This is a genomic window from Desulfoluna sp. (assembly GCF_030145185.1).
In the GTDB taxonomy this organism is placed as follows: Bacteria; Desulfobacterota; Desulfobacteria; order Desulfobacterales; family Desulfolunaceae; genus Desulfoluna.
In genome coordinates this window covers 1-51209 of record NZ_JAQYWB010000044.1, presented here as the reverse complement: position 1 = coordinate 51209, position 51209 = coordinate 1, and the positions used below count along the sequence as shown (strand labels likewise).

The following is a 51209-nucleotide window of genomic DNA, read 5'->3' as shown; positions in this document are numbered from 1 at the left end:
GTTTGACTGCATCGAAACCACAAAGGTGCAGACTGTCATGGGCAACTATCGATGGTCCACCGAATCTGTGGCCAGAGATAGGCTGTTCTTAAAGTACTTGGGAGTGGCAACCGAATAGTGTGCGCTTTATATGACTTTCAGGATGAAATGGAAACATAGAATGTCAGTCTCTCGATTCATTCGCACAAGGCATCTTCATAGCCCCCAGCAGATAGAAAGATCAAACCAGCTTGCGGGCCACGGCAATCAATCGGTTGCTCAAAGCAACGATCTCCGGTCGCCGGGCATATTCCCGGCCTATTTTCACCATGGCCTGGTATGTTGCCTCATCTTCCAAGGCTTTTTTTTGCTGCTCATTCGGGGGAAAGGAAAACATGGGCGTTATGCCCGCCAAGGTGAGCAGTTCCATGTTCAGATCATCAAAAATCCGGGTTAATTCGGAAGGCCCCAGAAGGTGAAGGGTCATATTGTTGTCCATCTCATAGTCACCGGTCTCAATGATCTGGGCAGCCCGTCCTGAGGGAGACCGGACAAAACTATCATAGGCTTTTCGGTATCTGTTTCCGGCGTCGCAAAGGACGTATCCCCCAGGCCGCACAACCCGACAGTATTCTGAAATGGCCTGTCCGGGATCATTGCACAAGGACACGGGCTCACCGGTTGAGATGACCATATCAAAGCTGTCACTTTCAAGGGAATGAAGGTCACAGACATCCAATGCCTCAAACGAGACCCCATGAGCAAAGCCTTTTTCCTCGGCATAGGCCCGGGCCTTGGCCAGCATGTTGGGGGAGAAATCCGAAAGCACCAGATCAAATCCCATAGGAACGAGGTGCTCGGCCCACCGCCCCGTCCCGCAACCGGCTTCCAGTATCCTGCCATGGGCTATTTCGGACAAAAGAGGCTGAATATAGCCCCACCAGCTGTCATGATACAATGTTGACATAGGGTCCTGTGCTTTGGCCTCTTTTCCGGCAGCATGAATTTCAGCTCTTTGGTCCCAAATATCTCGTAGTTTTTGATTCTCCATCTCTTCTCCTTTCATTTTCCAAAAAATAGGCACTCCGGAAATAATGTCAAGCAACTTAACAAAATAAAGTGGAAACAATAGCATTGAACGGACTATTTACAATAAAACGCTCACACCACTTGAATAAAGAGTCAAGTTGCTTTACAAAAAGGAATGAATTCAAAAGAAGAGAGCATCCGTCATATGACCGGCAAGATACGACGCATTATCGACAAGCATATACGTATTGAAAAACTCCGGGTCCCCATAGGCAACGACCTTGCGCTGAACCCAGGAGAACTCCAGTTCATCCGGGCCGTCGGCCACAACGAAGGGGTAAATATCAACACACTGGGCAGCATCCTAAGCGTGACACGGAGTGCTGCATCCCAAATGGCTGGCAAACTGGTAAAAAAAGGCTTGGTAAAAAAACAGGCCCCGCCCCACAACAAAAAAGAAACCCTGATTTTTCTCACTCCAATGGGCAAAGATGCGTTTAAGGTGCATGAAGAATTTCACCAACGCCACTTCAACGAGCTATTGAACCGCCTGGATGACTTTTCAGATGCACAAATCGTCACAGCGGTCATGGTGCTGTCCGTTGTTGAGGGCATAATGGACGAACGCATGGCCGAGCTTTTCAATTTTTAGCTCATTTTAAAAACAGAAGAGTTCACAGGGCCAGGCAAAAAGTGCGGGCCATCCCATTGGGATCAATCACCCTTTAATCGTCATCAATGGTTCCAATTCAGCGACGGGTTTCGCAATACCTGATCCGAAAAGGGTTTCAATAACCGGGGTTATGCGTTTATACGCAAAAGGTGCCTCCTGTTTGATATCTGCCAGCTTTTGTTTAACAATATCTTTCCTTAGTTTGACATCTTGCCTTCTAACCCGGATATTTCATGAGAAAACAATCAGGACTAAGGAATAATCCGTAATGACAGTCCTTCGCAGTCATATTTTCAGTCGTTTGTAAAAATGCAAAATGTAATCCACGGTATTCTGTCTGATTTTCTCTCCCTTCGGGCTATGATCAGTGAAAGGGACAGACACGCTCTGTCGGCTCTTGGGTTGTCAAGGTTCAGTCATGATCAATCAGCCGTCTTAAATTTGAAAATTTGCTTATTATGACACGGCTTCTCAAACCTGATACGATCAGGCTCATAAAACGCTACCCGTCGTTAAGCCATAAGCCTTCGACTCAACGGGTAAGTTTTTTTTTGCAGAGCTTTTTTTGAAAAAACGACCCGCCGGAGGCATACCTGAACCGTTACACTTATTATGTGATTTTTGGAGCGCAGGAAAAGCTATGCAATCTGTAAAGTGGATCGTTGCCGCAGCGATGATGATATCTGCCCTGGGGTGTTCCAGCATGAGAGCACCCGCCGTTAAAACCGATATGAAAGATCCCTGTTATTTTCTCTCCATGAAACAAAAAGGGCAACTCATTGGCAAGGGCCAGATAGAAGACCATGTGGGCACGTGGTATGACATTTGGATCGTTCCGGGATACGTCTGGCCTGCAAGAAGAGTGAAGACATACGTGAATAAGGCCGGACAGAGTTTTGCTGAATACGGGCAAGCAACAAAATATCAGACCCTCTTTGAGACAAGCGGTGATTTTTTTGACTGGGCGTATGATGACACCTTGAAAGAGTTTACCATCAAGGGGGTGCCCAGAGCGTGGCGCAAATATTGGTCCGCAGCAGAAAAGAGAACGGAAAAGCGCGTTTTCGGCTGGTGGTTTGCCTATCCGTGGGCCGTTCTGGAGGGAACGGTCGATACCATTATCCGCATTCCTGTAGGACTTGGCGGAGCAGCCGTTGGGACAGCGATCGGTGCGGTGGGTGTTCCAGCCTATTACATGGTTGATTCTGCGGTGGTGGGGACATGGCATTTGGGCATGAATGCCATTCTTCTGCCCGCCGTAGGGGCCACTTGGAATACCCTGATCGCTCCTCCTCTCTCCCTTGTCGGACAAAAGCCCGCTCCCTCCAGGGTGGATGGCTTCTGGGTCACGCAGCTCTCGAAAGACGAGTTGGTATCTGACCCGCCCCCGGACAGACCTGTGCGTGCCGAGGATATCAAAGCCCTTGCCGAATGGGGGCATGTGCTTTTGGTCAAAGGCAGGCCCTATGAGGAAAAAAGCAAGGCATTAGCCCAAAAAGCCCTATCAGAAATTGCCCGAATCAATCGTGCCTGGGAAGAATCAGAGAAGACCATTCGCGAGGAAGAGAAGGCGGCTGTTTATCCCATGTTGCCGGACGAGTCTCAGAAGAAAGCTATGGATGCCTTAAAAGGGCTCCGGTTCGATTCGGAGTGTTCGCTTCGCTCTGAAAATGAGATCAGGCAATATCTTGCAAATCGGTTACGGCTTTCACCTGACGAAGTAAATAGAGCCATGGCATTACTCTCCCTTTATCCACCGCCAAAGGTGATCAGCGGGAAGCCGGTTCGCTCTAAAACAGACCCCTTGCTTCGCAGTATCGATATTATAGAAACGATGGAGTAAGGGCCATTCCTGAAATTAAATATACACGCTTTGATGTGCGCCATAGTTTCTCTATATGTGTAAAATCGGTGAATCATTATCACCGCCCAAACGGCCAACACCGCAGTGTGTATCATTATTGTTCGACCGAGCCCTAACCCGAATATTTCATGAGAAAACAATCAGAGCCAAGGAACAATTCATAATGACAGTTCTTTGCAGTCATATTTTTAGTCGTTTCAAAAATGTAAAATGTAATCCACGGTATTCTGTCTGATTTTCTCTCCCTTCGGGCGAGCCGGGTGCCTTTAAATTCAAGGCAATCCACCTTGTCACAGGGTGGAAGGGCGGTCTCAAATCCGAGCAGAGGCCTGCCCGGGCTTGTCGTACAACCGGATAAAATCGTCGCTCATTAGATCTCCTGGCCCTTCTTGTCCAGCCAGTACTCTGGAGAGAATGAGTAACTATGCCTACTCCATTTCGAAGCGATTCCTATGTCATAGCCATAGGAGAGAACAACTTGAATGAGATTTTTTTTAACTGCTTTCATGTGAGTTTTTAGCATTATATTTGCGATTTCAGAAGCAAGCTTTTCATCTTCAATATTCTGGGTCTTTATAAAAGCCTGAGCACTTAAATAGGTGGTTGTTTTTGATTCACCCCCTACTTGGCTGAAAGTTGATTGGCCCTCTTGAATCGTGGCGTAAACGACTTGCGGGACATTTTGTATTTGCTCTCTGGTCTTTGTAAGCTCTTTAAAAAATTCATTTTGACTTAACTGCCCCAAAAATACTGGAACGAATAAGGAGACCACAATCATGAGGCCACAGATCGCGTAGTGCACCGCCCAAACTTGTTTTATGGCCTCGACGGATTCAGTGTTTGTGCGAACGACGTACGTACCTGCGATAATGTCATGTAACGACTGACGAGTGCGACGGTTAAAAACATACAAATAAATGATTGAAAGGCCAAAACCAAAGACCAGCAATGACAAAACACAGAAACCAAAAGGGTATAAAATTGATTCTGAAATTATGGCACCATTCAGGAAATAGGGAAGACCTAAAACGGAATATCTGAGAGTGCTCCTGGGCAAACTTAGAAGTTCACCGTCTTTATCAACGACCTTAATCTTCGAGACTTTTTTCCCGATTGTTTGTCCACCACCGAGACGGCTGTTCAATATCACAAAATAAAGAGCTGCAATGGGAAAACCGACCGCTCGACCCCATCCACCCAGCGCAACAAATTGTTGAGAAAAGAACAGTCCAAGAAGAAGGCCAAAGACACCTAAAAGAATTGAATCGACAAAAAATGCACCGACTCTTCCCCAAAAGCCTGAAATTTCACATTTCATTTCATCCTTCCTTATTTTAAAAGGATATATAAAGTCAAAATTTTTCAAACATTTGCACTGTTATGGAAGAACTTTCCCGGCTGACCCGGATATTTCACGAGTCGAGTGCATTCATATTCAAGGCACCAGAGCTGCAGATGTATTTACTTTTGCATTGCGGTTTCTCATGAAATGTCCGGGCTAAGGTACAGCCTGGTTTGGAATTGTCGTTTTTATGCCCAAACATTGATTTATCATAAGTACTAAACCAAGACAAGAACGACACACTAACCCGGCTCGCCCGAAGGGTGAGAAAATCAAACCGAATACTGTGGATTACATTTTCCATTTTTGAAACGACTGAAAATGTTACTATAAAGGGCTGTAATTACCGATTATTTCTTAATCTTGATTGTTTTCTCATGAAATATCCGGGTTAAACAAGAGGTCACATATAGAGGACATGGCCCCTTTTCCAGAAAAAGCCATCGAGCCGCCCTAACAGCCGTACCGAACCGAATTGTCACCTTGCCAAACGCCACTATTCCATATACGTTTTCGCCTGTTCTTCAGTCACCGTTTACCATCAATCAATCAACGCACCGTCACCTTCCCGCATAGGATGATGACGTGGTGATACACAGGAATGAAATAAACACGATGCTTCGACCAGCGATTAAAACAATACTGCCACTCTTCGGCATCCTTCTCGCGGCAGCGATTGTGGTTGCGGACCCTAACGATCAAATCCTCCATAACGCCCCGGCAAGTACCCTGCAGTCGGCTCATCACAATTTCCATCAGGATATTGCGGGATCCCCCCGCGCATACTACACAGGTAAATCGGGCGATCCTCTGCTGCAACCAGCCACCGGCCAAACGTTCCAACACCCCGCCCATCAGGCGGCATGGAAAAATCCGCCGCTGCGCAGCGATTATCCGAACTAAGGGCCACCCTACCCTATAAAATCATCTGACAAAAACAATCTGTGAAAAATAAGACGCCTCTTGAGAAATCAGGGGAACCAGAAGACAGGCTACATGCGTCGGTTAAAACCGGATGCCGTATCTATAAAACATCCGCCACTGCTGGTGATGATGCTTCCCGGGCCCGAGGTGTGGACGACAATGCCGTTGGCAACACCATCGGCATCCCCGTAGCCACCGTCCATAAGCTTAAGATCTACGAATCGGCCATCGTCGCTGAGGGTGGCATGTGCGCTGTCATCAGACCACCCATTGATCGAATCGTATGTATACCACACCATATCAACCGGCAAAGGTTCGGAGAAACACATCCTTACCGAGACAACAGCGCCGGGGTCATCTGTCCGCAGCCCAAAACTGAACAGGCCGACTGGCAAATCAGCCGGCCGACCAAGCTCTTCTTCAATGGCATTCGCGTCCCTATGGGTAAAGGATCTCACGGCAAGCACATGATCGCCGTTTTTGAGACAGGTTTGCGCGCTGCCTGCCTGCAACCTCAGACAATGCATGTCTGCCTGGGTCAAATCATCAACGGTGTCCTGATCCAAATCCAGAGAATGGCCGGCCGGCACCTCCTGGCTGTCGGGCAGGCCATTGCCGTTATGGTCCGGGTCTGCTGCAACCTGGGTGTCAAAAGATCGATACGCGGCCCATGACCAGGCTATATCCTCCGTATCAATATACTGAGCACGCCAGTAATAGGTTGTCTCTGCATCCAGTATGCCCAGCGGCACCGTGGCCCAGGTTCTAAATTTCGGAGAAATGACCCTAAACACCTCCAGCGTGAACTCTTGATCTCCAGCTATCTGCCAGCACGTTTTGGCATGGGCGTCTGCTGAGGCTGTTGCCGCATAGCTCGTCTCTAATGTGGGCGTCAGCGCCTGCTGTGTTGCAAAATCATCCGGGGCTTCAAGTTCCGCCACCCCCGGTCCGCTGGTTACAACCCGGGGATCGGTGCCCTTGATAAATTCATTCAAATTGCTGAGGCCATCACCATCTGCATCAAGTCCGGCCTCATCAATGGCTGGATTCAGTCCATAGCGCGTCTCCCAGACAGAGGGCATTCCATCGTTATCCCCATCGTTATGGTAATCCGCATCATCAGGAAAGGCATCGAGGTGATCGGGGATCCCATCGCCATCACGGTCGTCGGCATCGAAAATGGCCGTCACGACAGTATCACCGGTTAAGTTTACGACGCAGTTTCCGGTGCCGGTGCAGCCCCCCCCGGACCATCCGGCAAACCGGGAAAAGGCGTCGGCGGCGGTTGCTGTAAGGGTGATGGTCGCCCCTTTGAAAAACGCCTGTGAGCAATCCTTGCCGCAATCGATACCAGCGGGCTCACTGGTCACCGTTCCCAGGCCAATACCGGCCTTTGTAACGGACAGCAAACGGTATCCATCGATTTCGATATAATCAATCATCAGGCTTTGGGTGTGGCCCGCAATGGCGGAGGCATCGCCCGATGAAAATGCGCCGTCGGTGAACTGTATCCGCAGATCGGAGACCGTGTCTTTGTTACCACAGCTGATGGCGTTGCCGCTCAACGTGACGGTGATCTGGGTTGAACTGTCACGCACAAACGCGGCCGTCAAACCGGCGGGAACATTGCCTGCCGTCACATGATCACCGGAAACAACCGATGATGTAAAAGTATCACCTGCAAGGGTGACGGCTATGGCATGTGAAATCGAGCCGTCATCGGCACTGTTTTCGGTGAATATCCGGGTATCGCAGGTCAGTGTTTTTAGCGATTCATCAATGCCTATGGCGTCCAATGCCATATCACTGAAATAATTGTTGCCTGTGATGCCGACGATCTGGATCAGGACGACCTGACCCGCAAATTGAGACAGATCGACACGGGCTTCCTGCCAGGCGTTGCCCTGGTTACCGGCCTGGGAAAAAAGTGTCGTCCAATGGCTCTGATCGATGCTGGCGCGAACCGCCAGGGTCCCCATGGTTTCACCATACATATGGTAATAAAAGGACAGCATCGGTGCTGCCGCATTCCGCAGATCAAAAGCGCTTTCCAGCCGAGCGGATTTACCAGGAGAGTTTGGGTGCGATGCTTCAGTGAAAATATAGAATGAACCATTCGGAGCATTCGTAGGGCCTGTCGAATTTGAAAGCGTCCCGCCACTATGCCGTAGCCAGTTAAAGTCATCACCTTCGGATTGCATCCAATCACCCAAATCGGCTTCAAACCCCTCACTGCAAGGGATATCTATAAACTGAGGCAGGGCGGCTATGGCAAAATCGGAAAGAGTCTCACCGTTTATTGACGGATTATCCACACTGGTGATGCGAATCCGGTAGTCCGTCCCTATCGCCTGGTTGTCGGGGATAAGCCACTGATAGAACCCATCGTTGACAGTGCTGGCTACGATTGTGCTGTCCGGCACGCCCCCTTTGTACAATTCAATTTTCACATCACCGGTTACCGCACCATTCGTCACCCAGGTGATATCGTGCCGGTTGCCCTGCCACAGGGTCTCAGCGCCTTCAGGACTTTGGACGATGAGGTCTCCCCCTCCGGTCACGTTCATTGTTACCGTGATTGTTTGGGATGGGATCCCGGCGTTTGCGCTGCTAACCGTAATATCGTCCCGATAGGCACCATCAACGAGGTTGGAGGCATCATAGGTTACCTGGATCTCATCGGTTTCGGCTGTCGCCGTGCCAGATGCCCTGCCCGGGGTAAACCAATGAGATGATTGAGAAAGAGTGTAGCGGAGTGTGCCTCCGCCATCGTTTGCGATGCTGAACGAGTCCGTCACCGACGTCCCTGCTGAAAGTGACTTGTCCAGGGACGGGGTACTTGTGGCAAGAATGACCGGGGCATTGACGATTAAGGCGACATGAATGGTCTGCGGACTATTGCTTGCGCCGGCATCCGTTACGGTAAGGGTGCCGGCATAATTTCCGGCAGCCAGAGAGTCCGTATCATAGGTCAGCGTGATAAAATCCGGCTCTGTGGTGGCCGTTCCGGAACCGACATCCAGGCTCAACCATGGCAGCGATTCTGAGATAGTATAATCAAGCGTACCGCCACCGCTGTTAAATACCGCAAACCGTTGGGGGGGTGCATCCGTTCCGTAATCACACGAGGCGGTCAGGGCTGTCGGAGTCAGCCCAATACCGGCGGCTCCCGTCACATCTCCTGAACCCACGACAAAGCTTATGGCCTCGCCCTGGGCACTGACGGTATTCACATCCATCTGTGAAGATGTGGTCCGACCGGTGGCTGTGTCCCAGAAATTAAGGGCCGGTGTTGTCGCGTCCGATGCATGACTCACATCGCCGCTATGATACGCATCGTTCGTGCCGGGATTGGGGTCATCGTACCAGGGTGTCGTGCCGGAACCTGGGTTTGCCTCGACAACCATCAGCTCATAGGGTTTCGAATAGTCGGCCGCCGGACTGGCTGCGCTAACGATGCTCGAGTAGGTATTTGACCCATTTTCCCGCGCATGCCAGATGACCAGCCCGTTGGCCGGATTCACCCTGGAGGAGGCACCCCCATAGGGGCCTTCGTAACCTGCATCTGTTCGCATTGAAAGAAGGAAATACTCCTGGTGAGCACTGGGGTTCCGAAAGCGGTAGAAGGTGTTGTTGTCCACCGAAACCACCCCGCGCACATGGGTGGATGCATCCAGATCCTGAACCGTGGCCCAACCGGCATGGATCTTCAAGTAGGCATCGATATTACGCGGATGTTTTGTCCCACTGACACCCATCAGGCTGTAATTACCAATGTCCGCAGCATTATCGTCATAGGCGTACAGATCCGGAAAACCGCAAATCAAATGCGCACTTTCAAAGCAGAAGGTCCCGATCGACAAATCGGTTCCAATCGGGCTGATCTGATATTGAAAACTCGGACTGACGCCCTCTCCGGACAACCCGGCCCAACTTGAGCTCGATTTATGGTGCCACAGGCCTTCGCCCCAGCGGTTGACGGAATTGCCTGCATACAAAAGGCTGACTCCGTCCAGAACGCCGTTGTTGTCCGCATCGCATTGAGAAAAATCAAAGCCCTTTGCTTTTAAGGCCGACAGGCCCTCGTGGATCAATTCTTTGGCGCGTGTACCAAACCGAATTGAAGTGTCGGTGTAATAACCACGATCCTGGGAGGCCGTAAAATAGGCCGTAACCACATTATTGTATCGCAAGAGCCCGTTGGACTGGATCCTGAAATACCCATAAACGGAGGTGGCATTACCGAAGCCGGTGTAGTCCGGATCATTACAAAAGGCATCGATCTCGGCCGGGGTGATGGATACATCGCCGGGGCAGTCGGGAAACTGGGCCATCAATACCAATCCCACCCTGGTTCCCGTTGTTGCAACAGAGGGAGGAGCCGCATGAACCGGACGAACAATCAGGAGACATCCGAGGAAAAGTACAAGGGCGGCACACCGGTGATGCATAAAATCCTCCAGGTTGAATAAAATAGAATCGATTTTACAGGGTGTTCACCAAAACATCCAGTCAATTGGGGGCAGACCAATAATCAATTTATTTTCAGTCGCCTTATTGCATTTTTGCGGACTTCATCTGGTACCGCGCCAGAAAACCGTCAGGCCCCGCATGGTAAAGAAATTAACGGTATTTTTGCAGTCGCTCTGCGCTCTCCACCCCAAACGCCATCAGACCGACGTCCAGGAAAAGAAGGCCGTCCCGGTTTCCCTCCTGTTCTAATGTGCATCACATAAGAAAGGATTGCCCATCGCACTAAAACCCAACCCATCCACGGGATAAACCATGGAAATCGACGAATCATACGACCCAGCTCGTTGGATTGCCATTCTCCTTTTCAGAGACTTTACGCGGGCGTTTTACCCCAAAATAGTGTGTGTGTGAAAAATGCATAATAGTTTGAAAGATTCAGAATGAAACCTGGCGACTCCGGTTGGCACAAACTCCGGAATTCTTCCAAGTCTTCGGATGAGAGCTCAAGCTCTCCCTCTGGCCAACGCATCGTAAAAAGATCAACCAGGGCATTGCGTATGTCTCGACGAAGCGGGGCATGGAAACTATTTGCAAATACTTTTGCATTGGGTTCCTTTAGCCCTGCCTCCCGAAACCAACTCAGTGCCCGTAAAAAATGCGTCTTTGGACTCTTCCCATGTATAAATGGAGCCATGCCACCCGATGTCGATCTTAGATGAGCTTCCAACCGAGGGTATCCAGGCAGCAAGTTCTCAGAAGACCAGCCAGAGATGGCTACCATTCCACCGGGTTTTACCACACGTGATAGCTCTTTCAATAAAGGCAGCGGTTCCCAGGGACCATATCCAATGCAATCGGCACTCCATGCCCAATCAAAGGTTTCATTATCAAAGGGAATATTGGTTACATCCCCGACCTGAAACGAAATCCTTTCTGACAGACCCGCCTCTTTCACAATCTCTTTGCCACGATTCAGGAGCTCCGGAGATATATCAAGCCCAGTCACATGCCCTGTGCTTCCCACGGCCTCGGCCAAAAGCATGCATTGAAGACCGATTCCACACCCCGCATCCAATCCGCTGCTCCCGAGAGGAAGCTGTAACGTCTCAATCACTGTACGAAGGGTTGACTCCCTCAAGGGATTAGCGACCAAAAGACTCTGCATATATAAATTCATGTCCATTACTTACCTCTTGATATGGTAAAAACCCTTGTAACGATTCAGCGCAAAAAAAAAGCCTCCGGCGGGAAGGTATGCCACCTTGTCGCGCCGTAGCCCATTAACGTTGGTCAAATGATGACGCACAGACACGGGCGTAGTTGGACTTGTCACACCCTCTCAGGGCCAGGGTAGTAGTCCGGTAAAGGCTGAAGCGGCAACTCACTTCTACGGAAAGAAGACACGCGTTTTGTGAGACATTCAAACGATTTCATTTAAGCCTCTTTGAAGGCTAATGATCCTGCACGCCCTGAGATAAGCGCGTTTTTCAAAACACGCTTGCTCCCTCCTGGTCAAAAAAAAATATCTCCTTATCCCAGACAGCGCTGTGAAAACCGGGCTTATTCAACAACCGGATAAGATCGTGATTCGTTAGAAGGGTTAGACTATTTACATCTTAACACACGGTAGTTAATTTAAGGATCAATGGGCTATGCATCTTTTGATAAAAAAATGCTGAAAAGATGCTACCCTTTTTTCTATTTTTTATTAAACCGCCTGCTATCTATGCAGAGTCCCGATAAAACATGGGATATCATCAGTATCATCAGGCACTGCATCGTCGTTAGGTATATCTGGTATCACAACGTCGCATGGCTTATACGGATATTCATAAGCACCTATATCGTAGTACAATTGCCCGCTATCAGATTTCTTTTGTGGCCTTGATATCCCTGCGAAATCCTCATCCGCAGCATCTGTAACCGTGCCTGGAATAACATCAATACAGGGAGATGTAATTTTCAGACTGAAATCACTCTCTAAATCAGGATCGGCTGTTACGGTGTTTGTTTCTGTTATACCGCCGGAAAAGTTGCCGCTGACGTTATTGTAAGCTGCCACATAATCTACAGCAATGGATGTTGATGCAATATCTTCAATACCAAATCCCGCAGCTCCGGATATAATACAATATTTAACCGAAGCTGTTAATGTACCTGACAGCTTGTTGAACTTAATACTGCTGCCGCTGCCTCCAACGATTGTATTGTGGGATAAAACCGCATTTACATTGCCACCGGTTGAAGAACCGCTTTCAAGGGAGATACCGTCGGCCATCACTGACGTGGTATCATATATCAGATTATTTTCGATCTCAGGATCGGAGGTAAAAGAGTTATCAGCCGTGACATAAATTCCTGTAGGATTATTATAGATGCGGTTGGCTTTAATAACAGGGGATAAATTTCCGCCGGTCGCAGAGCTATATACACCATAGCTACTGTTTGAGTATATGCGGTTATGTTTGATCTGCGGCTCTATGTCCCCGTCGGTCGCCATTAGCTCTATCCCGGTTGCATTGTTGTAGATCCGGTTATCGTCAATTAATGCCGAAGAGTTTCCGCTGAACTGCGTAATGATTTTAATACCCGATGATGTATGGTTATAAATAGAACATTCCGTCACGGTGGGTGAGACCGGTGATGAATAGGCATCAATATATATTCCGTAATCATTATCGCAAATCAGCAGTTCTTCAATATCCGGTGATGATTCCCTGGAAGTGGTTGTTACAAAAACTCCGTATCTGCATCCTTTAATAATGCAGTTCCAGATTTTGTAACCGGTACCCTGATCGACCTTTACTCCCGAACCATTGTAAGGATGAGGCGAAAAATTTTGTATGGTAAGATCTGCAATTAAAGCATTGTTATACCCTGGCATAATGACAATGCCGTCAACCCAATAAGCCGTGTCTGCACCCGTTCCTTCCAAGATGGTTGTTTCCCGATTTTCCCCTTTAATAGTAAAATTGTCTCTTTTAATTCTTAGACTTAGCATACCGGCCCCTGCTGCGGGATAGGTGCCCGCCGCGACATATAAAATAACCGTTTCCGAGGATAGTATCGAGTTGTCATTATTAATTTTATTCACAGCAAAGTGAAAATTTTTCCATGCAGATGATCCGGGTTCTATACCACTGTTGGTATCGGCTCCATTTGTTATATCAACATAACGTTCATGATCATAAGCATAGGCAGACATAACCGTAAAAAAAAATACCCATGAAACAAAACAGATCATGCTGAATAATGTTTTTAAGCGTTTAAGAGCCATGCCATTTCCTTTTTAGCGTATCTGGTGAAGCCTGCCACCAGCTTAAAATATGCCTGGCGGCGGCCCGGATTTTTAAACCCCGGACAAAGAGGTTCAATATGAACACGAGCTACCCATTAGGTAATATCAACCAATTTCAAAGGTTTTAGACCTTATCCTAATGTTTCGGATTTATCTCGGCACGATAATTTGCATTGTTAAGCACTTTTCAGTACTTCTTTTAATGCTTCATCCCATTCTTTAAATTCGTGATTTACTGTAAAAATATAATCCATAAAATCATTAAACGATTTGAAAACAGGCTCTTCCCAAGCACCACCACATATTTGATAAAATACCTCTAAATCTTCATTATTGGGCAATAAAGAGAGCCAATCAATTTTCTCTATTTGATCAAAGTCAAAGCAATCAATTTTTTCGGTCTATTCCATATTTCCCTGAAAATATTGAATAAACTGCAATGATTTATTTTTCCAGGTCATATTTTTATGTGCTTAACGAAGAATTCACAGACTGGCGGGTGATACCGACAGACGGGAATTCAAGAAAAATTTAATAAAAACACCCTACTTCAAAAAGCGGCACTGCCCAGCCAATCCAGTGAAATGACAGGTTAGGCACACCAACATTTTGCTATTCCTTTTCTCTTAGGAAAGGTGGACTGAGACGTCCCTTTCTCCATTCCCCAAGTGTCATTTCAGAATTGAATGCTTGAATGTCACCCTGAGCTGCGTCAACCTCAAGCACCTCAACGCCGGACGTATCTCCAAGTCCGAGTAATTGACCGGCCACCCAACATCTGACAAACCGAGAGTCGTCAGACAGGAGTTCCTTAAAAGCTTCTTGGCCCTCTTCACCGAGCGCAAAAAGCTCACGCCATGAACCTGCCATTAAATCGAACAGTTTATGATCTTTGGAGGCTGGCTCCGCGAACTCACCTTTTTCGATTGCTGCCTGGCGGAACTTCTGAACCAGATTTTGGATTTTCATATCTAAGTGCCTAACGTTTGAGCGAACCTGTTGCCAAAAGTCGCAGAGCGAAGCGGCGCGGCTTATGACAATCCGAGTTTAGCGATTCGTTAGCGGCTCCTCTTCGATTGATATTCAATGAAATGTTTAGCTTCATTACGAAGTTCTTCACTAATATTTCCATCCTCTATTACATTAAATAGAACAGATTCATATTCCTGTCGTTCTTCTTTGGATAAATTAGAGTTTGATATTCGATTTACCATAAGAATAGTATTATACGCAGGTTCTCGCTTAAGCGAATCTAAAAGCAGTTGTTTGTATTTCGGATAGTAATCCTCGATAAAGTGTACGAGAGTTCCAGGAGCCCCACAGTCATTTAACGGGAATTTTTCAAAAAAACAAAAAATTGTTGGTATTAGCTCTTCATGATGTTCTTGATGAATGGATTCAATTAAGTCATCAACCTGTAAAACAAACTCATCTTCTTCTGGATTAAGCTTCGTCAATTTTGTTTCGAATACTTTTAAGTAATCCATTCTCTATCCTTGGGGCAACGAACTATTATTAATATGCAAAAACGCTTCATAAAACCCAAATATCCGGTTTTATGAAGTAAAAACACGCGATAAAAAGTCTCTACTCATTTTATGATGCAAAAATGCTCAATAAATGGTTTACATGCGCCATAAAACTCCGAAATTCGGTTTTATCAGGTAAACAATCACGTATAAATGATAATACTTGTTTTATGAGACATTTTTGCACTACAAAACAGCACCTTACCCAAAAAGGCGAATTATATCCCCGCCATCACTGTCACTGTGTATACCTCACAAGAGTCATACGAAAATATTATCCCACAATCAAGGTGGAATATGAATCCCAGTCCAAAAAAACTTCTTGATCTGTGAGAGATAAAATCCGTACGAGGCATTATTCCATTCGAACCGAAGAGACGTATATTTCGTGGATCAAGCGATCCATCTATTTTCATGAAAAGCGGCATCCCAGGAAACGGAACCACCGCGATGTGGAGAGTTTTCTGACCCATCTCGCCGTTGAGCATCATGTCGCCTCTTCAACTCAGTAATTATAGGGGACAGGCACCCGCCGGATTCCGTCTTCATCGGCCCTGCCGTACCGGTGTATGGCGATTGGGTGGCATGAACTGAATGGTTACAAATAAAATCTCTTTGGGGCGGCTGAATGCTGTCCTGTTCGTGCTTTTCGTGTGATTCGTGGTTAAGCAGCCCTTTGCTTTCAAACCGATCCATCGCCACAGCCCAAGAAAGGCCCAAAGAAAAAAGCCGCGACGGAGCACGGCGCGCCCAGCCAACGCCCTCATAAACCATGGGTGGGTGATCAGAATTCCAGGAGACAGCCTCTATACACGTTTCCACACACATCACGCGAACGCCACAGCCCAAGAGAACGCCACCCAATTCGCATTTACAAACCCGCTTTCAAGGTGGCTCACCTTGCCGCCGGAGGTTTTTCGGTTAATAATTTCAGGAGACCCGGGGAAGTTCATCCCAGCGGGTGGTATAGGAGGGGGATTTGTGGTTGAAGCGGGTGCGCCAGGTTTTGGGGCCGGAGAGGCCGGAGGAGGCGTAGCCCAGGGTATGGTTGCCCATGGTTGCGTTGACGGCGTCCAGGGCTTTCATCAGGGACGTGGAGCGGGTTCGATCCACGGTATCGAATAAAAGGAGCTGTTCTTCGCTTTCGGGAACCAGCTCCCGCATCTGGATGCCCAGCTTTTTAAAGGGGAGGCCCTCTTTATAGATCTCATCAAAGGCCGAAAGGGCACCTTTGATGATCTCTGAGGCGGCGGAGGTGGGGGTGGGAAACCGCACGGAGGCGGTGTTGTAATAGAAATGCTTCCGATCGAATCGGTTGCTCATGGCAAAGACCGACATCACCCCTGCCCGGAGCCCGGCCTTCCGCAGTTTTTCAGCCGCCCGTTCGGCGTAGGAGGAGAGCGCCTCGTCAAGAGAGATCCGGTCGTCAATGCCTGAGGCAAAGGTGCGGGAGACACCGACCCCTTTCTGGGCCGGTGGGTTTGTCTCTAAAGGAAAGCAGCTGATCCCGGCGAGTTCGTCCAGAAGGCGGGTGCCGTTGACCCCCATGCGTTTTTGAATCATGGTTCGATCGGCACCGGCCAGGTCCAGGGCGGTGTTGATCCCCCGCACCTTGAGAAACTTTTCATAACGCCGGCCCACGCCCCATACCTTGCCCACGTCCGTGGCTGCCAGGGCCCTCTGGAGCCAGGTCTCATCGGTGAGATCACACACACCGGCCAGGCAGGGGTGTGTCTTGGCCAGCCCCGCGGCCACCTTGGCCAGGGTCTTGGTGGGCCCCACCCCTGCGGAGACGGGAAGCCCGGTGTTCCGTTTCACCGTTCTCACCATGCGCTGGCAGAGCTCCGCCACATCCACTGCGCGAAACGACGAGAGATCCAGAAAGGACTCATCAATGGAGTAGACCTCAAGGTCGGGCACCATCTCCCCCAAGGTGGTGACCACCCGCCGGGACATGTCCCCATACAGGGCATAGTTGGACGAAAAACACGCCACGTCATGGCGACGCAGGGTCTCAGCCAGCGTGAACACAGGGGCACCCATGCCTATGCCCAGGGCCTTGGCCTCGTTGGAACGGGCCACGGCGCAGCCGTCGTTATTGGAGAGCACCACCACAGGACGCCCCTCCAGAGACGGGTCAAACACCCGCTCACAGGAGACGTAAAAATTGTTGCAGTCCACAAGGGCAAAACGTGACATGGGGAAAATCCCAAAAAAAAAGCGTAAAAGAAAAAGCCTAAAAGAAAGAGCGTTCTTGGTTCTTCGTTCCTGGTTCTTGGTTCAAGGAGTCGCTGCGCTCCATCTGTTATGAAAAAAACAGGTGACGATTCAGCTTGTGCCTCCGGCGGCCCTGCCGGGGGCTAAACTTTCGAAAAGTTTAACAAACAGGTCTTAAATACATATTTCTGATTTACGTCGGTCCAAATGCGGATATGATTTGGCCCGAGGAATCCGTCTTCGCCTTCGGCTACGCCGTGACACGTCCGCCTACGACCATGTCTATGCGTCACCATTCGACCAACGTCGATGGACTACGGCGCGACAAGCGATGAACAAAGCAGGTAACTATTCAGCCCAATCTACTTCAGACGGCCAGATTAACGAAAACAACCCACCACGTGACACCACGTAGACATAATGATTGCCAAGTAAGAACCTGCACTCCATGAAAAACGTGGATTATGCATTATATTAATAAAATAACGCACAGAGCCAAAATCATGGAGGCAGGTATGGAAGCCATTTTATCGTATGTCGGTCTTGACGTACATAAAGAATCAATTGACGTCGCAATCGCGGATGCCGTCAGGGGTGTGCGTACGCACCATTTACCTGGAAAACCAACGCCTTTTGCCATTTCTATGCTGCTTGAGGGGTATCCGTTCATGAGTTTTCCTGGCCGTTGCGGTTGAGCCATGGTGCGCAAGCACACCCTACCTCTTATCCCCCCACATCGCCGGCAACCCATCACATAAGGGTGCCCTGGGGTCCAGGGGATCATCCCCTGGCCTCCTTAAAATCAACCTCTGAAAGCAAACCGGAAACCCCGGGTGCTGGCAATGATGCGTCACCCGAAGCGCATTCGCAAACCTGCTTTCAAGGTGGCACCACCTTGCCGCCGGAGGCATGCTTTTCAGCTTTTATCCCAAACCCTCTCCAGGGTCTGCCGGATGGCATGGAAATCGGTCCAGGCATAAAAGGGAAGGCTCTGGGCATCCATGTACTCGGCCAGCTGCCGTCGGGCAAAGACGCGGGTGGCCACGGTGGCCATGTTATAATCAGTGATGCCGTCTCCGATGGCCACCGCCTCCTTATACGTATACGCGGCCATCACATCGGCCTTGGCCAGGAGCTCTTTCTCACCCGGATAATCGGAAGTCACTTTCAAAAAAGGACCGTCGAGCGCCACGTCTGGGGCGTAGACCGCAGCCACCTTTTCGGCCAGCGGCCCCAGCTTCCGCAGCACCAGCCCTTTGAGCCCACCGGAGATCACCACAAAGGGCACCTCCCTTTCTGCCAGCCAGTCGATGAGCGCTTCCAGGCCGGGCCGGATGGGGACGGTTTCACAGTGATCCAGCATGGTCGGGTACTGATCGGTGGGGATGGTCTCCAGAATCTTCGTGAGCCCTTCCCGAAGCGAGAGGCTGCCGTCCATCACGCCGGGGAGATAGGTCTCCACGGCCTCTGGGGCAAAGGTACGGCACACGCTCACAAAGCCGTCCCGTTCCGTAATGGTGCCGTCAAAATCACAAAAAACAATACGCGGTATCAAAAAACTGCCTCCAGTTGTGTTTCTTTAAAAAAATAAACTGCAAAAAAACCTCGCCTCCGGCGGCAAGGTGAGCCACCTTGAAAGCGGGTATGCGAATGCGATTCGGGGGGCGTAACCTTGGGCGGAAACGCATCCGCATTCGCAGGGAGTGTGAGGACGTCATCCTGTCTCTGCCTGGTCTCATTTTGACAAAAGTTTCGCAAAAACATTTCAGCCCGTAGGGTGCGGCTCCCGCACCGTTCAACGTCACGCAAACCACCGGCCCCGTCTCAACACTTATCACAGAATGCGGCGTTAGATGCTTTTCGGACGTTAAACGGTGCGCAAGCACACCTATCATCCCCCACACCATTGACAACGCGCCACATAAGGATAGGCTTGCGATCCCATGTCTCACGCCTTTTCACCAGAGCCTCTTTTGATTTCACAGAAGCTGGAGAGTTACCAATATTTTTTATAAGATGAAACCACTCCTCGAACGAAGAACGAAGAACCAAGCACAAAGAACGTTTCCTATAACAAATGCACCACGCTGGTCACCACACCCCAGACCTGAAACCCCATTTCATCCGTCATCTCCATGGGGGCATACGCCTCGTTTTCCGCTTCCAGAAAGACCCGATCGCCCCGCCGCCGGAACCGCTTGACGGTGAGGTCGCCCCCCACCACGGCGATGACCACTTTGCGGTCCCTGGGCTCCAGGGAGCGATCCACAATAAGCAGATCATCCGGGTGAATGCCCGCTCCGATCATGGAATCCCCCGCCACCCGGACAAAGAACGTGGCCGCAGGGTGCTTGATGAGATAGGTGTTCAGATCCAGGGTCCCTTCCACGTAATCGTCGGCCGGCGATGGAAACCCCGCTGCCACCTTGCCCATAAAAAGAGGCCGCTCACACACCACGGCCGTCTCTGCCTTCATGATCTTTCTGATCTGCACCACCATCGGGCCTTCTATGAATTAAAACAATACCTTATCTCACAATGGTTCAGCCGTTGCCGAGCACGCTCAGTCTTTTGCCCCGCCCTCCTCCTGGCGAATCAGGGCGGCAAGGATCAGCCCGGAAAAAGAGCCGGTCTTGGACTCAAAGCGCCAGCCCATATGGGCGTCACAGCCTCGGCAGGCGGCGAGGCGCCAGCGGTACCCGGCGAACCAGGAGAACTCCGCCGAAGAGTCCTGGGAGACGACGCACCCGGGGGCGGAGGCAAAGCATCCGATCTCGAAGTAGAGGCCATGGGGGTTGGCAAAACCGTGGGTGTGGGACCCGCCCACCTCCATTCGATCGGTCTCCCGGGCGATGGGAAAGCCGCAGGTGGCGCACACGAGACGCGAACCGCTCCCGCTGTGATCCACGGCATCGGTGGCCGTTCCTTTCTGCATCTCTGGCGACCGCGCCTTTCCGGATCGATCGCCTCGCTTTTTGGGACAGTCTCTGGCCTCAACAGGAAAGGGGATGTCCACGGGTGGGGCCATGGGGAAAGATCTGACAGATGCAGGTGAGTGGGTGGACATCATGGGCCGTCGGCTCCTTTATGAAAATCAAAAAGTGAGGTGTCGGAGAGATGGGAAGGGACCACATGACCCATCCCGTGGAAAATCTTCTCCACGCGACCGGGATGGTTCTTTCGCCAGTCCGCCAGCATCTCCTTGACCTCCCGTCGTTTTTCATTCTCCCCGGCGCCGCAGAGGTCTTTCGGTGCCGTTTCGTATCCGGTCAGACGAAGATATCGCAAAACATCCCCTTCTGTCACAAAGGCCATGGGCCGAATCACCGTCAGGTCGCCTTTGCGGGTGGTCAGTTTCGGTGGCATCCCCTTCATCATCCCCCCATAAAAGAGATTGAGGAACAGGGTTTCCACCATATCGTCCATGTGATGGCCCAGGGCTATGTGAGAAAACCCATTCTCGGCCGCATGGGCATAAAGCGCTCCCCGCCGCAATCGCGCGCAGAGGGTACACATTTTCTTCCCATCCGGGCACTTCTCCTGAAGGGTGGCCCAGACATTCTGACGAATCACGGTAAAAGGAAGGTCCACCGTGGCCATGTGCCGGGCCAGAAGGTCCTCCGGGAATCCGGGGAAACCATGGTCAAGGAACACCACTTCCAACTCGAAGTTCTCTTTAGCCTGCCGCTGCCAGGCGATCATCAGATCGACCAGGGTCAGGGAATCCTTGCCCCCGGAGAAGCAGAGCATCACGCGGTCCCCCTCCCCCACCATGCGGTACGCCCGCACGGCTTTGCCCACACGCCAGGTGAGGTGACGCTTGAGTTTATCACGCTGCTTCCGCGTTTTCGACTCATCCATGAACCGCAGCCGCCTCCCTGGACGTCAAGAGGGCGGAGTCCACAGCAACGGGCTCTCGCTGATGGTTGACCGCCATGAGGCGCCCCCCTTTGCGAAAAAGTAACACCCCTTCAAGGTACGCCACCTTGCCCCAGGTTTCATGGGGTAATTTCAACGCAAGCTCTTTGATGGCAAAAAGATTCCAATCGTGGGTCACAGCAACGGTAAGTCCCGGGGAGTCACCGTCCAAATGCCCTTGAGCAAAACGCAGCATGACGGACGCGGCCTCAGAGGCAGGGGCGATCACCTCTTCTGGAAAGTCCCCGTCGAGCCACCGCCTGATAAAGCCCGACAACTCATATTTCAGAGCCAGTTCGAGGGTACGCTGAAAATCTTTGACATAAAACGGAGAGAGAGCCTCTTCCAGGGAATTGAGCCTCTCCTCAGAACATCCGCTGCCCCGCTGCAGAAGATAAGCGGTTTCAATGCACCGTCCGATATAACTGGAACAGGGCGTCACGGGTAAATCAGCCCCAAGACTCCGCCCGAAAGCGATGGAGGCCTGTTTCCCCGTATCCGTCAAGCCCATAAAAGGCTCCAGCCGGGGATCACCGCTGTAATGACGTGCCGAATGGCGCATCAGCAGCACCAGATTCGTGACCCCTTCCTCCTGAAGCCGCTGAACCACCTTAGCGGTTGCCTGTCCAAGAACCTCTTCACCCATAGTCTCTCCATGCCATTTTGTTATGTTTTATGAAGGGCTCCGCCGGACATCGGATCCGGATCCGCAGAGGCCTTGTCCGCGTAATACTTCAAACCCCAAAGCATATAAATTTTATAGTCGGAAATCAATTACCAAAGAATGGAATAAAACAATTAAGAACGCGGAACCGATGCCTTTACCGCCACACCTCCCCCCGTGTTGCCTCTCCTGCCCTTCGCTTCATCCCGTTTTTTTCTTCCAGACCACCCCAAAGCTCCTCTATGCAGGACAAACCCCTTGACAGATAAGCCTCAATCGATATAACCACTCGTGGGTATGAGGAAATTGGATCCACCTCATTTCAGGGTGGGGTCGTTTTCGCAGGCAATCATTTTCTGAACCGATTTTGTTTCTTTCCGGTGATAAAATGTTTCACAAGGGTTGCTCCGGTCAACCATTTACAATAAGGTTCACCGGCCGTATTCGATGCGGTCGCTCTTGCCTGCACAAAAGACGGCGCAAAGCAGCCACACCAGCACCTCGTAATATAACGAGATATCACCGCCTCCGCTCTCCAGATACCGGTCAATACGCCACCGGGCTCGGAAAACGGCCTGGCGTGGAGGCTTCTCTTTTTTTACGATAAGGCGATCTTTTGCACTCAAGGCTTGACAAGGGTAACGTATCCGTATATCTAAAAAAACTTTGTGTAAGGACATATCTTGTTTTTGTCCGAAACATTCACACAAGACAGGGACATTGCCAGCAAAGCCATGAATTGTATTGATGCCATTGAAGGGACAGCCAAAAAAGTGATCTCCGATTTCCATGCCATGCATGAGTCCGGAGAGATCGATGACACTGAATTTGCAAGGAATACTCGGATCCTTATCAATGGAACCAGAGAATTCGTTGGAAACAACTGTGAAATCACCCCCAACCCTGAGCTTTTGAAAACCGTACTTTTCGAATATGCCCGTGACTTGTGGAAGAACTCTATGGGTGCCAAGGCAAAGGATCGAGAGCTCGCATCCAGCGACGAGGGGTACGACGACTATTATTTTAACTATATTTTCAGGCACGGAACTTACCCTGATTAAGGGAAATCTATGCCTCAAATCACCATAATGTATTGCCAGTGCCCACCTCACCGGGCATTCAAAGTAGCACAAATTTCAGGAGTATGTTGGTATGACACTTACAAAGAACGACATTGTGATGCGCGTAAGCGAAATGGGATTTTCCAAGCAGCGGTCCGTAGATATCATTGAGAACCTGCTGGTTATTATGAAAGACACCCTGGCTGTGGGCGAGGATGTTTTGATTTCCCGTTTCGGTAAATTCTGCATCAAAACCAAGGGTGAGAGAAAAGGGCGCAATCCTGCCACCGGCGACGAAATGATCTTAAGGGACCGCAAAGTGGTAACCTTCAAGTGTTCCGGTAAACTCCGCGACAAAATCAACGGTGACGATTAGTCCTTACCGCTGATCCCCATACAAAAAAAGGCGACCCCGAAAAGGGTCGCCTTTTTTATTTGCCGTCACATGCCTGCGGCGTCATAAACCGAATCGTTACTTTTTTATCATTAATGGAACGCAACGACGCCTCAAACGAAGAACCAGGCACAAAAACGTTTCCTGCACCGACCCTTACATTTTTTCGCCTGTACGCCTTCGTGCAAACTGCATGGAATGAAGCCTCGCGTACTCCCCGTCCTTTGCAAGGAGGGCCTCGTGCCTGCCCTCCTCCACGATCTCCCCTTTAGACATCACCAGAATACGATCCGCATGCTGAATGGTGGAGAGACGGTGGGCGATCACAAAGGTGGTCCGCCCCTTCATCAGATTTTCCAGGGCATCCTGCACCACCTTTTCCGCTTCGGTATCCAAAGCGCTGGTGGCCTCATCAAGCAGCAGGATAGGCGCATCCTTCAAAAGAGCCCGGGCAATGCAGAGGCGCTGTTTCTCTCCACCGGAGAGCCGACTGCCCAATTCCCCGATGCGTGTGTCAAATCCTTCCGGGAGGCCCATGATAAACTTGTAGGCATAGGCAGCCTTAGACGCTGCCACGATGTCCTCCCAGGTGGCGTCACTGTTGCCATAGGCGATATTGTCCCGGATGGACTCGTTAAACAGGATGGCGTCCTGGGTGACCATGGCGATGCGAGAACGCAGAGACTCTGTGGTGGCCTTGCGGATATCGATCCCATCAATGGCGATCCGGCCTGAGGTCACTTCATAGAATCGGGGAATCAGGTTAATGAATGTGGACTTCCCGCCACCGCTCATCCCCACCAGGGCAATCACCTCGCCAGGTTCAGCGACGAGATCGATGCCTTTCAGGACGGGCTCTTCCCCGTAGGAAAAGGTCACATTCTCGAAGGCAACCCGATGAGAACCCGGAGTGAATGCCACAGCCCCGTCACAATCCTTTATTTCCGGCTCCATTTCGATGATCTCAAAGACACGATCCAACGCCGCCAGCCCTTCTTGAACGGTGTTGTTCAGTTTGCTGAGCTTTTTCAAGGGTTCATACAGGAGCATGACCGCTGTAAGAAAAGAGAGAAAGGTCCCCGTGGTGGAGGTCCCATTGATCACGCCATGACCGCCATACCAGACCACGGCGGCAATGCCGAGGCCACCACAGACGTCCGTCACCGGAGAGGAGAGGGCCTTGGCCTTGACCTTCTTCATTTCAAAACCGAACAGATCCCAGGATCTTTTATAAAATCGCTGTTTCTCGTACTCTTCCCGGCCAAAGGCCTTAATGATCTTGGCCCCGGCAAAGGTCTCATGGAGAAAGGTGTTGAGCTCCCCTACCGACTCCTGGGTGCCCGTGCTCACCTTGCGCACCCTGCGCCCCAGCTTCACGATGGGATAAAAGGCCACCGGGACCACCACCAGCGCCACCAGCGCCAGTTGCCAGTCGCGATAGATGAGCACCCCGGTGAGTCCGATAATGGTGAACATATGCTCGATGGCCGCCGTCACCGAGGTGGAGACCATGGACTGGATAAGGGTCACGTCGTTGGTAATGCGACTCATGAGAACCCCGGTCCGTTCCTTCTGAAAAAAGGAGAGAGAGAGATCCTGGATGCTTCCATAGAGTTCATTACGAAGGGTCGTGATAATTCCCTGCCCCACGTTGTTCATGAGGTACTCTTTGCCAAGGATAGCCACCCCACGGACGAGGGAAACCCCCAGCACGACAAAGGTGACCAGCTTGAGCATCTCACCATTTTGGGCAATAAAGATATCGTCCAGAATGTTCTTGATCAAAAAAGCCAGGGACGCAGTGGATCCCGAGATCAAGGTCATACAGACCATGGCAACCCCCAGCTTCATCCAGTTGTTCCGGATAAGCCCCAGGATCTTGCGATGCCTTTCGCCGGTTATCAGTTCCTGAAAAAATTTCATAATGGTATTGTATTAAACCTTTTGCCCACCCTGGCGGCAGGCGATATGCGACACAAAAAAGCATGGCATGGAAGAATCAAGAGAGTCACACCCCCCGAAACGATACCGGACTGTGCTCGTTAACGGAGTCTGTCTGTGAGACGATGTTGAAAAAATAAAATGCGGAAAGGATCAGCTTAAAACAGAGCAACGTGCTGGAGAGCCGTCCACCACAAGAATGGTCATGCCATTATCATTGGCATAGGCCACCATGGCATCACGGTCAAAGACGACGGCATGCCCCGCTTCCAGCACCAACCCGGTGACCCCGGCATCCTTCATGGTCTGAAGGGTCTGAAGACCCACGGCCGGGACATCAAATCGCATATCCTGGGTGGGTTTGCTCACCTTGATCAACACGGCGTCTCCGGTCCCGAGGCTTCCCCCCCGGCGAATGGTGGCGTCGGTCCCGTCAATGGCCTCCACCGCCAGCACGGACCCACCGCCCATGACGATGCACTGCCCCACGTCGAGGCGTCCGATCTCCTTGGCGATATCCCACCCGGTTCGTATGTCTTTAATCTGAGCCGTACTGGGCTTTTTCCGGGTCCAGAGGCCACCGTCAGCCAGAATTTCCGGCACAAGAAAGGTGGAGGAACGAACCTGCAGCCCCTCGGTCTCCAGAAGCCGGGAAAAGGCACTTAGAAGGGTATCGTCATGGGTATGACGCATGCGGGCGAGAAAGGCAACCGCCTTGGTATCCGGGCGAATGTCCTTGAATATATTGGTTTTTTTAATACCGCCAACAAGAACCACCTCGGTCACGCCATGGGATCTGAAAAAGCGAATCAGTTTTTTCACCTGACCCAGGTGAAACCATTCGATTTGTTCACAGAGTCCTTCAAGGTCGGGACTCGCTTCGTTTTTTATAGCTGCGGCATAAACCCCGTACCCCTTCTCTTTTGCTGCACGCGAAAACAAAAGGGGAAACTGGCCATTGCCCGCAATGACTCCCACCTTCATGGGGTGATTCCTTTCCGGGACCGCAGGCTGCCCCACCGGGGACGGCCTGCAAGGCCTCATCGTTATCGGGTGATTCCCCTGCTGGAGTTCTGAATAAAATCGACGAAGGCCACGACCTCTGGAATCTGGTTCACCTCGGCGCGAACCCTGTCAATGCCTTCATTCAAAGTCAACCCAATGCGAAAAAGAAGGCGGTATGTTCGTTTCAGCTCCGTGATGGTGCTCTCAGAAAAATTGCTGCGCCGCATGCCCACCTTGTTAAGGCCATGCAGGGTGGCGCGATCTCCCGCTGAAATCACGTAGGGGGGAATATCTTTCACCACCACGGATTTGCCTCCGATGTAGGCGAAATCACCCACACGAACAAACTGATGAATGGCAGTGAACCCTCCGATGTTGGAAAAGTCTCCGAGTTCACAGTGGCCGGCAAGGGTGGAGTTGTTGGCCAGAATCACCCGGCGTCCGGTCTTGCAGTCATGGGCCACATGACAATACGCCATGAGAAAGTTGTCCTCGCCCACCTCGGTGAGCCCTCCACCGACCCCGGTGCCCCGGTTGATGGTGACAAACTCACGGATCACGGTACCCCGCCCCACTTTGAGGTGAGTGATCTCTCCTTTATACTTCAGATCCTGGGGTGCGGCCCCCACAGAAGCGTACTGAAAAATCCGGCAATCCGGGCCGATACTGGTATACTCATCAATCACCACATGAGAGGCGATCACCGTCCCGGCACCAATGGAGGTATTCCCCTTGACAAGGGTATAGGGACCGATGACGGCATCGGGATCAATCTCCGCCGAAGGGTCAATAATGGCTGTCGGGTGTATGTTTGTCATGGTACGTCCTTATGTCCTGCGCACCGACACGGTGCGAATGCTGTCATTAGTCTGATCGGTGCCTTATCTGTTCTGACGAAGGCAAAAAAATAGAAATGCTACTCACCGGATTCCAGGCGATCAACCCGCTTTTCAAGTTGGGAAACGGTTCGCTTCAGTTCCGGCAATTTTGGCATCAGGCTCATAAGCCGCAGCCACAATTTATGAGGCATGGCCGGTGTGCCGGACACCACCTCCCCTTCACCGACTGATTTTACCACCCCTGCGGCAGGCCCCACAATGGTGTTGTCGCCGATGCTGAGATGACCCGAGATCCCTGCCTTACCGGCCAGGATCACATGGTTGCCCACGGTCGAGCTTCCGGCAATCCCCACCTGAGCCACAAGGAGGGTGTCTTCACCCACTTCCACGTTATGGGCCACATGGACGAGGTTATCGGTTTTCACCCCCCGTTTGATCCAGGTCCGGCCCGCGGTGGCACGGTCAATGGCATTGAGGGCACCGATCTCCACATCATCATCAATCTGAACGATGCCGGTGTGGGGAATTTTCCGGTAAGAGGTCCCTTCTGGAGCAAAGCCGTAGCCATCGCTGCCGATCACCGATCCGGCATTGATCATCACACGGTTTCCGATGACGCAATCATGGCCGATGGTCACATTGGCCTGCAGGGTCACCTCTTCTCCAAGACGGACACCATCGCCCACCACCACACCGGGGTACAGACGGCACCCCTTCCCAAGGGTCACACCGTCGCCCACCACCACACCGGGGCTGATCTCAACCGGTCCGCCGAAGGCAACGTTCGCTCCGATACAGGCATGGGGGCTCACCTTGTGAGCCACCTCCCTGACAGGAGAAAAAAGTTCCATAATCTGGATAAAGGCGACCCGGGGGTTGGCCACCACAATCAGGCTCTTCTCCGTGGTTCCCGGATCTTCGGGGACCAGCACCGTACCTGCCCCTGTGTCGGAGAGCCGCTTCAGGTAACTCGCGTCTCCGGCAAAAACAATCTGTTCTTCTCCTGCGTCTTCAAAGGGCGCCGGAGCCGTCACAATCCGGGAGCCATCTCCGATGACGGTCCCCCCCACAACGTCGGCAATTTCTTGAACGGTCCGTTTCATCTTACCTCTTTTCGTATCTTTCATCGTACAGGCCAATGAGCCTGTCCGTCATGTCCATGGATGCGGGGGCATAAAGCACCTCTTTTTTTTCAACGATCAAAAGGTACCCCCCTTTGCGACCCAGACTCTCAATAATCCCGCCCAGCTCTTTTCTAATCTTTTCTGTCTGTCTGCGATTGATCTCTTGAAAAAGGCGACTGTACTTCTGGTCAGAGGCTTTAAACACCCCCATAAGTTTTTCCAGCTCTTGACGTTTTTCGCTGATATCACGGGTGGTGGCAGAGAGCTCCAGGCTCTCCAGGGAGGCCTGCAAAGACCCGATACGTGTCTTCAAACGCCCAAGCTCTGAAGTGCGCTCCGACTGTTTCGTCCGAAGCACTTCAGCGGCCTCTCGACCCGCCCGGGACTCCTTGAGTACTCGCTGAAAATCCACCACACCGATTTTTGCCACATCGGCTCCCAGGGCAGTTCCCCCCCAGAGAAGCAAGGCGATGACCGCCACCAGACCTTTGATACCTAATCGCATAAAAACGCCCGCCTTTTTCAGGTAACCTGACTCTCACCTGCATGCAAACAAACATCATCGCCATGATCCTGTCGGCCTGGGCCGACAATCTCTTTAAAAAGCCGTGCCCATCGTAAATTCCCATCGGGCATTGTCTTCTCCATCCTGGGGATCCACGACGTAGCCTCGTTCAAACCGAATCGGACCGATGGGAGAATACCAGCGAAATCCAAAGCCGTAAGATTGACGCAAATCCGAGGGGTCGATGTTTGCGGTCTCTTCATACACGTTGCCTGCATCGGTAAAGGCCAGAACCACCAGCCCCTCCACCCCGAACAGGGGCACGATCAGCTCGGCGTTAAACTGGACGTATTTGTTGCCGCCAATCTCCAGGCCTTGATCGTCTTTCAAGTGGATATCCTGATACTCGAAGCCGCGCATGGAGTTGATGCCGCCCAGGTAAAATTTCTTGTAGTCCGGCAGGAATCCGTCGCTGTTTTCATGGACAATCCCCCCTTCACCGTGGAGCATCCCCACCACCTTCCAGAAAACGGGGAAAAACCAGCTCGACTCGGCCGTGTACTTGGAATAACTGATGTCGCCCCCCAACGGCCCGCCGGTGTGTTCCACACGCAGGGTGTGGTCAAAGCCCCGGGTGGTCTGAGCGTTGTAACGCCGATCGCGGGAGTCGTAATTCAGGCTGAATCCCATGCTGCTGAGGGTGTTCTCACCGGCCATTTCCTTGATGCTGTTTGAAGCGGTCAGGTCAATGTCGTCGATGGTATTGCGCTCGAAGGTATAGGAGACAAAGGCGCGGGTGTAATCAAACACGGGATACCCAAGGGTGAGACCGCCACCCACGGTTTCTTTGTCGTAGGAGGAGTATTCATCATCCCAGTTTTTCAGTTCATACTTGGAGTAGAGGGGAATGTCGAACAGCCAGGGCTCCACAAAAATCAACGAATACTTGTTGCCGGTGCCGCCAAACTGCGCCTTGAGGTCCAGGGACTGATCCCGGCCAAAAAGGTTGCGCTTGGAAATAGAGGTGGTCCCGAAGAGCTTGTCTTCGCTGCTGTAACCCATACCGAAGGTAAAGGTGCCGGTGGGCTTTTCCTTCACATCAATAGATAAATTTACCTTATCTGGATCGACCGTGTCCAGCGTATTGACCTTGATGTCCCCGAAATATTCCAGACGATAGAGGTTTCGGACACTCTCCTTGAGCTTTCCGCCCCGGTAGAGCTCCTGCTCATAGATCTTGAGCTGCCGCCGGATCACTTTGTCCCGGGTCACCGTGTTGCCGGTGATAATGATCTTATCAAAGTAGACCAGGTTCCCTTTGGAGACCCGGTAGATTACATCGGCCACGCCTTCGGCCCGATTCCGCCGGATATCCGGCACCACAGAGGCCCGTGCATAGCCTTCATTGCTGTAAATATCCGTCAGGGCCACCACATCGTTCTGGACTTTCTCCCGGTCAAGGTAAGTCCCAGCCCCATCTGTCCCCACCGTCAGCCGTTCCAGCAGGGCCTCTTTGGTGTCCAGGATGTCGCCATCCACGTCCACCTTGCCCAGAGAGTATCGAATACCTTCATCCATCTTCACCGTGATGTAGATCCACTTGCCCTTGTACTCCACCTCGGGATCCGCGATGCGGCAGTCGATGAAACCGTTCTTCTGATATTCGGCGTTAATCACCGCCATGTCGACGTTCAGATCCGCCATCTCCAGGGTACCGGAGGAGGTTAACCAGGAGAAAAAACCCTTCTGTTTGGTCTTGATCATCTTCCGAATTTTCTTATCGGACAGAAACTCGTTGCCTTCCACGACGATCTCTTTGATCCAGATCTTCTTCCCTTCTTCAAGGGTAAATTCCAGATCGGCCTGGTTGTTCTCCACATCGATCAGTCGGTAGTTGACCTTGGTTTTGTAATAGTGTTTTTCATTGTAGAGGCTTTCGATCTGCTTAATGGAGGTGTTCAGAGAACCTGTATTGAAAATAGCCCCTTTGGAGAGGGTGATGTTCTTCTTCACCTTTTCGTCATCAAAGATCTGGTTTCCCTTCACCAGGACGTTTCGAATGGTGGGCTTCTCCTTCACGCGGAAAATCACCGTTGCCGTTCCATCCTCATGATGCTCGGCCACCACTTTAATATCTTCAAAATAACCCATGCGATAGATGGATTTCATATCGCGCGTAAGGGCATCGTTCTTCAGCCGGTCGTCGGCTTTGGCCCGCACCACACGGAGAATCGCATCGGCTTCAATACGCCGATTCCCTTCCACCTTGACAGCAGAAATGGTTTCAAAGCTGAAAATTCTGGACCCGATCTTCACGGCCAGATCGCCCACGGTGGAGATCAGGGTTTCCACACCCTTCCCTTCACTGGAAAGGGGGATACTGCGGCCACTCTTGACATCAAACAGGGTGACATCAAGATGAAAGAGCTCTCCTGTTTGTGTCAGCCCTCCCCAGACGACATGATCGACCTTCGCCGACGCAGCCACATTAGAAAGAGCTGCCGTATCTACCTTACCCGCCTCGTCCACGGCGCCCATCAGGGAATCAGCCGCCACCATTTTCCCGCCGTCCCGCTCCAATTGACGCGAAAGGGTTTCAGGAATCTGGGTGGAAAGATACGAAAGATCTGTGTCGGTTCCCACATGAAAAGGGAGAACGGCAATTCGTTTTGCGGCCTCTTCAGCCCAGGCGGAATTGGCTCCGGCCATTACCACGATCGCGATCATCAGAGAAAAGAGAAGAGATCTGGTCAGTCGAGTCATTATGATGTTTCCCTTGTTATCATGTCCGTTCAACTATCTGCCCACCTTCCAGGGTTACCTGACGATCCATGTAACCGGCCAGCTCCAGGTTGTGGGTCACGATCACAACCGTCATTCCGGTTTCATGGTTCAACTCGTCAAGCAGCTCATGAATTTGACTGCTGTTTTTACCGTCCAGATTACCGGTCGGTTCATCAGCCAGAAGAATCGCGGGCCGTCCCACCACCGCTCGTGCAATGGCCACGCGCTGTTGCTCACCCCCGGACAATTCGCCCGCCCGATGGTGAAGTCTTCGGGAGAGACCGACCCGGTCAAGGATCGCTTCTGCATCCCTGGCGGACGATTCGCCCTTATCCCCTCTGATCAACCGGGGCAACATCACGTTTTCAAGTGCTGTAAACTCCGGCAGTAAATGATGAAATTGAAACACAAAGCCGATGGTCCGATTTCGAAACTCAGCCAGATGCCTGTCATCCGACGCAAACACGTCGATCCCGTCACAGATCAGCCGTCCCGCATCAGGACGATCCAGGGCCCCCACGATATGCAGCAGGGTGGATTTGCCGATACCGGAGGCTCCCGTCACCGCGATCCGTTCGCCACCGACCATGGAAAAATAGACATCCGCCAATACATCCAATTCCACCCCCCCGGCAGAATAGGACTTGGAAATACCCTCCAGAGAAAGGCTGGCACCTCTCTTTGCATCACCCATAACGAATCGCCTCCACCGTATTCTGTCTGGAAGCTTGCCACGCAGGGTAAAGAGTCGCCAGAAAGCAGATACCGAACGCCGAGGCGGAGATGACCAGAACATCCAAGGCCTCCAACCGCACCGGCAACGTTGAAAAGATATAGACCTTCGGCAGCTCAATGAATTTGAAATGCTTCAGGAGAAAACACAGCAACACGCCCAGGGCCACTCCGATGGAGGTTCCCACCATACCGATCAGGGTCCCCTGATAGACAAAGATTCGCATGATACTGCCGTCTGTTGCCCCCATGGCCTTTAAAATGGCAATATCCCGCGTTTTTTCCATGACCATCATAATCAGGCTGCTGGCGATATTAAAGGCCGCCACCAGCACAATCAAAATAAGAATCACAAACATCGCCGCCTTCTCAAGCTTTAAGGCAGAAAAGAGGCTCGCGTTCATCTGCATCCAATCCCTGGCCCAATACACAGGCCCGATCCGATCCAGAATCGCCTCTCGGATCTGGTCCGCATCATAAGGAGAAAGGGTCCAGACGTCGATACCCGTCACCTTGTCACCCAGCCGAAAGACAGATCGGGCGTCGTCGATATGGATGTAAGCAAAGGAGCTGTCATACTCGAACATGCCGGATTCAAAAAGGCCGGCAACCCGGAACTGACGCATGGAGGGCACATGCCCCATGGGGGAGATCATGCCCTTGGGTGAAATAAGGTAGATCATGTCGCCTTCACCCACTCCGAGATTCAGGGCCAGTTCGTTCCCGAGAATCACGCCGGGTGCCGAAGGCCGCCCCCTGGAAGGCGCTTTGCGCTCCAGCCATGTTTCAAGACGCTCTGGCGGATACCCTTGAATCTGCGTGACAGCCGACGTGGGTTCTACCCCCCGAAGCACCGCACCGGATACCCCGTAGGCAGACCGAAGCATCACCTGACCATAAACAAAAGGGGCGGCCACCTTGACCCCATCCACCTCATCAATCACGCTGAGAAGGTGTTCAGGGTCTGCAATGCCGCCGCCACGCATCATGACTGAAATATGGGATTGAAAACCAAGAATACGAGCCTTAAAATCCTTTTCGGCACCCGTCATCACGGCAATCACCACCACAAGGGCCATCACCCCCACGGCGACTCCGGCAACGGATAGCATGGTAATCAAAGAAATAAAGGCTTGCCTGCGCTTGGCCTTGAGGTAGCGCAGCGCAATGAGAAGTTCATACGATATGGAAAGGGGCGATCCGATTCGGTTCATTCAACCATCGTTTCACAGGAGGTATTTAAAAAACCGTCGGCAGAGCGCTGCCCCACCGACGGTATCTTGTCAGTACGCTACTTTTCAATCCGTTTCATCAAGGGGAAAAGAATCACCTCTCGAATGGATGCGGCGTCGGTCAGCAACATGGCCAGCCGATCGATTCCGATGCCTTCCCCTGCGGTGGGAGGCATTCCGTACTCAAGCGCTTCAATATAATCACTGTCCATGCTGTGGGCTTCTTCGTTACCCGCCTCCTTGTCCTCCACCTGCTGAAGGAAACGACCCCGCTGGTCTTCCGGATCGTTCAATTCGGAAAAACCGTTGGCGATCTCCCGTCCGGCAATGAACAGCTCAAAGCGGTCGGTGAGTTCAGGGTTGACGTCGCTTCTGCGAGACAGGGGGGAGACCTCCACCGGGTACCCGGTGATGAAGGTGGGCTGAATGAGGTTGGGTTCCACCAGCTCATCAAAAAGCTTGGTGAGCACTTTCCCCATGCGTTCTGCCTTGGTGATGTGGATGCCCTTGGAGTCCGCAAAATCAAGGAGGGCCTTGTGGTCATTCAGGATATTCTTATCCACGCCACCGATCTCCACCAGGGAGTCCAGCAGGGGAATCCGTCGCCAGGCCTTGCCGAAATCGATGGTATCGCCCTGATATTCAATCACAGGAGATCCCGTGGTTTTCTCCGTCACAAAGGCAAACATCTCTTCGGTGAGGTCCATGAGGTCCTCATAGTTGGCATAGGCCTGGTAAAATTCAACCATGGTAAACTCCGGGTTGTGACGGGTGGAGACCCCCTCATTCCGGAAGTTACGGTTGATCTCGAACACACGCTCGAAGCCACCCACCACAAGACGTTTCAGATAAAGCTCGGGAGCGATACGCAGGTAAAGATCCATATCCAGGGCGCGGTGATGCGTCACAAAGGGGGTGGCTTCGGCGCCGCCGGCGATGGGCTGCATCATGGGTGTCTCCACCTCAAGGTAGTCCCTCTCCAGCAGGAACTCACGAACGGCCTGAACCATGCGGCTTCTGCGACGAAAGATCTCTTTGACGTCGTCGTTCATGATCAGATCCACATAACGCTGGCGATACCGTTTCTCGGGATCTTTCAGGCCGTGGAATTTTTCAGGCAGAGGGCGCACAGACTTGCACACAAGAGAGAGGCAGGTGGGCTGAAGGGTCCACTCCCCGGTCCGGGTCTTAAACAGGGTCCCTGTCAAACCAAGGAAGTCGCCAACAGCCATCTTTTTGAAAAGGTCATACGCCTCTTCCCCGACCTTGTCTTTGGCGACAAAGGCCTGCATCAGGCCACTGCGATCACGAAACCGGACAAAGGAGGACTTGCCCATGCGGTTAATAGCCATCATGCGCCCAGCCACGGTAAAGACCGCGCCCTCTTCCCCGGTGTTCTCCGGTTCGGCTTCGATGAAGGCCTTCAGATCGGCAACGGTATGGGTCACCCGCAAATCGTTGGGGTAAAGATTAATGCCCTTGCCCCTTAGCTCTTCATTCTTCGCCTTTCTCTGCTCGACGACGTCCTGTGCACTTTCTTTGCTCATTCTCTGCTGCTCACTTTATTGATGGCTCCGTAAAAAAACAGTCCTGCCCCGGCATATCCGATGCCGAGGTTGCCCTTCCCTATGAAGGGAGACCCTTCGCAACATATTTTTTTACGGTCGCATCGTCATTGATATGTTCAGAAGCTCTGCTTCAGATATTTCATGATTCTGGCACCGCCTGAGCCAAAGCGAACCCGGCTGTCCGGGCCGTACCCAACCCCGAAACCACGGGGTCTTTCAGATATCTTTGCCCTCGCTTTGACCAAAGGTCCCTAACCTAACCAATTTCGTTTGCCCCTGTCAACAGCGGTCAGGAAGTTGATGAAACCCGAAAGGCTCCGGGCTCCGACGGAAGGGAAAGAATAAACTCCGTCCCCTCCCCGGGATGGCTCTTCACACGAATCCCGCCACCGCACTCTTCCAGCAACCTGTGGACGATGGAAAGGCCCAGGCCCGTTCCATCCTTTTTTGTTGTAAAAAAGGGGTCAAAAATATGCTTCACGTCCTCCCCGGCAATCCCCTGTCCATTGTCTTTCACCGAGAGGATCACCTTTTTTGGGGGGTTAATGTACCCGGTCAAAACAACCGTTCCATCCTCTGAAACGGCCTCCGTGGCATTGATCAACAGATTCAGCAGCACCTGGCGCAGGTGCCCCACATCCATAAAAACCGTCAGGCGATTCATCATCCGGGTTTCCACCCGCACATGGTGCCCCCGCCTGGGGTCCTGTTCCAACAAGGCCACCGTCTCCTCCACAGCACGGGACAGCATGATGGGAACTGGATTTCCCGACCCGGGCCGGGCAAAAAGTAAAAACTCTGTCACCAGCCCCGAGAGCCGAGCGGCCTCCCGCACCGCAATCCCCATCAGTTTTTCATGATGCGGTTCCCACCCTCTCTCGCCTTTCAGCATCTGAATGGACCCGGAAAGGGAAGCCAGGGGGTTTTTAATCTCATGGGCCAGGCCGGCTGCCATCTCCCCGATCACGGCCATCTTTTCCACCCGTTTGACCTGCTCCTCCATCACGACCAGGTCCGCCCGAGCCCGCCTCTCCTGATCCGCAATATACCCGCTCACCAGGGACGTCGCCATACAGGCAACAAAAAGCACCGAGGTCCGATAAAAAACATTCTGCCAGGTCAACTCTTCGACAAAGGGAGTCACCTCAAACCCGGGAGGGCTCAAAATCCCGTAAAACTGCAAATCCACCAACAGACCAAAGGCAATACAGGCCATGGCGGCAGTAAAGTGCCCCCCGACCCGCCCCAGAATAATGGTCCCGCAGATAATGACAATGGGATAAAGAAAAAGAAAGGGACTGTACAAAAGCCCGGTAAAATAGGCGATCGCGGAGACCACGAGGAGATCCCCTAAGATCTGAACGCCCCCAAAGGCCGCATCATGCTTAAACCAGCGAAAAACCGCCAGATACAACAGATTCCCCAAAAAAACAAACCCCGCCACCACATAAAGAGAGGTGAGGGGTTCCACAAAAAACGATAAATTTTCTCCAATGCGATAAACAAGGGTCGCCCCCAGGGTCAGCAGGGCAAACAAAGTCCGAGAGAGCATCAACCATCTGAGTTTTCTCACATGCTCCATGCCCATTCGGGCTTGCTGTCCCGGGGTATCAGAGACGCTGTCCCCGGTCTCGGTCGAATAAACCGTCTTCTTCGACATCACCCCACGACACTGGCCAGTTTGAAGATGGGAAGGTACATGGCAATAACCAGTCCCCCAATGACCGTCCCCAAAAACACCAGCATAAAAGGCTCGATCAAGGCGGTCAGGTTCTCCACCGCCTGATCCACTTCGTCATCGTAGAAGTCCGCAATCTTTTCAAGCATGGTATCCAGCGCCCCGGTGGATTCCCCCACCGCGATCATGGAGCAGACCATGGAGGGAAAAATACCGCTTTCAATCAAGGGGTCGGCCATGGTGCGGCCCTCGGAAATCCCGGCTCGAACTTCATAGATAGACTCTTCAATCACCACGTTGCCAGAGGTTTTGGCCACAATATCCAAGGCATCGAGAATGGCCACGCCGGAGTTGAGCATGGTCCCCATGGTCCGGGTAAACTTGGAAACCGCCACTTTACGAATCAGCATGCCAAACACAGGCACCTTCAAGAAGGTCTGATCGATGAGTTTGCGTCCCTTGACCGTTCGACCGAGTTGCTTAAAGGAGATCACAGCAAGAACAATCCCCCCCAGAATATAAAGAATTTTACTCCGGACAAAGTCACTCATGCCAATGACGACCTGAGTCGGCATAGGCAGCGCTGCGTTAAAATTCGAAAACATCTCGGTGAAGGTGGGGATAACAAAGACCAGAATCACCCCCACCACCACAATGGAAATAAGGATGGTAACGATCGGGTAGGTCATGGCCCCTTTCACCTGACGCTTGAGTTTCATCATCTTTTCCATATAATTGGAAAGACGCCTCAAGATGATATCAAGAATACCTCCGGCCTCACCGGCGGCCACCATATTGACAAAAAGGGTGTCAAAGAGTTTGGGATGCTTCTTCAGGGCGGCTGCAAAGGTCTGCCCTCCTTCCACATCGCCTTTAATCATTTTTATCGCTTTTTTAAAGGTGGGGTTTTCCTGCTGATTCATCAATATTTCAAGACATTGAATAATCGGGAGGCCCGCATCGATCATGGTAGAGAACTGTCGCGCAAAAATAATCACATCATTTTCCGTCACTTTGGGCTGAAGGAAGGTGATGTTCTCAAGAATATCTTTCGGCTTCTGCTTAACCTTGGTCGGTGCTATCCGCATGCGTGTGAGGTTGGCACGGACCACCTCTTCACTGCGCGCTTCCATTTCCCCTTTGCGGGTTTCGTTCTTTCTGTTCTTCCCTTCCCAGAGATAAACAGGCATCATCAACCTCCTACGAAAACTGGAGAACGGGTTGGCATCCTAATGCCCTGAATACAGGCATTGCGTGACGTTGAAAAGGCCGTATGGTTAGAATGGCCAGGACAGGTACATCGCAGGGTGTGCCCCTATAACTGTTGGAGGGGCTTTAAGTTAAGGGCAGCTACGAAAACAACCCCCGTCATGCAAGCACGATTCCTGAAAAGACAATTCAGAAAAACGACTTATTATTATGACTTCATTAAATGTTTTCACCCATTTTATCAATGAATTTTTAATATATCATCGCTTTACAATGGCTTGTAAAAAACTCCACGCGCCTGAGATTCCTCTTGAATACGACCTGCCGCCATCAACGCCGTAAGTGAATCTTCAACCAAAACGCGGGCCATTCCAAGACTTTCCTCAAGATCCTCGATTGTACAGGGACGCCGCTTGACCATCCCGAGAATCTGCAGGGAAACATCCATTTCACTCTCTCCAGACGCCACACGGCCGCGATACGCCCCGATCACCTCTCCGAACCCAAGGGCTGCTGTCACGGACTGGAGGGTCTCTTCATCTGCAGGTGTCACCCAGGGCTCTGTCCCGGGGCGATCCAGGGTATTGACCTGGACCCGATCCGGCCCGATACGTTTCACAACCTCGGCAATACGCGCCACCTCGGCCTTGTCATCGTTCACCCCGGGGACAATAAATACCTCAAGCCACAACTCGCCATCAAACTCATCTCGAAAGGCCACGAGGCCCTCGGCCATCTTTTCAGGGTCCAGGGAAGGGTGGGGGCGATTCAGGGCCTTGAACACCGACTTGTCTGCTGCGTCATAATCGGCAATGACAAGATCCATCCGGGACGCATCACGCCTTACATCTTCACGGTCAAAGAGGGTCCCGTTGGTAAGGAGCACCAGGCGAACCCCGGGACAACGCGCTTTGATGTAAGCCGCAATCTCTCCGATATCCGCGTGCAGGGTGGGTTCCCCCGCCCCGGAAAAGGTCACGGCGTCCGGGGGCTCATGGGCGTCGAAATAACGATCAATTTCCGCCATCACCGCGTCTTTCGGCACCAGGGAAGACCGCTTCACCGTAAGCTTCGTGGTGGCACCGCTCTCACAGTATACGCAGTCCAGAGAACAGGTTTTCGAAGGCACCAGATCGACCCCCAGGGAGAGGCCAAGACGACGGGAGGGTACGGGTCCAAAAAGGTAGCTATACGATTCTTCAGTCATGAAACATCCTTGATTATAATCTATATAAGGTCATGGGCACTCAGCAGCAGCCTTGACCTGAAGGAGGCACTTGGTTATATCATGCTCAGCGGATCTCGACCCGCGAAGCTAAACAAATTTTTGGCGCTATTTCAAGGCAACTGATAAGGCGATCCCAAAAAAGTGCGGCCGTAATGCCTCAGTATACGCCAAAGCCCCGCGCCTTTAAAGGGACCTTTCATGTGCACACCGGACATGAACGCAAAAAAGCAAGGGCTCCTGGCCCAACAGCCTGCCGCTGTAAGCCCTCTGCTGTCGGGAAGAAAACAAAGGACTCCGGATCTTTTTCCAGCCATCACAGACATCCATAAGGGGAAACCGTGCCCGAGACCAACAAACCCAATCATGACGGCTTAACCGTCATCACCACCCACATCAACGCCGACTTTGACGGCATTTCATCGGTGCTGGCCGCCCATAAGCTCTACCCCGACTCCGTGGTGGTCCTTCCCAATGCTGGAGAAAAGAAAAACCTGAAAAATTTTTTCATCAGCTCTCTGCTCTATCTCTTCAATATGAAACGGATCGCGGATATTGCCGGTGAAAAAGTGGCTCGTGTGGTGCTTGTCGATACACGGGACCTCTCCCGTTTAGGCGAAGTGGCCGCCATTATTAAAGAGCACGCCCCTGAAATTCACATCTTTGACCACCACCCGGACCAGCCGGAGGACCTCAAGGGAGAATTTGAGATCATCCGCCCGGTGGGGGCCACCGCCACCATCCTGACGACCCGCCTTCAGGAGAAAGGCATCCCCCTCACCAAAGAAGAGGCCACTATTATCTGTCTGGGGATTTATGAGGACACGGGCTCTTTCAGCTATTCATCCACCACCCCGGAAGATTTTCAGGCCGCAGCCTGGCTCGTATCCAGCGGGGCCAACCTGGACATCGTCTCAAGCCTCATTGCCAAGGAGCTGGACCCGGCCCAGGTGGCCCTCATCAACGAGATGCTGCACAGAGCCGAACGCCGCATGGTCAACGGGGTAGAGATCACCCTGGTCTCCCTGGCCCTGGAAGAGTACCTTCCGGACCTCGCCCTGCTGGTGCAGAAAATGATGCGCATGGAGAGCCTGGGGGTTCTTTTCGTCCTGGCGGCGATGGGAAACCGCATCCATGTGATAGCCCGAAGCTGCCTGCCTGAAGTGGACTGCGGAACCATTATGGCCGAATTGGGCGGCGGTGGCCATGCCTTTGCCGCGTCAGCTTCCGTCCGGAACATGCCCCTGGCCCAGGTGGAAGAGAAACTGGGCGCCCTTCTCCCCGTTCTGGTCAAACCCATCAGGACGGCGCGTCAGCTCATGAGCTCTCCGGCGATCTCCACCGCCCCGCTCCTTCCTCTTTCCGAGGCATCACGTCTCCTGACGCGCTACAATATCAATGCCCTGGTGGTCACGACCTTTGATGACGAGAGTGAAACACTGCTGGGCTTCATCACCCGACAGGTAATCGAACGGGCCCTTTCCCATAACCTGGGAGCCTGCCCCGTTCAGGACTTCATGTCCTCCTCCGTGGCCACGGCCGCCCCGGACACCGACTTCAACACCCTGGTGGACCGGATCATCGGCAACAAGCAACGGCTTCTGCCCATCATTGAGAATGAACGCGTGGTCGGGGTGGTCACCCGTACCGACCTGCTCAACCTGCTGGTCTACAGCAAAGAACACGCCCGCCCTGAAAGCGACGCCATGGGCCTGGAGCCCCACTACCCGAAACAAAAGCCCCTGCTCTCTTTGATGAGGGAACGGCTCAGCCGGGAGGTCCTCGATCTTCTAAAAGAAATTGGAACCGTGGCCCACGCCATGGGATTCGGGGTCTATGTGGTGGGCGGGTTTGTCCGGGACCTGCTTTTACGTCGGAAAAATGATGACATAGACATTGTCATCGAAGGCGACGGCATCACCTTTGCCAAAGCCTTTGCCGAAAGAATGGGGGCCCGGATCAACACCTACACCAAATTCGGCACCTCGGTGATCATCTTCCCCAACGGGTTCAAGGTGGATGTGGCCACCTCCCGCATGGAATATTATCCCTCACCGGCGGCTCTGCCGGAGGTGGAGACCAGCTCCATCAAACTCGACCTGTATCGACGTGACTTTACCATCAACACCCTGGCCATCCGGCTGGACCCCGAAGGGTTCGGTACCCTCACCGATTTTTTCAACGGCCAGCGGGATATCAAGGAAAAGCGGATTCGCATCCTCCACAACTTAAGTTTTGTGGAGGACCCCACCCGGGTCTTTCGAGCCATCAAATTCGAGCAGCGATTTGGCTTCACCATCGGCAAGGTGACCCATGAGATGATCAAAAATGCCATCCATCTCGATGTATTCCGCGAGTTGGGCGGCCTGCGGGTTTTTAACGAATTCAAGCAGATCCTCGAGGAGGAGAACCCCATTCCGGCCATTCTTCGAATTTTCGATCTGGGCCTCATGGAAATCATCCACCCCGGCATCTCACGACACAACGACCTCATCGCCCAGCTGGATGAAGCCAAAAAAGTCCTGGCCTGGCATGATCTTATGTACACCGACGAACCCATTGAACGCTGGGTCATCTATTTCCTGACCCTTCTGGCCCCCTGTGACCGGAACGTCTCCGAGGTGGTCGCTAAACGTCTCATGCTGGCCCCCAAACACCGTAAGCTCCTCACCGAAGACCGATTCCATGCCCGAGGCGTCTACCTCTGGCTTACCCACAGCCTGCCGGCCTCAAACAGCGATCTGCACCGACAACTCGCGCCCTTGAAAACGGAGCTGCTCCTCTACGTCATGGCAATATCGGCCAATGAAGAGATCAAAAAAGCGATCTCCCATTACATGAGCCAGCTGCGCCATGTCTCCCTTTCCATCATGGGTAGAGACCTTAAGGAGTTGGGATTAAAACCCGGCCCCCTGTACAGCCAGATCCTGGAAAAAACACTGGCCGCAAAACTCGACGGAACACTTCACGACAGAGAAGACGAGCTCGCCTTTGCCTGTCGATATCGCAAAGGATAACGCCACCGGACCCGATTGCCATTTGATTTTTCGCCTTTTTTCCGGCATAGAAAGAGGGGCGTACGGGTGGTGAGCTCGCACGAAAATGGGTTTTTCAAAAAAACATGTGGTTCACGAAAGGCCACCTTATTGACTGGATTTATACAGGCCTTCCACATGTTGGGGGGCCGCCAAGGATGAACGCGATGAAAGAGACCGTACTCACAGGGATACAAACCTCAGGAACTCCCCACCTCGGCAACTACGTGGGAGCCATCCGGCCCGCCATTGAAGCAAGCCGCAGAACCGATGTCCGCTCCTTCTATTTTCTGGCGGATTACCACTCCATCATCAACTCCCATGACCCTGCCAAACTCCGGCAGTCCAGCATGGAAGTGGCCGCCAGCTGGCTTGCCATGGGACTGGATACCGACAACGCGATCTTTTACCGTCAGTCAGACATCCCGGAGGTCCCCGAGCTCACCTGGATCCTCAACTGCATGACCGCCAAGGGCCTGATGAACCGTGCCCACTCTTATAAGGCAAAGGTCCAGGCAAACGAAGAGAACCAGGCCGGCGATCCCGACAAAGGCATCACCATGGGGCTGTTCAGCTATCCCGTCCTCATGGCCGCCGATATTCTCATGTTCAAGGCCCATAAAATTCCCGTGGGAAAAGACCAGATTCAGCACATTGAAATGGCCCGGGACATTGCCTCCCGCTTCAACCACCACTACGGAGAACACTTTGTGCTCCCCGAAGCGATGCTTGACGATTCCGTGGCGGTTCTCTCCGGACTGGACGGCCGTAAAATGAGCAAGAGCTACAACAACACCGTGCCCCTGTTTCTCCCCGAGAAACAACTCCGCAAGCTCATCATGAAAATCAAAACCAACTCTCTGGAGCCGGGCGAGCCCAAAGATACCCAGGGATGCACCCTCTTTGAAATTTACAGAGCCTTTGCCACCGAGGCGGAGGTAGCTGACGTGAAAAAACGCTATGAGGCTGGCATTGCCTGGGGAGAGATGAAACAATTTCTCTTTGAATACTTGAATGAAACCCTCTCCCCCTTCCGGTCTTACTATGACGAACTGATCGCCAACCCGGCCATCATCGAAGCCGAGCTCATCAAGGGCAGAGACCGAGCCCGTGAATTCAGCGTCCCCTTCATGAAAGAGATTCGAGAAGCTGTGGGATTTACCCCCTTGGGATAACCTGTCAGGGGAACTGGCCGCCATGAACCGACTCTTCGGCACCCATTATGCCGTCAAACTCGATGTCTTTGAAGGCCCCATGGACCTTCTCGTCCACCTGGTCATCAAAAATGATATGGATATCCTTGATATCCCCATCGCACTCATTACAGAGCAGTATATGGCCTACCTGGAGCTGCTCCAGGGACTCGACATCGAATTTGCCGGCGACTTTCTCCTCATGGCGTCCACCCTCACCCACATCAAATCGCGCATGCTTCTTCCCCCGGCAGAGGGGGAAGATGAGGAAGACCCCCGCATGGAGATTGCCCGGCCTCTCCTGGAGTATCTCCGCATGAAACGGGCCTCAGAGTGGCTGGGAAAGCAAGAGGTGCTCGGCACGACGACCTTTATTCATCAGGAACCGCCGTCCCAGGGGGGCAGCACACCCCAGGAGACGCAGCCCAGGGATACCGACGCCATAGAAGCCGACCTCATGGACCTGGTCAACGCCTTCAAAGACCTCATGGCCAGTCGCTATCAGGAGCACACCGTGGACTTCTCCACAGAGGCGCTCAGCGTCAGCGAAAGGATCGAAGAGATTGCCGATCGGCTTGCTCGAAAAGGCTCCATTCTCTTCACCGATCTCTTTCACCCCCGAGAATCAAAGCCAGAGCTGGTGGTCACCTTTCTGGCGATCCTGGAAATGGCCAAACAGGGACGCCTTCGTATCATGCAGCATGTCCAAAGCGGGATCATCCGCATCTTTTCGCCCATGCCAGAATGGCCGGCACACGAGGAGGCGGTCTCCCATGCCCCAAGCCACTCTTAAACAAATCGTCGAGGGCCTGCTTTTCTCTGCCCCCCACCCTCTCTCCGTAGAAAAATTGCGCCGTCTCGTTCCAGAGCCAGAAAAAGAGAAGGTATCCGAGACAGTGCAAGCGCTCGTCTCAGAATACGCCTCCCGCGACGGCGGCATCCTCCTGACCCGCGTGGCCGGTGGCTACCAGTTTAGAACCCGGACGCACCTGGCCCCATGGACGACCAAGCTGCACCAGACCCCTTCCCTGAAACTCTCAAAAGCCGCCCTGGAGACCCTTGCCGTCATCGCCTACCGGCAACCGGTGATTCGAAGCGAGGTGGAGTACCTGAGGGGGGTCGATTCAGGTGGCATCATCCGCACCCTTCTGGACATGAAACTGATCCGTGTGGCCGGGCGCAAAGAGATACCGGGTCGTCCCCTTATTTATGCCACGACACGTCATTTCCTCGAGCTGTTCGGGCTCAACAGCGTGGACGATCTGCCGTCTCCCGAGGAGCTCGGCGCCCTCGACACCCCCACCCTTTCTCCGAGTGACCCCTTGAAGGTCCGGGAACCTTCCGGATAGCCTCCTCTCCACCTGCACGCCCCACCAGCGCAATCATTAAAACTTAAATAAGCCACAAATAGTAAGTGAAAATTTCCTAACATCCCACAGAAATCCTCTTTCCAAACTTTTCATTGACAGGACTTCCTCGGGCAACATAATCTTTTAGCTTCGCAGAACATACAATTATGAGGTCGCTTATGCTTAATACGCCACAGGTCCGGGCAAAAGCGCCCTGAAATTTTACGACGGGCCTCCTTGCGAATGCCTTGAATGTGCCGGGCAGAGAAACCAGGAATAAACACGTGGCACTTACTCTTTTAAGATTCGGGTAAAAAACATATGAGATTATCTAATAAAAGCCGATATGCCGTCCGAGTTCTTCTGGAACTCGCCCGCCATCGTGAGGGCGATCCCATCCAGGTGGGAGTTATATCCAGACTCCAGGATATCCCCGTCAAATTTCTGGAACAGATTATTCGTGATCTCAAAAAAGACGGGTATATTACCAGTTTTCGTGGCCCCAAGGGGGGATACAAACTGATGGCAGACCCAACCGCCATTACCTTTGGCGAAATCGTCCGAAAATTTGAAGGGGAGACCGATCTCGTGGAGTGTGTCACGAGCCCTGAAGGATGCAAACTCTCTGATGAATGTCGCGTCCGTAATATTTGGGTGGATGCCACGCGAAATCTCTACAAACTCCTCGACACCATCACCATCGCCAGCCTTCTGGAAACCTCCGGCGGCAATCTGAATGAGGCCTGCGACGCCTCCCATTTCAAACGCGAAGAGTTTTATTAAACCTTTGTTTTAGCGTAACAACAAAAAAACCGGCCAAGGCCGGTTTTTTTTGGTGTTATGGCAAGCAAAGGGTCTCATGAATAGGGCGACTCAGAAAAAGCGTAGAGAGACTGAATTCGCCTCAACTCATCGATCACCTCAAAGAAAATATCCACCAGCTCCGGGTCAAACTGCCCACCCCGCTCACCACGAATATACGCCAGCACATCTTCCTCATTCCACTTATCCTTGTAAACCCGTTTGGATGACAAGGCATCAAACACATCCGCCAGGGCAACAATTCTCCCGAAGACAGGAATCATATCCCCTTTTTTAGGGGCCACTCCGCCGGTTGAGTGCGGGGGCCCCTCAAGGGATGTTCCGCCCATAACACTCACACACCCCGGATACCCCTGGCCATCCCAACGCTCATGGTGACAAAGAGCGACGTCTGCGGCGGCCCGATCATAGGCCGATTCGAAGGGATGAAACAGACGCGCCCCGATAAAGGTGTGCTCTTTCATCTGTTCATACTCCGCCAGATCAAGTTTACCCGGTTTTTTGAGGATCCTGTCCGGGATGGCGATCTTCCCCACATCGTGAAGCATGGCCGCCATGCGAAACACGTCCCGATTGATATGGATCTCCTCTTCAGACAACCCATGACGTTGGGCCCACTGTTCGTAAATCGCAAGCGAATACCCCGCCACGCGATTCACATGAACGCCCGTTTCCCGGGGGTCCCGCATGGCAGACATCTCAACGAGCCGTAAAATGGCGGAACGGGTAATTTGAGCACGCTCCAGGGCCACCGCCGCGATGGCTGCGAAATGAAACATCACCTGCTCATCTTCCGAGCTGAACGGAACCGTGAGCCCCTGATCATCCCGGGCATTGATCACCTGCAGCACCCCGGTGGTTCCCCCCGTGGCTGTAATGAGAGGCAGAGTCAACATGGAAGCCGTCCGATAATCGGAGACCTTGTCCATCTCCTTGTTGAAGCGATACGGCAGGGAATCCGGCAGATCATACACATCGCCGATGTTCAAAAACTTGCCACTTTCAGCGACATAACCGGCAATACTGGTTTTATCCACAGGAACCGAGAAGGTGGTGTAAACCAGTTTGTGGCCCGGTGGCAAACGGCTCTCCAGGGTCCGATTCTGTGTGTAAGAAAATTTGAGGCAATGGCCCTCACGGATATAGATAGATCCTGCGTCAGCACGAGAAAACCGCCGCGCCCGTTCAAGGATTCGCTCCATCAAAATGTCCAGGTCATGAACCTGGTTAAGCTCAACACCCAGCTGCAACAGACTTTTCAGCATATCTGTTTCGTTTCTCACACCGCCCCCTTCAATGGCGTTGACAAAGGTTCAAATAACCTTGCACACAACATGCTGCGAAGCCCGAACCGACACCGTATTATTGCCTTCCATATTTTTAAATATATCTTAGAAGGATACCATATTTACGGTCGATACAAAATGATGTTGGCCTATCGAGGCATACCCCTCGATCAAAACGCAAATATCAAGGAAAGAGAGGGCCGAAAAATGGGATTTCGATGGGAAGTGGAAGGATGGTCCATGGAACCCCAGGTGCACTCTACGGAACCCGAGAGCACGATATTCTGGTCGATGCTGAGTTCATACCCCAGGGCCCCGATGAGGCCGAGCTCACTCTCGCCGTCATAGCGGCCGGTCACCAGACCACCCGCGGCAAAGGGGCCATCAAAATAGCTGTCGATATAGACCTTGTACAGGCCTTCGAAGACCGTGTACCCGGAACGTCGCGCCAGGGTGCCAACGAAGGCTGAATGGCTCTCCAGTGACACCTGATACGAGACCCCCACCATGCCGCCATATTGGTCTTCATCTATGGGCCGTACCAGATCGACCCCCAGGGAGTGCTGTCGCCCCTCCGCCCAGGCGGTGCTGCCAATCAGGATCAAAAAAAAAGAAAGGGCCGTTAACACTACTGCTCGCTTGATCACACGCACTCCTTTGGTTGCTGCTTAAAAAAATAAATCATGCATCGAGATGTCTCGCCCGCTTCGGATCGCCCTGCAAATAAAAATGTCGGCACCGAAGAGCCGACACTTTACCATAGACGAGGAAAATTCCCCCTGTTTTTTTCATCCATCAAACATCCACGCGACACCTAAAACTTATACTTCTTATTTTCCGGGTTAAAGTCTTCACCGCTGAGCCCCACGTTGAATTTGAGATCCCGATAATGATACACCTCATAGAGATGGTTATCCCAATCATAATTTTCAATTTTCAAGAGCAGCTCCGTCGCAACATCAAAATAACTCATAGAACGCCGGCAATAGTATTCAGGAATCAAGAGCGACTGGCCCGCCTTGATATCATTCGGCTTCTTCACCCCCTCGTTGGCGCTGAGGATCACGTACATATCCTGATGATAAAGGGCCGCAATATCCCAGAGGGTTTCGCCTTTTTTTACGGCATGGACCACACCGGATATTTTCTCGGGAAAAACCGCCTCCACCGTCATGACCTCACGACCGTCCAGAATCATCGTGCCACGATCAAAAACCTGAACCTCCTCATTTTTCAGCCCCTTCTCCAGGTCATGAAGCACGACCTCCGTGGTAAACTCAATTCCGGCATGAAAAATAGGATGATGCTGCCCCTCCATGGCCATCTTTCCTGTGGGATCAACGTTCACCGTCACCAACCCGAGAAATCCACCCTTGTGGGCCTTAAGCCGATCCTCATTCTGGCCTTTGACATAAAGGGCCTCCTGGCCCTTGTTAATTTTTCCAATCCAGCGCATGTACACCTTGTCCGGGTTGGCGTATTTAATAAGAATCCGCTCCTCAGGGGCCAATTTACCCTCAAACTGCTCCTGTTTGACAAGAACCGCCATATAATCCGAAAGCGATCGGCTCATTTCAAGGGAACGCCGTGCACGCGCCATGGGGTCTTCAAGCGTCACCTCGGCATAAAGGCCTGCCGTGAAAAAAAAGAGGGCCGCCAGAAAACTTGCCGCCCCAACCCACCCTGAACCGATCCCTGAGTCTCTCTTCATCCCGTTCTCCCTGCGTTTGTCGGTGCTCAACGACCACACCGTCGATAATTGTTGATGGCCTCGCAAAAAGTCAACCCAATGATAACAACACACACGAGGCCGTAGGTTCACCCCTTGGGGTACTTGATGAAGACGGACACGATTTACATCGAAGACGTTCCGCCAGATCACCGCCAAGCGTTCACATAAAATAACATTATTCACGTTTAATAAACAAGAGGGCTGCACACAAAGAAAAACAGGCAGGGGTCATCATTCGGACCACGGCCATGTAAATACAGATATCGGGAAACAAAACGGCGAGGAGCTATAGGCAATCGGTGAGGGAGACCGCCTTTTCAGCCAGATGCTTTCTGACCAAAGCGTTGACGCCAACGGGATTGAAAACAGGGGCCATATGGTCCCCTGCCACTGTCACCGACTGAACCTGCCGGAGGTTTCCGCAGAGGATGGACGAGATAGACGTGGTCAAGGCAGGGCTCTGTCGCCCGGTGACCAGGCACACCGAGCACTCAATCCGACGGTAATCCGAAAGAGTCAGGGTGGTTTCTACGGTGGTGCGATAGTCCAGCAACATCTTGCCAACCCCTTCTGACAAGGCATCCCGGGCACCGGGGGGGAGCCGATAAAACCCCTCTGTCCCGGTCAGACTATTAAAAAATTCACCGGCGGCCCCTTGATCATCCCCCTTCCCATGGAACGCAAAAATCCGGTCAATCAAGGCCTTGCCGTCATGGTAAAGGGGATGATTCACCTCTTCAAGAAGATGATTGCTCATGGGTTCAAAGAGGGTCAAACTTTTCACGGCGGCAGGATAAAGGATCGCATAACACAGGGCAACGGCCCCTCCGTAGGAGTGCCCGACCAGATGGATGGGCCCTTGCGTTTTTAAATGGCCGTACACAAGGGCATGGATCCTTTCGGCTTCGGCATCCATGGAATGAACGGCGGGATCATCAGGGAAAGGGGCCTCTCCATACCCCGTCAGATCCACGGCAACGGGGCGATGGGTCAGCGTCAGCTCATCAAAGAGTCGGCGCCACTGGCGCCGGGTGTTCATGGACCCGTGGAGAAGCACCACAGGCGTTCCATGGCCAGCAACATCGTGGGGAACATGACAGGACACCCTGACCTCCTGATTTCTGTTAAATTAAGCCCCCGAAAGGGACGCCGAAGGCATTTTTTTAATGTAGAAGGGGGGGGAATCGCTACATAATTTTTTCATCCGTGGCAAAAGCCTCTTCGGCGTCTGTCTCGCAATCCCGGGTCCGCCCTTCTCCCCTTGCAATGTCCTGTTCATTATACCACTCACCGGCGATGATAAGAGACATCACCTCATTGGTGCCCGTCCAGATGGAGGCAAGCCGCAGGTCACGGACAATTTTCTCCACGGGGTAGATGTTGGTATACCCGATCCCTCCCATCACCTGCATCGACTTCTCCGCCACGGTCTGGCAGGCCTCGGTGACGAATTTCTTGGACTCGGAGACCATGCGCCGGATCCGTGCCGGGTCCACCTGTGCATCCACCGCCCGGGAGGTGGTGTAGATCATGCTTCGGCAGGCGTCCAGGAGAGTGGCCGCTTCGGCCACCTGAAAACTCACCCCCTGATACTGGTTGATGGTCTTCCCGAAGGCCCTTCGCCTGGACGTATAGGCGGTGGCTATCTCCAGGGCGGGACGTGCCGCCCCGATGGTCATGGCTGCGGTCCCTAAGCGTTCGGGAATCATCATGGTATTAAAAACAGAAAATGCATCGTTGAGACGCCCCACCATGTTCTCCTTCGGGACCTTGACCTTGTCAAAGACAATGCGCGCCGCCCCACCGCCCCGGCATCCCATGAGTCCGTAAAGGTACTCGACCTTCACGCCCGGGCCTCGGTCCACCAGGAAACAGGTCAGGGCTTTATGGGGTTTGGCCTCTTCATCTGTGCGGGCGTAGACCAGAAAATAATCGGCCCCCTCGCCCCCGACGATAAACCGTTTCTGCCCGGTTATCAGAAAATGGTCGCCCTGATCGATGGCAACGGTATTGGTCCCGAAAAAATCAGAGCCGCCCCGGGGCTCAGTCAGGCACTCTGCCGCAAAAATTTCTCCGGCGAGCAGGGGTTTGACGTACCTCTCCTTCTGGGCATCTGTGCCGTGCAGGATGATGGCATCACAAACCAACTCCGCCCCCACCCCAAAGGTGCAGGCCATGATGTACCCCAATACCCCCACCTCTTCCATCACCATGGCCGTGCTCACCCAGTCCAGCCCCCGCCCGCCCCAGGCCTCAGGATACCGGCACCCCATCAAATGACGGCGCCCAGCCTCCTGGAGAAATTCCTTGGGAAACTGCACCTTGTCATGGTCCATGTCCAGAAGCAGCTGCCTCGGCACCGCCTTGACAAAATCACGCACCTCATCCCTTAACGCCAGCGCGTCGGGACTCAACAGGTAATCAAACATCGCCCTCTCCTTTGGTTGGTTTCTTTTGTGACCGATCTCAGGCGAACAAAAAAACAGCCTCCGGCGGCAAGGTGGAGCCACCTTGAAAGCGGGTTGGCGAATGCTCTACGGATAGAGGTACCCTGGGCAGCTCAAACGCCTCCCTTTTTTAATTCC

The 51209-nt window shown here is 52.3% G+C and carries 43 protein-coding genes and 1 pseudogene; 12 read left to right on the top strand and 32 right to left on the bottom strand.

Features of this window, described 5'->3' with window-relative positions; translation table 11 throughout:
* Nucleotides 1-220 precede the first annotated feature (220 nt).
* Complete coding sequence (locus tag Q1Q75_RS14785; protein ID WP_300672189.1) at nucleotides 221-1030, bottom strand: bifunctional 2-polyprenyl-6-hydroxyphenol methylase/3-demethylubiquinol 3-O-methyltransferase UbiG; 810 nt, start codon at nucleotides 1028-1030, stop codon at nucleotides 221-223.
* A gap of 153 nt (nucleotides 1031-1183) precedes the next feature.
* On the opposite strand from Q1Q75_RS14785, the gene Q1Q75_RS14780 reads away from it, so the two are divergent.
* Entirely contained in the window at nucleotides 1184-1660 is a 477-nt protein-coding gene (locus tag Q1Q75_RS14780) for a MarR family winged helix-turn-helix transcriptional regulator (protein WP_300672187.1), read from the top strand.
* Between the two features lie 66 nt (nucleotides 1661-1726).
* Here the strand turns inward: Q1Q75_RS14780 and Q1Q75_RS22635 are convergent, their stop codons facing one another.
* A complete protein-coding gene (locus Q1Q75_RS22635; RefSeq protein ID WP_366945225.1) occupies nucleotides 1727-1870 on the bottom strand; it encodes an RtcB family protein in 144 nt (47 codons plus the stop codon).
* 376 nt (nucleotides 1871-2246) lie between these two features.
* Between Q1Q75_RS22635 and Q1Q75_RS14775 the strand changes: the two genes are divergently transcribed.
* A complete protein-coding gene (locus Q1Q75_RS14775) occupies nucleotides 2247-3524 on the top strand; it encodes a hypothetical protein (RefSeq protein ID WP_300672185.1) in 1278 nt (425 codons plus the stop codon).
* A 391-nt stretch (nucleotides 3525-3915) separates the two neighbouring features.
* On the opposite strand, the gene Q1Q75_RS14770 is transcribed toward Q1Q75_RS14775, so the two are convergent.
* Nucleotides 3916-4863, bottom strand: coding sequence for an RDD family protein (locus tag Q1Q75_RS14770; protein WP_300672182.1), 948 nt, complete (start codon nucleotides 4861-4863; stop codon nucleotides 3916-3918).
* Between the two features lie 639 nt (nucleotides 4864-5502).
* Between Q1Q75_RS14770 and Q1Q75_RS14765 the strand changes: the two genes are divergently transcribed.
* Nucleotides 5503-5790 (top strand): hypothetical protein, encoded by a 288-nt coding sequence (locus Q1Q75_RS14765; protein ID WP_300672180.1) that lies wholly within the window; start codon nucleotides 5503-5505, stop codon nucleotides 5788-5790.
* An 89-nt stretch (nucleotides 5791-5879) separates the two neighbouring features.
* On the opposite strand, the gene Q1Q75_RS14760 is transcribed toward Q1Q75_RS14765, so the two are convergent.
* From Q1Q75_RS14760 to Q1Q75_RS14735, 6 genes are all read right to left on the bottom strand, one after another.
* Complete coding sequence (locus Q1Q75_RS14760; RefSeq protein WP_300672178.1) at nucleotides 5880-10145, bottom strand: M6 family metalloprotease domain-containing protein; 4266 nt, start codon at nucleotides 10143-10145, stop codon at nucleotides 5880-5882.
* A 512-nt stretch (nucleotides 10146-10657) separates the two neighbouring features.
* Nucleotides 10658-11467, bottom strand: coding sequence for a class I SAM-dependent methyltransferase (locus Q1Q75_RS14755; protein WP_300672176.1), 810 nt, complete (start codon nucleotides 11465-11467; stop codon nucleotides 10658-10660).
* Between the two features lie 537 nt (nucleotides 11468-12004).
* Nucleotides 12005-13561 carry a right-handed parallel beta-helix repeat-containing protein gene (locus tag Q1Q75_RS14750; RefSeq protein WP_300672174.1) on the bottom strand — a complete coding sequence of 519 codons (1557 nt, stop codon included), beginning with the start codon at nucleotides 13559-13561 and terminating at the stop codon, nucleotides 12005-12007.
* Between the two features lie 197 nt (nucleotides 13562-13758).
* The gene (locus Q1Q75_RS14745; protein ID WP_300672172.1) at nucleotides 13759-13923 is read right to left on the bottom strand and encodes a hypothetical protein; all 165 of its coding nucleotides are present in this window, start codon (nucleotides 13921-13923) and stop codon (nucleotides 13759-13761) included.
* A gap of 271 nt (nucleotides 13924-14194) precedes the next feature.
* A complete protein-coding gene (locus Q1Q75_RS14740) occupies nucleotides 14195-14551 on the bottom strand; it encodes a hypothetical protein (protein WP_300672170.1) in 357 nt (118 codons plus the stop codon).
* Between the two features lie 89 nt (nucleotides 14552-14640).
* Nucleotides 14641-15069: a hypothetical protein gene (locus tag Q1Q75_RS14735; RefSeq protein ID WP_300672168.1), complete on the bottom strand. Its 429-nt coding sequence runs from the start codon at nucleotides 15067-15069 to the stop codon at nucleotides 14641-14643.
* Nucleotides 15070-15440: 371 nt separating this feature from the next.
* Here Q1Q75_RS14735 and Q1Q75_RS22630 point away from each other — a divergent pair, with 371 nt between their 5' ends.
* Nucleotides 15441-15623 (top strand): phage integrase N-terminal SAM-like domain-containing protein, encoded by a 183-nt coding sequence (locus Q1Q75_RS22630; RefSeq protein ID WP_366945223.1) that lies wholly within the window; start codon nucleotides 15441-15443, stop codon nucleotides 15621-15623.
* A gap of 418 nt (nucleotides 15624-16041) precedes the next feature.
* Here Q1Q75_RS22630 and Q1Q75_RS14730 read toward each other — a convergent pair whose 3' ends face one another.
* Nucleotides 16042-17310, bottom strand: a complete 1269-nt coding sequence (locus Q1Q75_RS14730) for a Y-family DNA polymerase (RefSeq protein ID WP_300672166.1) — start codon at nucleotides 17308-17310, stop codon at nucleotides 16042-16044.
* A 533-nt stretch (nucleotides 17311-17843) separates the two neighbouring features.
* Between Q1Q75_RS14730 and Q1Q75_RS14725 the strand changes: the two genes are divergently transcribed.
* On the top strand, nucleotides 17844-18023 hold the full coding sequence (locus tag Q1Q75_RS14725) for a hypothetical protein (protein ID WP_300672164.1): 180 nt from the start codon (nucleotides 17844-17846) through the stop codon (nucleotides 18021-18023).
* 221 nt (nucleotides 18024-18244) lie between these two features.
* Here Q1Q75_RS14725 and Q1Q75_RS14720 read toward each other — a convergent pair whose 3' ends face one another.
* The 5 genes from Q1Q75_RS14720 to Q1Q75_RS14700 form a co-directional block, all read right to left on the bottom strand.
* A complete protein-coding gene (locus Q1Q75_RS14720) occupies nucleotides 18245-18883 on the bottom strand; it encodes an HAD-IB family phosphatase (RefSeq protein WP_300672162.1) in 639 nt (212 codons plus the stop codon).
* A gap of 513 nt (nucleotides 18884-19396) precedes the next feature.
* Nucleotides 19397-19822 (bottom strand): translesion error-prone DNA polymerase V autoproteolytic subunit, encoded by a 426-nt coding sequence (gene umuD, locus Q1Q75_RS14715; RefSeq protein WP_300672160.1) that lies wholly within the window; start codon nucleotides 19820-19822, stop codon nucleotides 19397-19399.
* 69 nt (nucleotides 19823-19891) lie between these two features.
* Entirely contained in the window at nucleotides 19892-20398 is a 507-nt protein-coding gene (locus Q1Q75_RS14710; RefSeq protein ID WP_300672158.1) for a cereblon family protein, read from the bottom strand.
* Nucleotides 20395-21189: a tRNA 2-thiocytidine(32) synthetase TtcA gene (ttcA, locus tag Q1Q75_RS14705; RefSeq protein ID WP_300672156.1), complete on the bottom strand. Its 795-nt coding sequence runs from the start codon at nucleotides 21187-21189 to the stop codon at nucleotides 20395-20397. The genes Q1Q75_RS14710 and ttcA overlap by 4 nt, the downstream gene beginning before the upstream one ends.
* Nucleotides 21182-21892: a histidine phosphatase family protein gene (locus Q1Q75_RS14700; protein WP_300672153.1), complete on the bottom strand. Its 711-nt coding sequence runs from the start codon at nucleotides 21890-21892 to the stop codon at nucleotides 21182-21184. The genes ttcA and Q1Q75_RS14700 overlap by 8 nt, the downstream gene beginning before the upstream one ends.
* Before the next feature lie 752 nt (nucleotides 21893-22644).
* On the opposite strand from Q1Q75_RS14700, the gene Q1Q75_RS14695 reads away from it, so the two are divergent.
* Both Q1Q75_RS14695 and Q1Q75_RS14690 read left to right on the top strand, forming a co-directional pair.
* Nucleotides 22645-22971, top strand: coding sequence for a hypothetical protein (locus Q1Q75_RS14695; RefSeq protein ID WP_300672151.1), 327 nt, complete (start codon nucleotides 22645-22647; stop codon nucleotides 22969-22971).
* A gap of 91 nt (nucleotides 22972-23062) precedes the next feature.
* Nucleotides 23063-23347: an integration host factor subunit alpha gene (locus tag Q1Q75_RS14690; protein WP_300672149.1), complete on the top strand. Its 285-nt coding sequence runs from the start codon at nucleotides 23063-23065 to the stop codon at nucleotides 23345-23347.
* Between the two features lie 174 nt (nucleotides 23348-23521).
* On the opposite strand, the gene Q1Q75_RS14685 is transcribed toward Q1Q75_RS14690, so the two are convergent.
* From Q1Q75_RS14685 to Q1Q75_RS14630, 12 genes are all read right to left on the bottom strand, one after another.
* Entirely contained in the window at nucleotides 23522-25288 is a 1767-nt protein-coding gene (locus Q1Q75_RS14685) for an ABC transporter transmembrane domain-containing protein (RefSeq protein ID WP_300672147.1), read from the bottom strand.
* 171 nt (nucleotides 25289-25459) lie between these two features.
* On the bottom strand, nucleotides 25460-26290 hold the full coding sequence (gene lpxI / locus Q1Q75_RS14680) for a UDP-2,3-diacylglucosamine diphosphatase LpxI (protein ID WP_300672145.1): 831 nt from the start codon (nucleotides 26288-26290) through the stop codon (nucleotides 25460-25462).
* Nucleotides 26291-26352: 62 nt separating this feature from the next.
* Entirely contained in the window at nucleotides 26353-27129 is a 777-nt protein-coding gene (gene lpxA, locus Q1Q75_RS14675; RefSeq protein ID WP_300672143.1) for an acyl-ACP--UDP-N-acetylglucosamine O-acyltransferase, read from the bottom strand.
* A 98-nt stretch (nucleotides 27130-27227) separates the two neighbouring features.
* Nucleotides 27228-28253, bottom strand: a complete 1026-nt coding sequence (gene lpxD, locus Q1Q75_RS14670) for a UDP-3-O-(3-hydroxymyristoyl)glucosamine N-acyltransferase (RefSeq protein ID WP_300672141.1) — start codon at nucleotides 28251-28253, stop codon at nucleotides 27228-27230.
* A gap of 1 nt (nucleotide 28254) precedes the next feature.
* Nucleotides 28255-28779, bottom strand: a complete 525-nt coding sequence (locus tag Q1Q75_RS14665) for an OmpH family outer membrane protein (protein WP_300672139.1) — start codon at nucleotides 28777-28779, stop codon at nucleotides 28255-28257.
* A gap of 93 nt (nucleotides 28780-28872) precedes the next feature.
* Entirely contained in the window at nucleotides 28873-31542 is a 2670-nt protein-coding gene (gene bamA / locus Q1Q75_RS14660; RefSeq protein ID WP_300672138.1) for an outer membrane protein assembly factor BamA, read from the bottom strand.
* A gap of 19 nt (nucleotides 31543-31561) precedes the next feature.
* Nucleotides 31562-32257 carry an ABC transporter ATP-binding protein gene (locus tag Q1Q75_RS14655; RefSeq protein ID WP_300672136.1) on the bottom strand — a complete coding sequence of 232 codons (696 nt, stop codon included), beginning with the start codon at nucleotides 32255-32257 and terminating at the stop codon, nucleotides 31562-31564.
* Nucleotides 32250-33509 carry a lipoprotein-releasing ABC transporter permease subunit gene (locus Q1Q75_RS14650; RefSeq protein ID WP_300672134.1) on the bottom strand — a complete coding sequence of 420 codons (1260 nt, stop codon included), beginning with the start codon at nucleotides 33507-33509 and terminating at the stop codon, nucleotides 32250-32252. Before Q1Q75_RS14650 ends, Q1Q75_RS14655 begins: the two co-directional genes overlap by 8 nt.
* 77 nt (nucleotides 33510-33586) lie before the next feature.
* The gene (gene lysS, locus Q1Q75_RS14645; RefSeq protein WP_300672132.1) at nucleotides 33587-35074 is read right to left on the bottom strand and encodes a lysine--tRNA ligase; all 1488 of its coding nucleotides are present in this window, start codon (nucleotides 35072-35074) and stop codon (nucleotides 33587-33589) included.
* 310 nt (nucleotides 35075-35384) lie between these two features.
* Complete coding sequence (locus Q1Q75_RS14640) at nucleotides 35385-36755, bottom strand: ATP-binding protein (protein WP_300672130.1); 1371 nt, start codon at nucleotides 36753-36755, stop codon at nucleotides 35385-35387.
* Nucleotides 36755-37966 carry a type II secretion system F family protein gene (locus tag Q1Q75_RS14635; protein ID WP_300672128.1) on the bottom strand — a complete coding sequence of 404 codons (1212 nt, stop codon included), beginning with the start codon at nucleotides 37964-37966 and terminating at the stop codon, nucleotides 36755-36757. Before Q1Q75_RS14635 ends, Q1Q75_RS14640 begins: the two co-directional genes overlap by 1 nt.
* A gap of 284 nt (nucleotides 37967-38250) precedes the next feature.
* Nucleotides 38251-39189, bottom strand: a complete 939-nt coding sequence (locus Q1Q75_RS14630) for a radical SAM protein (protein ID WP_300672126.1) — start codon at nucleotides 39187-39189, stop codon at nucleotides 38251-38253.
* 359 nt (nucleotides 39190-39548) lie between these two features.
* Here Q1Q75_RS14630 and Q1Q75_RS14625 point away from each other — a divergent pair, with 359 nt between their 5' ends.
* From Q1Q75_RS14625 to Q1Q75_RS14605, 5 genes are all read left to right on the top strand, one after another.
* Nucleotides 39549-42224: a CBS domain-containing protein gene (locus tag Q1Q75_RS14625; protein ID WP_300672125.1), complete on the top strand. Its 2676-nt coding sequence runs from the start codon at nucleotides 39549-39551 to the stop codon at nucleotides 42222-42224.
* A 185-nt stretch (nucleotides 42225-42409) separates the two neighbouring features.
* The gene (gene trpS, locus Q1Q75_RS14620; RefSeq protein ID WP_300672123.1) at nucleotides 42410-43417 is read left to right on the top strand and encodes a tryptophan--tRNA ligase; all 1008 of its coding nucleotides are present in this window, start codon (nucleotides 42410-42412) and stop codon (nucleotides 43415-43417) included.
* Between the two features lie 22 nt (nucleotides 43418-43439).
* Nucleotides 43440-44228: a segregation/condensation protein A gene (locus Q1Q75_RS14615; RefSeq protein WP_300672121.1), complete on the top strand. Its 789-nt coding sequence runs from the start codon at nucleotides 43440-43442 to the stop codon at nucleotides 44226-44228.
* A complete protein-coding gene (gene scpB, locus Q1Q75_RS14610; RefSeq protein WP_300672119.1) occupies nucleotides 44209-44784 on the top strand; it encodes an SMC-Scp complex subunit ScpB in 576 nt (191 codons plus the stop codon). Before Q1Q75_RS14615 ends, scpB begins: the two co-directional genes overlap by 20 nt.
* Nucleotides 44785-45105: 321 nt before the next feature.
* Nucleotides 45106-45567, top strand: a complete 462-nt coding sequence (locus Q1Q75_RS14605) for an Rrf2 family transcriptional regulator (RefSeq protein ID WP_300672117.1) — start codon at nucleotides 45106-45108, stop codon at nucleotides 45565-45567.
* A gap of 74 nt (nucleotides 45568-45641) precedes the next feature.
* Here Q1Q75_RS14605 and Q1Q75_RS14600 read toward each other — a convergent pair whose 3' ends face one another.
* The 5 genes and pseudogenes from Q1Q75_RS14600 to Q1Q75_RS14580 form a co-directional block, all read right to left on the bottom strand.
* The gene (locus tag Q1Q75_RS14600) at nucleotides 45642-46889 is read right to left on the bottom strand and encodes an HD domain-containing phosphohydrolase (protein WP_300672115.1); all 1248 of its coding nucleotides are present in this window, start codon (nucleotides 46887-46889) and stop codon (nucleotides 45642-45644) included.
* A gap of 173 nt (nucleotides 46890-47062) precedes the next feature.
* A complete protein-coding gene (locus Q1Q75_RS14595) occupies nucleotides 47063-47539 on the bottom strand; it encodes a hypothetical protein (RefSeq protein WP_300672113.1) in 477 nt (158 codons plus the stop codon).
* 167 nt (nucleotides 47540-47706) lie between these two features.
* Nucleotides 47707-48603 (bottom strand): DUF1571 domain-containing protein, encoded by an 897-nt coding sequence (locus tag Q1Q75_RS14590; protein ID WP_300672111.1) that lies wholly within the window; start codon nucleotides 48601-48603, stop codon nucleotides 47707-47709.
* Nucleotides 48604-48910: 307 nt separating this feature from the next.
* A pseudogene (locus tag Q1Q75_RS14585) lies at nucleotides 48911-49732 on the bottom strand (alpha/beta hydrolase); the annotation flags it as partial.
* A gap of 79 nt (nucleotides 49733-49811) precedes the next feature.
* Nucleotides 49812-51053, bottom strand: a complete 1242-nt coding sequence (locus Q1Q75_RS14580; protein WP_300672107.1) for an acyl-CoA dehydrogenase family protein — start codon at nucleotides 51051-51053, stop codon at nucleotides 49812-49814.
* Between the last annotated feature and the right edge of the window lie 156 nt (nucleotides 51054-51209).

What these genes read in the sequence shown, in the direction of transcription:
- Q1Q75_RS14730 (WP_300672166.1), bottom strand. Translation starts at nt 17,310, where the DNA reads ATGTCACGTTTTGCCCTTGTGGACTGCAACAATTTTTACGTCTCCTGT.
- Q1Q75_RS14785 (WP_300672189.1), bottom strand. Translation starts at nt 1,030, where the DNA reads ATGGAGAATCAAAAACTACGAGATATTTGGGACCAAAGAGCTGAAATT.
- bamA (WP_300672138.1), bottom strand. Translation starts at nt 31,542, where the DNA reads ATGACTCGACTGACCAGATCTCTTCTCTTTTCTCTGATGATCGCGATC.
- Q1Q75_RS14640 (WP_300672130.1), bottom strand. Translation starts at nt 36,755, where the DNA reads ATGTCGAAGAAGACGGTTTATTCGACCGAGACCGGGGACAGCGTCTCT.
- trpS (WP_300672123.1), top strand. Translation starts at nt 42,410, where the DNA reads ATGAAAGAGACCGTACTCACAGGGATACAAACCTCAGGAACTCCCCAC.
- Q1Q75_RS14605 (WP_300672117.1), top strand. Translation starts at nt 45,106, where the DNA reads ATGAGATTATCTAATAAAAGCCGATATGCCGTCCGAGTTCTTCTGGAA.
- Q1Q75_RS14735 (WP_300672168.1), bottom strand. Translation starts at nt 15,069, where the DNA reads ATGGATTACTTAAAAGTATTCGAAACAAAATTGACGAAGCTTAATCCA.
- Q1Q75_RS14650 (WP_300672134.1), bottom strand. Translation starts at nt 33,509, where the DNA reads ATGAACCGAATCGGATCGCCCCTTTCCATATCGTATGAACTTCTCATT.
- Q1Q75_RS14750 (WP_300672174.1), bottom strand. Translation starts at nt 13,561, where the DNA reads ATGGCTCTTAAACGCTTAAAAACATTATTCAGCATGATCTGTTTTGTT.
- Q1Q75_RS14655 (WP_300672136.1), bottom strand. Translation starts at nt 32,257, where the DNA reads ATGGGTGATGCAAAGAGAGGTGCCAGCCTTTCTCTGGAGGGTATTTCC.
- Q1Q75_RS14690 (WP_300672149.1), top strand. Translation starts at nt 23,063, where the DNA reads ATGACACTTACAAAGAACGACATTGTGATGCGCGTAAGCGAAATGGGA.
- Q1Q75_RS14700 (WP_300672153.1), bottom strand. Translation starts at nt 21,892, where the DNA reads ATGGGTGAAGAGGTTCTTGGACAGGCAACCGCTAAGGTGGTTCAGCGG.
- Q1Q75_RS14615 (WP_300672121.1), top strand. Translation starts at nt 43,440, where the DNA reads ATGAACCGACTCTTCGGCACCCATTATGCCGTCAAACTCGATGTCTTT.
- Q1Q75_RS14580 (WP_300672107.1), bottom strand. Translation starts at nt 51,053, where the DNA reads ATGTTTGATTACCTGTTGAGTCCCGACGCGCTGGCGTTAAGGGATGAG.
- lpxD (WP_300672141.1), bottom strand. Translation starts at nt 28,253, where the DNA reads ATGAAACGGACCGTTCAAGAAATTGCCGACGTTGTGGGGGGGACCGTC.
- Q1Q75_RS14590 (WP_300672111.1), bottom strand. Translation starts at nt 48,603, where the DNA reads ATGAAGAGAGACTCAGGGATCGGTTCAGGGTGGGTTGGGGCGGCAAGT.
- Q1Q75_RS14695 (WP_300672151.1), top strand. Translation starts at nt 22,645, where the DNA reads ATGAATTGTATTGATGCCATTGAAGGGACAGCCAAAAAAGTGATCTCC.
- Q1Q75_RS14760 (WP_300672178.1), bottom strand. Translation starts at nt 10,145, where the DNA reads ATGGCCCAGTTTCCCGACTGCCCCGGCGATGTATCCATCACCCCGGCC.
- lpxA (WP_300672143.1), bottom strand. Translation starts at nt 27,129, where the DNA reads ATGACAAACATACACCCGACAGCCATTATTGACCCTTCGGCGGAGATT.
- ttcA (WP_300672156.1), bottom strand. Translation starts at nt 21,189, where the DNA reads ATGGATGAGTCGAAAACGCGGAAGCAGCGTGATAAACTCAAGCGTCAC.
- Q1Q75_RS14740 (WP_300672170.1), bottom strand. Translation starts at nt 14,551, where the DNA reads ATGAAAATCCAAAATCTGGTTCAGAAGTTCCGCCAGGCAGCAATCGAA.
- Q1Q75_RS14725 (WP_300672164.1), top strand. Translation starts at nt 17,844, where the DNA reads ATGGAAGCCATTTTATCGTATGTCGGTCTTGACGTACATAAAGAATCA.
- Q1Q75_RS14770 (WP_300672182.1), bottom strand. Translation starts at nt 4,863, where the DNA reads ATGAAATGTGAAATTTCAGGCTTTTGGGGAAGAGTCGGTGCATTTTTT.
- scpB (WP_300672119.1), top strand. Translation starts at nt 44,209, where the DNA reads ATGCCCCAAGCCACTCTTAAACAAATCGTCGAGGGCCTGCTTTTCTCT.
- Q1Q75_RS14780 (WP_300672187.1), top strand. Translation starts at nt 1,184, where the DNA reads ATGAATTCAAAAGAAGAGAGCATCCGTCATATGACCGGCAAGATACGA.
- Q1Q75_RS14755 (WP_300672176.1), bottom strand. Translation starts at nt 11,467, where the DNA reads ATGGACATGAATTTATATATGCAGAGTCTTTTGGTCGCTAATCCCTTG.
- Q1Q75_RS14635 (WP_300672128.1), bottom strand. Translation starts at nt 37,966, where the DNA reads ATGATGCCTGTTTATCTCTGGGAAGGGAAGAACAGAAAGAACGAAACC.
- Q1Q75_RS14765 (WP_300672180.1), top strand. Translation starts at nt 5,503, where the DNA reads ATGCTTCGACCAGCGATTAAAACAATACTGCCACTCTTCGGCATCCTT.
- Q1Q75_RS14710 (WP_300672158.1), bottom strand. Translation starts at nt 20,398, where the DNA reads ATGATGTCCACCCACTCACCTGCATCTGTCAGATCTTTCCCCATGGCC.
- Q1Q75_RS14630 (WP_300672126.1), bottom strand. Translation starts at nt 39,189, where the DNA reads ATGACTGAAGAATCGTATAGCTACCTTTTTGGACCCGTACCCTCCCGT.
- lpxI (WP_300672145.1), bottom strand. Translation starts at nt 26,290, where the DNA reads ATGAAGGTGGGAGTCATTGCGGGCAATGGCCAGTTTCCCCTTTTGTTT.
- Q1Q75_RS14665 (WP_300672139.1), bottom strand. Translation starts at nt 28,779, where the DNA reads ATGCGATTAGGTATCAAAGGTCTGGTGGCGGTCATCGCCTTGCTTCTC.
- Q1Q75_RS14685 (WP_300672147.1), bottom strand. Translation starts at nt 25,288, where the DNA reads ATGAAATTTTTTCAGGAACTGATAACCGGCGAAAGGCATCGCAAGATC.
- lysS (WP_300672132.1), bottom strand. Translation starts at nt 35,074, where the DNA reads ATGAGCAAAGAAAGTGCACAGGACGTCGTCGAGCAGAGAAAGGCGAAG.